The sequence below is a fragment of the Marinobacter sp. ATCH36 genome (genome assembly GCF_023555055.1).
Classification (GTDB): Bacteria; Pseudomonadota; Gammaproteobacteria; order Pseudomonadales; family Oleiphilaceae; genus Marinobacter.
In genome coordinates this window covers 1,608,780-1,664,447 of sequence record NZ_JAMJPL010000001.1, presented here as the reverse complement: position 1 = coordinate 1,664,447, position 55,668 = coordinate 1,608,780, and the positions used below count along the sequence as shown (strand labels likewise).

61 protein-coding genes (2 of these 61 running past the window's edge) are annotated in these 55,668 nt (G+C 56.4%); 30 read left to right on the top strand and 31 right to left on the bottom strand.

Annotation, left to right across the window (positions count from 1 at the left end; translation table 11 throughout):
• Positions 1–18, top strand: the end of a protein-coding gene (locus M8010_RS07665; RefSeq protein WP_250090029.1) for a TRAP transporter substrate-binding protein. Its footprint begins 1,062 nt before the window's first position; only the last 18 of its 1,080 coding nucleotides appear in the window; its start codon lies beyond the left edge, outside the window; its stop codon occupies positions 16–18.
• A gap of 18 nt (positions 19–36) precedes the next feature.
• Here M8010_RS07665 and M8010_RS07660 read toward each other — a convergent pair whose 3' ends face one another.
• Entirely contained in the window at positions 37–879 is an 843-nt protein-coding gene (locus M8010_RS07660; protein ID WP_250090157.1) for a 23S rRNA (adenine(2030)-N(6))-methyltransferase RlmJ, read from the bottom strand.
• Between the two features lie 117 nt (positions 880–996).
• On the opposite strand from M8010_RS07660, the gene M8010_RS07655 reads away from it, so the two are divergent.
• The gene (locus tag M8010_RS07655; RefSeq protein WP_250090028.1) at positions 997–2,310 is read left to right on the top strand and encodes an MFS transporter; all 1,314 of its coding nucleotides are present in this window, start codon (positions 997–999) and stop codon (positions 2,308–2,310) included.
• Positions 2,311–2,320: 10 nt separating this feature from the next.
• Here the strand turns inward: M8010_RS07655 and M8010_RS07650 are convergent, their stop codons facing one another.
• A complete protein-coding gene (locus M8010_RS07650; RefSeq protein ID WP_250090027.1) occupies positions 2,321–2,686 on the bottom strand; it encodes a DUF4870 family protein in 366 nt (121 codons plus the stop codon).
• Positions 2,687–2,751: 65 nt separating this feature from the next.
• Entirely contained in the window at positions 2,752–4,392 is a 1,641-nt protein-coding gene (locus M8010_RS07645; protein WP_250090026.1) for a methyl-accepting chemotaxis protein, read from the bottom strand.
• A gap of 443 nt (positions 4,393–4,835) precedes the next feature.
• Here M8010_RS07645 and M8010_RS07640 point away from each other — a divergent pair, with 443 nt between their 5' ends.
• A complete protein-coding gene (locus M8010_RS07640) occupies positions 4,836–6,701 on the top strand; it encodes a PhoX family protein (RefSeq protein WP_250090025.1) in 1,866 nt (621 codons plus the stop codon).
• Between the two features lie 116 nt (positions 6,702–6,817).
• Here the strand turns inward: M8010_RS07640 and M8010_RS07635 are convergent, their stop codons facing one another.
• The 3 genes from M8010_RS07635 to M8010_RS07625 form a co-directional block, all read right to left on the bottom strand.
• Positions 6,818–7,123, bottom strand: coding sequence for a hypothetical protein (locus M8010_RS07635; RefSeq protein ID WP_250090024.1), 306 nt, complete (start codon positions 7,121–7,123; stop codon positions 6,818–6,820).
• 140 nt (positions 7,124–7,263) lie between these two features.
• Positions 7,264–7,524, bottom strand: coding sequence for a hypothetical protein (locus tag M8010_RS07630; RefSeq protein ID WP_250090023.1), 261 nt, complete (start codon positions 7,522–7,524; stop codon positions 7,264–7,266).
• Between the two features lie 118 nt (positions 7,525–7,642).
• Positions 7,643–9,445: an acyl-CoA dehydrogenase gene (locus M8010_RS07625; protein WP_250090022.1), complete on the bottom strand. Its 1,803-nt coding sequence runs from the start codon at positions 9,443–9,445 to the stop codon at positions 7,643–7,645.
• 256 nt (positions 9,446–9,701) lie between these two features.
• Here M8010_RS07625 and M8010_RS07620 point away from each other — a divergent pair, with 256 nt between their 5' ends.
• On the top strand, positions 9,702–10,688 hold the full coding sequence (locus tag M8010_RS07620; protein ID WP_250090021.1) for a GlxA family transcriptional regulator: 987 nt from the start codon (positions 9,702–9,704) through the stop codon (positions 10,686–10,688).
• Positions 10,689–10,802: 114 nt separating this feature from the next.
• Positions 10,803–10,967: a hypothetical protein gene (locus tag M8010_RS07615; RefSeq protein WP_250090020.1), complete on the top strand. Its 165-nt coding sequence runs from the start codon at positions 10,803–10,805 to the stop codon at positions 10,965–10,967.
• An 88-nt stretch (positions 10,968–11,055) separates the two neighbouring features.
• On the opposite strand, the gene M8010_RS07610 is transcribed toward M8010_RS07615, so the two are convergent.
• Complete coding sequence (locus tag M8010_RS07610; RefSeq protein WP_250090018.1) at positions 11,056–13,110, bottom strand: NADPH-dependent 2,4-dienoyl-CoA reductase; 2,055 nt, start codon at positions 13,108–13,110, stop codon at positions 11,056–11,058.
• Positions 13,111–13,182: 72 nt separating this feature from the next.
• On the opposite strand from M8010_RS07610, the gene M8010_RS07605 reads away from it, so the two are divergent.
• The 10 genes from M8010_RS07605 (at position 13,183) to M8010_RS07560 (ending at position 22,164) form a co-directional block, all read left to right on the top strand.
• Positions 13,183–13,995, top strand: coding sequence for a crotonase/enoyl-CoA hydratase family protein (locus tag M8010_RS07605; RefSeq protein ID WP_250090017.1), 813 nt, complete (start codon positions 13,183–13,185; stop codon positions 13,993–13,995).
• A gap of 245 nt (positions 13,996–14,240) precedes the next feature.
• Positions 14,241–16,547, top strand: a complete 2,307-nt coding sequence (locus M8010_RS07600; RefSeq protein WP_250090016.1) for a putative monovalent cation/H+ antiporter subunit A — start codon at positions 14,241–14,243, stop codon at positions 16,545–16,547.
• Positions 16,544–16,969: a Na+/H+ antiporter subunit B gene (locus tag M8010_RS07595; RefSeq protein ID WP_250090015.1), complete on the top strand. Its 426-nt coding sequence runs from the start codon at positions 16,544–16,546 to the stop codon at positions 16,967–16,969. Before M8010_RS07600 ends, M8010_RS07595 begins: the two co-directional genes overlap by 4 nt.
• A 46-nt stretch (positions 16,970–17,015) precedes the next feature.
• Positions 17,016–17,363, top strand: coding sequence for a Na+/H+ antiporter subunit C (locus tag M8010_RS07590; protein ID WP_137435238.1), 348 nt, complete (start codon positions 17,016–17,018; stop codon positions 17,361–17,363).
• Positions 17,360–18,871: a Na+/H+ antiporter subunit D gene (locus M8010_RS07585; protein WP_250090014.1), complete on the top strand. Its 1,512-nt coding sequence runs from the start codon at positions 17,360–17,362 to the stop codon at positions 18,869–18,871. Before M8010_RS07590 ends, M8010_RS07585 begins: the two co-directional genes overlap by 4 nt.
• On the top strand, positions 18,868–19,341 hold the full coding sequence (locus M8010_RS07580) for a Na+/H+ antiporter subunit E (protein WP_250090013.1): 474 nt from the start codon (positions 18,868–18,870) through the stop codon (positions 19,339–19,341). The genes M8010_RS07585 and M8010_RS07580 overlap by 4 nt, the downstream gene beginning before the upstream one ends.
• Before the next feature lie 11 nt (positions 19,342–19,352).
• A complete protein-coding gene (locus M8010_RS07575; protein WP_250090012.1) occupies positions 19,353–19,625 on the top strand; it encodes an MrpF/PhaF family protein in 273 nt (90 codons plus the stop codon).
• The gene (mnhG, locus tag M8010_RS07570) at positions 19,618–20,031 is read left to right on the top strand and encodes a monovalent cation/H(+) antiporter subunit G (protein ID WP_250090011.1); all 414 of its coding nucleotides are present in this window, start codon (positions 19,618–19,620) and stop codon (positions 20,029–20,031) included. Before M8010_RS07575 ends, mnhG begins: the two co-directional genes overlap by 8 nt.
• A 94-nt stretch (positions 20,032–20,125) precedes the next feature.
• Positions 20,126–20,407: a pyrimidine/purine nucleoside phosphorylase gene (ppnP, locus tag M8010_RS07565; RefSeq protein WP_250090010.1), complete on the top strand. Its 282-nt coding sequence runs from the start codon at positions 20,126–20,128 to the stop codon at positions 20,405–20,407.
• Between the two features lie 113 nt (positions 20,408–20,520).
• Positions 20,521–22,164, top strand: a complete 1,644-nt coding sequence (locus M8010_RS07560) for a fatty acid--CoA ligase (protein WP_250090008.1) — start codon at positions 20,521–20,523, stop codon at positions 22,162–22,164.
• Between the two features lie 67 nt (positions 22,165–22,231).
• Here the strand turns inward: M8010_RS07560 and M8010_RS07555 are convergent, their stop codons facing one another.
• From M8010_RS07555 to M8010_RS07535, 5 genes are all read right to left on the bottom strand, one after another.
• Entirely contained in the window at positions 22,232–23,485 is a 1,254-nt protein-coding gene (locus tag M8010_RS07555) for a D-amino acid dehydrogenase (protein WP_250090007.1), read from the bottom strand.
• Positions 23,486–23,531: 46 nt separating this feature from the next.
• Entirely contained in the window at positions 23,532–23,885 is a 354-nt protein-coding gene (locus M8010_RS07550; RefSeq protein WP_250090006.1) for a translation initiation factor Sui1, read from the bottom strand.
• Positions 23,886–23,922: 37 nt separating this feature from the next.
• Positions 23,923–24,447: a DUF4136 domain-containing protein gene (locus M8010_RS07545; RefSeq protein ID WP_250090005.1), complete on the bottom strand. Its 525-nt coding sequence runs from the start codon at positions 24,445–24,447 to the stop codon at positions 23,923–23,925.
• A 131-nt stretch (positions 24,448–24,578) separates the two neighbouring features.
• On the bottom strand, positions 24,579–25,904 hold the full coding sequence (locus M8010_RS07540; protein ID WP_250090004.1) for a sensor histidine kinase: 1,326 nt from the start codon (positions 25,902–25,904) through the stop codon (positions 24,579–24,581).
• Positions 25,901–26,587, bottom strand: a complete 687-nt coding sequence (locus M8010_RS07535; RefSeq protein WP_250090003.1) for a response regulator transcription factor — start codon at positions 26,585–26,587, stop codon at positions 25,901–25,903. The genes M8010_RS07540 and M8010_RS07535 overlap by 4 nt, the downstream gene beginning before the upstream one ends.
• A 147-nt stretch (positions 26,588–26,734) precedes the next feature.
• On the opposite strand from M8010_RS07535, the gene M8010_RS07530 reads away from it, so the two are divergent.
• Together M8010_RS07530 and M8010_RS07525 are read left to right on the top strand one after the other, a co-directional pair.
• Positions 26,735–27,904 carry a GNAT family N-acetyltransferase gene (locus M8010_RS07530; protein ID WP_250090002.1) on the top strand — a complete coding sequence of 390 codons (1,170 nt, stop codon included), beginning with the start codon at positions 26,735–26,737 and terminating at the stop codon, positions 27,902–27,904.
• A 42-nt stretch (positions 27,905–27,946) separates the two neighbouring features.
• The gene (locus tag M8010_RS07525; protein ID WP_250090001.1) at positions 27,947–28,597 is read left to right on the top strand and encodes a hypothetical protein; all 651 of its coding nucleotides are present in this window, start codon (positions 27,947–27,949) and stop codon (positions 28,595–28,597) included.
• 2 nt (positions 28,598–28,599) lie between these two features.
• Here M8010_RS07525 and M8010_RS07520 read toward each other — a convergent pair whose 3' ends face one another.
• The 3 genes from M8010_RS07520 to M8010_RS07510 are packed head-to-tail and all read right to left on the bottom strand — an operon-like array spanning position 28,600 to position 30,789.
• Complete coding sequence (locus tag M8010_RS07520) at positions 28,600–29,976, bottom strand: nicotinate phosphoribosyltransferase (RefSeq protein ID WP_250090000.1); 1,377 nt, start codon at positions 29,974–29,976, stop codon at positions 28,600–28,602.
• Positions 29,970–30,518 carry an isochorismatase family protein gene (locus M8010_RS07515; RefSeq protein ID WP_250089999.1) on the bottom strand — a complete coding sequence of 183 codons (549 nt, stop codon included), beginning with the start codon at positions 30,516–30,518 and terminating at the stop codon, positions 29,970–29,972. Before M8010_RS07515 ends, M8010_RS07520 begins: the two co-directional genes overlap by 7 nt.
• Before the next feature lie 55 nt (positions 30,519–30,573).
• Entirely contained in the window at positions 30,574–30,789 is a 216-nt protein-coding gene (locus tag M8010_RS07510; RefSeq protein WP_250089998.1) for a dodecin, read from the bottom strand.
• Between the two features lie 191 nt (positions 30,790–30,980).
• On the opposite strand from M8010_RS07510, the gene M8010_RS07505 reads away from it, so the two are divergent.
• Positions 30,981–31,814, top strand: a complete 834-nt coding sequence (locus M8010_RS07505; RefSeq protein ID WP_250089997.1) for a DUF3750 domain-containing protein — start codon at positions 30,981–30,983, stop codon at positions 31,812–31,814.
• A 90-nt stretch (positions 31,815–31,904) separates the two neighbouring features.
• On the opposite strand, the gene M8010_RS07500 is transcribed toward M8010_RS07505, so the two are convergent.
• From M8010_RS07500 to M8010_RS07480, 5 genes are all read right to left on the bottom strand, one after another.
• On the bottom strand, positions 31,905–32,228 hold the full coding sequence (locus M8010_RS07500; protein WP_250089996.1) for an AzlD family protein: 324 nt from the start codon (positions 32,226–32,228) through the stop codon (positions 31,905–31,907).
• Entirely contained in the window at positions 32,225–32,974 is a 750-nt protein-coding gene (locus M8010_RS07495; RefSeq protein WP_250089994.1) for an AzlC family ABC transporter permease, read from the bottom strand. Before M8010_RS07495 ends, M8010_RS07500 begins: the two co-directional genes overlap by 4 nt.
• A 53-nt stretch (positions 32,975–33,027) precedes the next feature.
• Positions 33,028–33,882 carry an NAD-dependent protein deacetylase gene (locus M8010_RS07490; RefSeq protein ID WP_250090155.1) on the bottom strand — a complete coding sequence of 285 codons (855 nt, stop codon included), beginning with the start codon at positions 33,880–33,882 and terminating at the stop codon, positions 33,028–33,030.
• Positions 33,883–34,036: 154 nt separating this feature from the next.
• Positions 34,037–34,207: a DUF1127 domain-containing protein gene (locus M8010_RS07485; protein ID WP_502846205.1), complete on the bottom strand. Its 171-nt coding sequence runs from the start codon at positions 34,205–34,207 to the stop codon at positions 34,037–34,039.
• A 238-nt stretch (positions 34,208–34,445) separates the two neighbouring features.
• Complete coding sequence (locus M8010_RS07480) at positions 34,446–35,003, bottom strand: DUF1415 domain-containing protein (RefSeq protein ID WP_250089991.1); 558 nt, start codon at positions 35,001–35,003, stop codon at positions 34,446–34,448.
• Between the two features lie 113 nt (positions 35,004–35,116).
• On the opposite strand from M8010_RS07480, the gene M8010_RS07475 reads away from it, so the two are divergent.
• Complete coding sequence (locus M8010_RS07475; protein WP_250089990.1) at positions 35,117–36,019, top strand: haloalkane dehalogenase; 903 nt, start codon at positions 35,117–35,119, stop codon at positions 36,017–36,019.
• A 138-nt stretch (positions 36,020–36,157) separates the two neighbouring features.
• Here the strand turns inward: M8010_RS07475 and M8010_RS07470 are convergent, their stop codons facing one another.
• A complete protein-coding gene (locus M8010_RS07470) occupies positions 36,158–37,744 on the bottom strand; it encodes an ABC-F family ATPase (RefSeq protein WP_250089989.1) in 1,587 nt (528 codons plus the stop codon).
• 158 nt (positions 37,745–37,902) lie between these two features.
• Between M8010_RS07470 and M8010_RS07465 the strand changes: the two genes are divergently transcribed.
• From M8010_RS07465 to M8010_RS07455, 3 genes are all read left to right on the top strand, one after another.
• Positions 37,903–38,208, top strand: a complete 306-nt coding sequence (locus tag M8010_RS07465; RefSeq protein ID WP_284047948.1) for a peptidylprolyl isomerase — start codon at positions 37,903–37,905, stop codon at positions 38,206–38,208.
• Positions 38,208–39,164, top strand: coding sequence for a succinyl-CoA synthetase subunit beta (locus tag M8010_RS07460; protein WP_250089987.1), 957 nt, complete (start codon positions 38,208–38,210; stop codon positions 39,162–39,164). The genes M8010_RS07465 and M8010_RS07460 overlap by 1 nt, the downstream gene beginning before the upstream one ends.
• A 90-nt stretch (positions 39,165–39,254) precedes the next feature.
• Entirely contained in the window at positions 39,255–40,037 is a 783-nt protein-coding gene (locus M8010_RS07455) for a substrate-binding periplasmic protein (protein WP_250089986.1), read from the top strand.
• A 9-nt stretch (positions 40,038–40,046) separates the two neighbouring features.
• Here the strand turns inward: M8010_RS07455 and M8010_RS07450 are convergent, their stop codons facing one another.
• Together M8010_RS07450 and M8010_RS07445 are read right to left on the bottom strand one after the other, a co-directional pair.
• Entirely contained in the window at positions 40,047–41,225 is a 1,179-nt protein-coding gene (locus tag M8010_RS07450; RefSeq protein WP_250089985.1) for a M24 family metallopeptidase, read from the bottom strand.
• A 79-nt stretch (positions 41,226–41,304) separates the two neighbouring features.
• Positions 41,305–42,123: a DUF2059 domain-containing protein gene (locus M8010_RS07445; RefSeq protein WP_250089984.1), complete on the bottom strand. Its 819-nt coding sequence runs from the start codon at positions 42,121–42,123 to the stop codon at positions 41,305–41,307.
• A 123-nt stretch (positions 42,124–42,246) separates the two neighbouring features.
• On the opposite strand from M8010_RS07445, the gene M8010_RS07440 reads away from it, so the two are divergent.
• The gene (locus tag M8010_RS07440; RefSeq protein ID WP_250089983.1) at positions 42,247–42,936 is read left to right on the top strand and encodes a transglycosylase SLT domain-containing protein; all 690 of its coding nucleotides are present in this window, start codon (positions 42,247–42,249) and stop codon (positions 42,934–42,936) included.
• Positions 42,937–42,943: 7 nt separating this feature from the next.
• Here M8010_RS07440 and M8010_RS07435 read toward each other — a convergent pair whose 3' ends face one another.
• Positions 42,944–43,840, bottom strand: coding sequence for a LysR family transcriptional regulator (locus M8010_RS07435; protein ID WP_250089982.1), 897 nt, complete (start codon positions 43,838–43,840; stop codon positions 42,944–42,946).
• Between the two features lie 128 nt (positions 43,841–43,968).
• Between M8010_RS07435 and M8010_RS07430 the strand changes: the two genes are divergently transcribed.
• On the top strand, positions 43,969–44,166 hold the full coding sequence (locus tag M8010_RS07430) for a hypothetical protein (protein ID WP_250089981.1): 198 nt from the start codon (positions 43,969–43,971) through the stop codon (positions 44,164–44,166).
• Between the two features lie 83 nt (positions 44,167–44,249).
• Here M8010_RS07430 and M8010_RS07425 read toward each other — a convergent pair whose 3' ends face one another.
• Complete coding sequence (locus tag M8010_RS07425; RefSeq protein WP_250089980.1) at positions 44,250–45,932, bottom strand: AMP-binding protein; 1,683 nt, start codon at positions 45,930–45,932, stop codon at positions 44,250–44,252.
• A gap of 442 nt (positions 45,933–46,374) precedes the next feature.
• Here M8010_RS07425 and M8010_RS07420 point away from each other — a divergent pair, with 442 nt between their 5' ends.
• On the top strand, positions 46,375–47,289 hold the full coding sequence (locus M8010_RS07420) for a glutathione S-transferase family protein (protein WP_250089979.1): 915 nt from the start codon (positions 46,375–46,377) through the stop codon (positions 47,287–47,289).
• A gap of 27 nt (positions 47,290–47,316) precedes the next feature.
• Here the strand turns inward: M8010_RS07420 and M8010_RS07415 are convergent, their stop codons facing one another.
• From M8010_RS07415 to M8010_RS07405, 3 genes are all read right to left on the bottom strand, one after another.
• On the bottom strand, positions 47,317–47,943 hold the full coding sequence (locus M8010_RS07415) for a TPM domain-containing protein (protein WP_250089978.1): 627 nt from the start codon (positions 47,941–47,943) through the stop codon (positions 47,317–47,319).
• A gap of 62 nt (positions 47,944–48,005) precedes the next feature.
• Positions 48,006–48,746, bottom strand: a complete 741-nt coding sequence (locus tag M8010_RS07410; protein WP_250089977.1) for a TPM domain-containing protein — start codon at positions 48,744–48,746, stop codon at positions 48,006–48,008.
• Complete coding sequence (locus tag M8010_RS07405; RefSeq protein ID WP_502846204.1) at positions 48,746–49,309, bottom strand: LemA family protein; 564 nt, start codon at positions 49,307–49,309, stop codon at positions 48,746–48,748. Before M8010_RS07405 ends, M8010_RS07410 begins: the two co-directional genes overlap by 1 nt.
• A gap of 254 nt (positions 49,310–49,563) precedes the next feature.
• Between M8010_RS07405 and M8010_RS07400 the strand changes: the two genes are divergently transcribed.
• Positions 49,564–49,848 carry a YebG family protein gene (locus M8010_RS07400; protein ID WP_250089974.1) on the top strand — a complete coding sequence of 95 codons (285 nt, stop codon included), beginning with the start codon at positions 49,564–49,566 and terminating at the stop codon, positions 49,846–49,848.
• A gap of 13 nt (positions 49,849–49,861) precedes the next feature.
• Here M8010_RS07400 and M8010_RS07395 read toward each other — a convergent pair whose 3' ends face one another.
• On the bottom strand, positions 49,862–50,290 hold the full coding sequence (locus M8010_RS07395) for an Lrp/AsnC family transcriptional regulator (RefSeq protein ID WP_250089973.1): 429 nt from the start codon (positions 50,288–50,290) through the stop codon (positions 49,862–49,864).
• 140 nt (positions 50,291–50,430) lie between these two features.
• Here M8010_RS07395 and M8010_RS07390 point away from each other — a divergent pair, with 140 nt between their 5' ends.
• Both M8010_RS07390 and M8010_RS07385 read left to right on the top strand, forming a co-directional pair.
• Positions 50,431–51,555, top strand: a complete 1,125-nt coding sequence (locus M8010_RS07390) for an arginine N-succinyltransferase (RefSeq protein WP_250089972.1) — start codon at positions 50,431–50,433, stop codon at positions 51,553–51,555.
• A complete protein-coding gene (locus tag M8010_RS07385; RefSeq protein WP_250089971.1) occupies positions 51,542–52,348 on the top strand; it encodes a DUF1338 domain-containing protein in 807 nt (268 codons plus the stop codon). The genes M8010_RS07390 and M8010_RS07385 overlap by 14 nt, the downstream gene beginning before the upstream one ends.
• Positions 52,349–52,360: 12 nt before the next feature.
• On the opposite strand, the gene M8010_RS07380 is transcribed toward M8010_RS07385, so the two are convergent.
• Entirely contained in the window at positions 52,361–53,239 is an 879-nt protein-coding gene (locus M8010_RS07380; protein WP_250089970.1) for a diacylglycerol/lipid kinase family protein, read from the bottom strand.
• Positions 53,240–53,396: 157 nt separating this feature from the next.
• Here M8010_RS07380 and M8010_RS07375 point away from each other — a divergent pair, with 157 nt between their 5' ends.
• Positions 53,397–54,182 (top strand): ZIP family metal transporter, encoded by a 786-nt coding sequence (locus tag M8010_RS07375; protein ID WP_250089969.1) that lies wholly within the window; start codon positions 53,397–53,399, stop codon positions 54,180–54,182.
• On the opposite strand, the gene M8010_RS07370 is transcribed toward M8010_RS07375, so the two are convergent.
• Positions 54,179–54,967 carry a sulfite exporter TauE/SafE family protein gene (locus M8010_RS07370; RefSeq protein WP_250089968.1) on the bottom strand — a complete coding sequence of 263 codons (789 nt, stop codon included), beginning with the start codon at positions 54,965–54,967 and terminating at the stop codon, positions 54,179–54,181. The genes M8010_RS07375 and M8010_RS07370 overlap by 4 nt on opposite strands.
• A gap of 236 nt (positions 54,968–55,203) precedes the next feature.
• Here M8010_RS07370 and M8010_RS07365 point away from each other — a divergent pair, with 236 nt between their 5' ends.
• On the top strand, positions 55,204–55,668 hold the 5' portion of the coding sequence (locus M8010_RS07365; RefSeq protein ID WP_250089967.1) for an AbiTii domain-containing protein. It continues 201 nt past the right edge of the window; the window shows 465 of its 666 coding nt (coding positions 1–465); it begins with the start codon at positions 55,204–55,206; its stop codon lies beyond the right edge, outside the window.

Here is a 55,668-nt window from a genome sequence, read left to right as displayed (position 1 = left end):
GAAGTTCCCGAAGCCTGACTCAACGGACAAATCCTTTTACTCAGGCACCAGCCAGTCCACCATCGATGTAATCCCCAGGCCTTCGATGGTGGATACGGCTTCCATCATCGCGGCGAGCCTTCGGTCAAAACCCCAGGGTGGATTGACCACCAGCATTCCGGAGCCGGACATGCCACGTTCCGGTGGTTGATCAAGAATTATCTCATTACGAAGCACCTTACGCACAGGGCCGCCGGATATTGCCTTTAAAAGCCTTTCGTGGGGCCTGCCCGCCAGAACCGGATACCAGATCAGGTAAACTCCATGCCTGCATTTCTGCCAGGCCCGCGTCAGAGTGTCGGCCACGCCTTCGTACTCACTTTTCACCTCGTAAGATGGATCCGTCAATACCAGAAGCCTTGGCTGCCTGGGCGGCAGACAACGAAGCAGCCCATTCAGACCATCCTCACGGCAAACCCTGACCCCGGGGAGTCCAGCACCCCATTGCGCCAGGGTCTGGTTTTCGGCCGGATGCAACTCAAAAGCGGTCAGGCTGTCCTGCTCTCGCAGATACGAGCGAAACCAGTGAGGAGACCCCGGGTAGCGACCAATCTCTCCGTGGGGCCCGGCTCCGGTTGCCAATTCATCAATGATAGCCTTCCAGTCATCTGACTGCAGTTCCGCCCGGTTGCGCCAGATTTTCTGAACCCCCGAGTTTGCTTCACCGGTTTTCAACGCCCGGTCACCAGTCAGATCATAGCTCGCACTGCCTGCATGGGTATCGAAGCAGGCAATGGCGGAGGCTTTGGCCTGCATCATTCGCAAAGCCAGCACCAGCGCAGAATGTTTCTGGATATCGGCGAAATTGCCGGCGTGAAACGCATGAAGGTAACTCAACATCATCAGGACTCCCGGTTGACGGTCGCCTATTAGGCAACAGTCAAACCGTGCAGGCAAGACTTGAGAACCTGTGTCCGGCTGATATCCTTTAGCCCTGTTTTCCGCGAGGACACCGTTTTGCCAACCCCGAAAAATGACACTGCAGAGCACCTGTACGGCCTGATTGCCAATGAGGAAGATGCCCGCGTCTGCACCGATATTCCCGAAGAAGCATGCCGCGAAGTGCCCCGCAACTTTTTTCTGATTCTGGCCAGCAACGTGCTGACCAAACTGGGCGACTTGCTGATCAGCCCCAAAACCGTTCTGGCCTGGCTACTGAGTGCCATTGGCGCGCCTGCGCTGGTCGCCTGGCTGGTGCCAATCCGGGAATCCGGTTCGATGATTCCCCAGATGGTCATCGGCGCATGGGTGAGAAGAAAGCCGGTACGCAAATGGTTCTGGACGCTCGGAAGCTTCGGCCAGGCGGCGAGTGTTGTCGCCATGGCTGCGAGCGTCTGGTTTATGGAGGGTTATGCCGCAGGCAGCGGAATCATTGCCGCTCTCATCGTTTTTTCCCTGGCCCGTGGCTTCTGCTCGGTTTCCATGAAGGACGTTCAGGGCAAATGCATTCCTAAAACCCGGCGTGGACGGCTGTCCGGGCTGGCATCCACGATCGGCGGCACCGCCACCGTTATCCTGACAGCCCTGCTGTTCTGGGACCGGGGAGATCCAACGATCGGTTTTTACTCGGTGCTACTGCTATTGGCCGCAGCGCTCTGGATTATTGCCGGCTTTCTGTTTGCCGGTGTTGAAGAGTACAACGGTGAGACCAGCGGCGGCGGAAACGCTCTGGCAGAGGCATTCAGCAGCCTGTCCCTGCTCCGCGATGACGTTCCGTTCCGGAAGTTCGTGGTCACCCGGGCACTATTGCTCTGTTCAGCCCTGGCCTCCCCCTACTTTGTTGTTCTGGCGCAGAAAGAGTCCGATATCGGCTGGATGCTGGGCATTTTTCTGCTGGCCAGCAGCCTCGCCAGCTCACTCAGCGCCAGTTTCTGGGGCTGGGCAGCAGACGTCTCAAGCCGGAGGGTGATGATACGTGGCGGCGCCATGGCCAGCGGGATATGCCTGGTGGTGGGTGCGACTGCGATGGTTTTTGGCACCACGATTGGCAGCATCTGGTTCTATCCCATTGCTTTTTTCGTGCTCAGCATTGCCCATGCGGGCGTGCGGCTCGGGCGAAAAACCTATCTGGTGGACATGGCCGGAGGCAACAAACGAACTGACTACACGGCGGTGAGCAACACCGTTATCGGCTTGCTGCTACTGGCCACAGGTGGCCTGACGGCGCTTATCTCAATGATTTCGGAGACGGCGGTAATTCTCCTTTTGGGGCTGATGGGGCTGGCCGGAACGCTCAGTGCCGTGCGCCTCAAAGAAGTCACCGATACCTGATAGCTTTCAGTCATAAAGGGGCCTTGCCGTCATTCAGTGCCAGGGCGCCTTTTACAATACGATAGACGATCCAGATCGCTATCCCCAGCAGAAAAAACCACCCGATAATCAGGGGCGTGGTTACAATGCCGACAACCGTCCAAAGCAGACCAATCCAGAAGGTGCGTATCTGCCAACGGAAGTGAGGCTCTATCCAGGTGTTCTTGACATCGTCAAGTTTGACGTAATTGATGATAACGCCGGCAAGACCGGTGATCCCTCCCACAAAAAACGATAGCGCCTGGAGGATATAGACCAGCACAGCAAGGTTGCGACTCGGTTCCTCACGGCGGACCAGTGGGTCACTGTCAGCAGGAATGTATTCAGGCTCGGACAAGGGGTTCTCCTCTTACTGCGTACCGGGAGTGTATCACAGCATCCGCGCCTGAAAGCCGGTGGTATTCACTGACTGTCCGGTTTGTAACCCAGACGGAAACCGCCCCAGTGCTTGCCGTTGACGTAGATCGGCACTGAAAGGTCGTGCATGATTTCCCCGGTATCCCGACGGTAGGTCTGCAGCAGCATACTCTGGGTATGACTGCCGCACCGGGCGCCGGTGCGGTCATTGAACAACCGCTTGCTGCGGCTCTTTACCAAATCTACTTGCGGATCGCCCGTCGGTGCATGGGCAAAATCGCGGTTATGGGTAGGGACGTAGCCATCAGGCGCTATCGCGATGGCGTACACCATGGACGGATGCGCTGTCTTGACCGCTTCCTGTACCGATGGAAGCTGCTGGTCTGTAAACCGGTCATAACTGCTTGAGTATTTCTGAGGATCGGTATTCGATATGGGGTCTCGCCTCTTGTCGAAAAGAGCGTTCTCCGACAATTGTCCGTCACGAACCGCCTGTTCGAAGAGCTTTCCAATACGGTCAGCCCCCTGCCGGGCCTGATCATAGAAAGTTCGGTGATAGCTTTCATCGCTGTTCAGGGCAAATGCGGCATTTGCCTGTTCAGCCAGTTCCATGAGGGTTGCGGCCTGCCTGGCCAGGGAGGCCACGCTGGTATCGCTCTCCGTGATCTGGTCACGAACCGTATCTATAGCTCCAGAGACCTGCTGCAGGCTCTGTTCGTTGTTCTGGTCGATCTCGGCAATTCGAGCCACCTGCTGCTGCACCCGATCGGATTGATCACGAATCTGATCCAGGCGCTCACCAACGCTTTCAACCGATTCCAGGCCGGCCTCCACGCTTTTGGCAAGATTCTCAATCCGCGAGACAATCAGGGAGGTGTCAGACCTGATTTCCTGGAGCGTCTCCGCCACTTCGCCAGTTGCCTGTGCGGTTCGACCGGCCAGTTGCCTGACCTCGTCGGCAACTACTGCAAACCCACGACCCTGATCGCCCGCACGCGCCGCTTCGATAGCCGCATTCAGAGCCAGCAGATTAGTTTGCTCTGCAATGCCCTGGATGGTGGTGGTCACCCCCTGAATCTTGTTGGATTTCTCATTCAGCTCCTGAATCAGCCTCAGGTTCTCACTGGACTGTTCATGCACAGCGCGCACACTATCGATGGCAGAGGTCAGCGCCTCACGTCCTTCCGTACTTACCTGACGATTCTGCAGCGCCATGGTGGCTGCGTCGGTGGCCTGCTGGGCGGATTCGCGCACACTTTCCGTAATCTGCCCGGCATACTCCGACATCTGTGCAGTTTCACTGACCTGGCGGTCGAGGCGAACCTTTAACTGGTCCGCTGCGAATGACACCTGGGCTGCCGAAATCGCACTCTTGTCGGCACTTCCAGACAGCGCTTCGATAAGAGCCCGGCCGGCCTTCGCCTCGGAAAGAAGGCGGGCACACTGTTTACCCAGGGGGCTGTCATCAGGCAGCTCACCGTCATTTAGCAGTTTGAGCGACTGCTCTGTGGGTTCCAGTACCCGCAATACCAGGTAAGCGGTGGCGGCCACCAGTCCAACAACCAGGCCCGCCAAAACCGATAAAGCATCCATCTCTATCAAGGGCGCCACCAATACGGACACGATGGCAGCAACGACCGCGATCGACGCCCCCACAAGTACAACAGGTCGACTGAGAAAGCCCATAGCCACCCCTTTATTATCATTATTCGTGAATACATCTTTTTATTAAATATCACTCGTGAGAGTAATGAATTGATCTGTGTTAATAACTGCTACTTTAGTGAAACAGTGGCACGCACCTTAGTAGCAAACGAATCCTTCCTGCTTTGCAACAAAACATTTACGCAACTGTCATGGTTCTTTCCGCTCACTGTCATACCAATCTTCGACCCTCTTCACTGAGTGCCAATAAGGTTAACGGCCAATGGCGCGGATACTTTTGCATTTTGCTTCCGATATCAAGGAGAGAGCGATGGGGCACCATCCAGTTGAAGACAGTAACCTCAGTAACAACACAAGCTTAGAAGAAATCGTCAATACCCGGTTCTCGCGTCGCCGTTTGCTCACCGGCACTGCATCGGCCGCCACACTGTCGGTTCTGGGTTCCGGCCGGCTATCGTGCAGAGGTGCTCTTTGCCAAGGGGGACCCCATTGAGGCAGGTGTCAGCGAATTTCTGAACGACGGCACTGATGTAGATTTTGATCGTCGCTCCGGTGATGAACACGATGGCATGTGGTTTTTCGGTATTTCCGACGACGGCCGCTACGACCCGGAAAGGTCAGACCGTGGCATCCTGTGCATCAACCATGAAAACCTGGAAGACAATACCCTTCATGAGAACGGCGTTACTGCCGCTGCCGACAATGGCGGTAGCCGTCCCTTGACCGAGGTGGACCGTGAGATGAACGGCCACGGCGTTTCCTGTATTGAGGTCCGCAGGAACGAAGGTCGCTGGGAAGTGGTTCGCGACTCCCAGTACAACCGTCGGGTCACCATCTTTACCGAAGTGGAAATGAAGGGGCCAGCAGCGGGTTCCGAGCTCTTGCGCACAAAGAGCTCCCCCCAGGGCGTCAAACGCTGGGGCACCATGAACAACTGTGCCCACGGGTACACACCCTGGGGTACCTATCTGGCTGCCGAAGAAAACTGGTACTCCTACTTTGTTCGGGGCGACGACAGTGGCAACCGTACCGAAGCTGAGAATGCGCTTGTAAACCGCTACGCCATTGGCGCCGCCTGGTCTAATCGCGAGTGGCATACTGCGAGCGCCACCGATCTTTATGTACGGTTCGACGCAACGGCCACTACCGGTACTGCGCTGGAAGATTACCGGAACGAGCCCAACCTGCACGGTTATGTCACGGAAATCGATCCTTTCCGTCCCGCCCAGAAACCACGGGTACGGACTGCCTTCGGCCGCTTTGCCCATGAAGGTGCCTGGGCTGCCCCGGCAGAAGCGGGCAAGCCGCTGGTCTTTTACATGGGAGATGATGCCCGTCGCGAATACGTCTACAAGTATGTATCCAACGCCAACTGGGATCCCGCCGACGCCAACGGCGGCCTGGCTGCCGGCGACAAGTACCTTGATGATGGCAAACTGTACGTGGCGATATTCAGTGACGACGGTACCGGCGAATGGAAGGAACTGGGTTACGGCGTCAACGGGCTGGATGAGAACAACCCTGAATTCCCCTTCCGAAATCAGGGTGACGTCATGATTGCCACCCGGATTGCTGCCGATATCGTCGGCGCAACAAAGATGGACAGGCCGGAGTGGGCAGCGGTGCACCCAATGAACCGGGAGGTTTACATAACGCTCACCAACGGCAACCAGTCCAATCGCCCCGCCGACGATGCCGATGCCGCCAACCCCCGTGCAGTCAACTCCAATGGCCATATCCTTCGCTGGAAGGAAGCCGGCAGCAACAATGCCGCAACCACTTTCGAGTGGGACATCTTCCTGTTTGGCTCTGGTGCCGACCGTGGCTCGGATTACAACATTTCCGGCCTGACAGCCGACAACGAGTTCTCCAGCCCCGACGGTATTTTTATCGATCATCGCGGTCTGGTCTGGATTCAGACCGACGATGGCGGGCTTCGAGACACCACGAACAACCAGATGTTGGTAGCGATCCCGGGCACGGTGGGCGATGGTAGTGGAAGAACCATCATGACCACTGACAACAACTCCTCTACGTCAACGGTGACATCGTTCGTCGGGCAGAACGCTGAAAGCCTGCAACTGAAGCGCTTTTTTGTTGGCCCGAAGGGTTGTGAAATCACCGGAATCTATCTGACTCCGGATGCACGCACACTGTTCGTGAACGTGCAACACCCGGGTGAAGGTGGCAGTGCCGATCAGTTCAATACGGATCGGAGCAACTGGCCAGCCCCCTCACGGGACGCTACCCAGGTGGGCGAAGCGGGAACCCGGCCGCGATCAGCAACCGTTGTGATTACCCGGGAAGACGGGGGCGAGATCGCCGTGTAGCGGTATCAGCCCCCCCGCAAACAGAAACGGCCACCGTTGGGTGGCCGTTTCTGTGTTGACAGGGTCGATGCGACCAATGAGGCAGGTCCTCGGACACCCATGGCGTCCGGATAGCTTTACTGCTCCATTGCATCACCGGCTTCCTCAGCCGCTTCTCCCATCTCCTCACCAGCTTCTTCAGCTGCCTCGCCGGTTTCCTCGGCGGCGTCGTCGGCTGCATCCTTGGTTTCATCCCAGGCGCTGTCGTTCTGGCCGGTGGCATCTTCATAGGTTTCTTCGACAGCATCACCGGCATCATCCGCCATCTCTTCGACGTTATCGCCAGCTTCCTCGAAGTCCGCGCCTTCGTTGTCGTCCTGGCTACAGGCAGCGAGGCCCAGCGTCATCAGCAGTGCCAGCGCGCTCAATGTAAGCTTGTTCATAACCATGTCCCTTATTTGGTTTGGAGTGTGAAAACAACAGCGATAAGTCTACGGCCATGACCAACCCCGGCACAATTACCTGCTGATTACGTTTTTGTTAGCAGAGACAATAAGTTAGGAAAAGCAATAACCTGAAGAGATCAATTAGTACAAGCCACTGCTCTGCCATCAAGCGTCAGTACATGATCCAGCCGGACCATGTGCCCGCGCCCCAGGAAAACAAACTCCTGACCGGCCCTGCTGAACAGGTCACGAATGACATCGTGAGTGGTCTGGACCTGGCCGGCATCATCACGATAGACGATTTCCGCCAGCTTCGAGGAAGTGAGGTACTCTCTGAGCAGGCTATGAATTTCACATCGCACTGGGTGATAGCTGTTAGAGGCATTTTCTGACGTCATGACAGACTTTTCCCTGTGGATAGCGACAGGACAGAAAAAAATGCCCCGGAGCGCAAAATGCTGCGACAGAGCCGGGGCATGCCTACAGTCTGGTTCAGATTTCGTCAGCCCGCCAGTTTCAGAACCACTCCGACTTCATATTCATGCAGGTATCGTCCTGGTTCCGCAACAAAACCAGATCCTGGGCCACCGTCGGTAGCTCCCAATGGAAGAAATACTGGGCAGCCTGCAGTTTGCCCTGATAGAAACTGCGCTCGTCGTCGCTATTGGCAGACGCCAGCGCCTTTGCAGCGGCGTTGGCCTGGCGCAGCCACATCCAGGAAACGACGATATGGCCGAACAGGTGCAGATAGCACGAGGCGTTAGCGAGCACTCGATCAGGGTCTTCTGACATCAGGGATTTACCCAGGCTCTGGGTGACTTTCACCGCTTGCTGCAGGGTTTCACTCAATGAGAGTGCCCACTGCTGACAACGGTCGGTGGTGGCCGCTTCCAGGTCCAGTTGCATTTCCTGCATCAGTAACTGTAAGCCATGGCTCTGGTCCTGCCAGATCTTGCGCCCAAGCAGGTCCAGCGCCTGAATGCCGTTGGTGCCTTCGTGGATCGGGTTCAGCCGGTTGTCCCGCCAGCACTGTTCTGCCGGATATTCGCGGGTGTAGCCGGCGCCACCATACACTTGTATGGCCAGATCGTTGGCCTTGAGGCCGAACTCGGATGGCCAGGCTTTGATCACCGGGGTCAGCAAGTCCAGTAGCTTGCCAGCCTCTTTCCGCTTCTGTTCATCCGGATGGGTGTGCTGGTCGTCCATCAGGCGCGCGCCATAAAGGCACAGGGCTACGCCACCTTCGCTGTAAGCTTTCTGGGCCAGCAACATGCGACGCACGTCAGCGTGTTCAATGATTGGCACCTGGGGTGCTTCCGGGTTCTTTTCTGAAGGCTTTCGGCCCTGAAGCCGGTCCTTGGCGTACTCCAGGCTGTGCATGTAGCCACGGTAGCCAATTACCGCAGCGCCGAAGCCGACACCAATGCGGGCCTCGTTCATCATCTGGAACATGTATTTCAGCCCCTGGTGGGGTTCACCAACCAGATACCCATGGCAGGGGGCATCATCACCGAAGCTCAGGGCGGTAGAGGTTGTGCCGCGGTAACCCAGTTTGTGGATCAGGCCGGCCAGGTTGACACCGTTGCGCTCTTTCGGGTTGCCGTCTTCGTCAACAATGAATTTCGGCACGATAAACAGGGAGATACCCTTCACGCCCGCCGGCGCGCCCTTGATCTTGGCCAGGACCATGTGAACGATGTTTTCGGTGATGGACTGCTCGCCACCGGAAATATAGATTTTGGCGCCCTTGATCAGGTAGTGGCCTTCATCAGTTGGCGAGGCCGACGTGCGAATGTCTGCCAGGGAGGAGCCTGCATGGGGCTCAGTAAGGGCCATGGTGCCGCTGAATCGGCCGCTGAGCATATGCGGCAGGAAGGTGTTTTTCTGCTGGTCATTGCCGAACACGCGGATCAGGTTTGCGGCAGCCGTCGTCAGGAACGGGTAGCCGGCGGTGCCGGGGTTGGCGGCGGTAAAGAAGCCATTGCAGGCGGCCATGACGGATTCCGGCAGTTGCATGCCGCCGAGTTCGTAGTCGTAGCGGCCGGCAATGAAGCCGGCGTCGGCATAGGCGTCAAAGGCTTCTTTGACCTGGGGCAGCATTTCTACCTTGCCATCCACGAACTTTGGCTCGTCTTTGTCGGCGGCACTGTTGTGGGTGGCGAATTTATCGCGGGCGATTTTGTCGGCGGTTTCGATGACGGCGTCGAAGGTGTCGCGGCTGTGTTCGCTGAAGCGTTCGCGTTCGCTGAGGCTTTCGGTATCAAGTACTTCGTAGAGTTGGAACGCCAGGTCGCGGCGGTCGATCAGGGTGTCGGTCATTTCTGGTCTCCTGTTTATTGCGTATAGCCTCTCACACGGTTGTTTTTGTTGAAACCGGCGTTAATGACATAATCATGGTTGATGTCGCCATTTATACCTCGGAGTATCTTCATGAAGTGTTCGCCAGACGGCCGCCAACGGGAAGGGTCTCCCGGGACACGCTGTGGATACATCCGTGTACGCTTGACGGCAGCATCCTTGCTGCCGACAGTCCCGGGAGACCCTTCCCGCCGACGTCCTGACCTGGGAGTCTGTCTTGTACAACGTTGCAGTAATTGGTTTTGATGGTGCGCTTGCCAGTGCGATCACCGGAATTATTGACCTGTTTCGGCTGGCGGGGGTGACTTGGGCGCGGATCAATGAGCTGTCGCCGGAGCAGGAGTTCACTACTCGTCTTTTAACCCAGGACGGCAAACCCTGTCGCTGCATCAATGGCATCACGCTGTTGCCGGATGGTGAATGGAACGCCCAGCCTGCAGAAGCGGACCTGGTGGTAGTACCAACAATCGGCGCGCCGATTGTTCAGGTACTGGAGGCAAATCCAGAGTTGATTCAGTGGCTCGGGGGCTTCCGGGAAGCGCCTTCTGGTCAGGTTCGTGTGGCCAGTAACTGCACTGGAGCGTTTCTGTTGGCCGAGGCCGGGTTACTGGATGGGCGGCAGGCGACGACGCATTGGGGGTTCAGTAATCAGTTCCGGCAGCGTTTTCCGGCGGTGGATTTGCAGCCCGAAAAGCTGATCACGGTGGACGGGCATATTGCCTGTGCCGGTGGTGGTATGGCGTGGTGGGATCTGGGGGTTTATCTGGTGGAGCGTTATGCCGGGGCGAAGGTAGCGCGGGAGCTGGCGAAGGCGTTTGTGATTGATGCCGGGCGGACGAGTCAGGCGCCCTATGGGGCCTTGCAGGCCCGGCGATACCATTCCGATGCAGCGATACTGAAATTACAGGACTGGCTGGATGCGAATTATACGGAAGCAGTCACGCTGCAGGCTCTTGCCGGGCTGGCTGGTTTAACCGAGCGGTCGTTGATTCGCCGGTTCAAGGCGGCGACCGGGGATACACCGACGGGTTATCTGCAGATTCTGAGAATCGAGGCGGCCCGGCAACATCTGGAAAATTCGCGGGCGGCGGTGGAGGAAGTGACGCGATTGGTGGGTTACGAGGATGTCAGCTCATTCAGCCGTCTGTTCCGAAAGCACACTGGCCTGGCACCCGGTGTTTACCGGGCCCGGTTTGGTCGGTAGCGAACCGACGCGACAATCTGGCCCGGGTTATGCTTCATTCTGATTACAAGGCCGAAAGTCGGTGCCAAACGTAAAGTATTTTGACACGGGCTATTTCCCGCGGAGGGTAATACCATGACAGACCTACAACGAAACCAGCAATCAAATCTGCTGAGCCGCCTTTACGACATGAAGCAGAAGCAGCTGCTACAGGCCAGCCAGCAGGCCGACAGCCTGCGATACCGGGTACTGTCAGCCGAGGCCGAGGCTATCAGCGAGGCCTTGAAAGCCATTCGATAAGCACTGTCAGCGACTGTAAGGGTAACTGACTGCCACCGACACCAGACTGATAAAAGCGCTCACTTTGTGACCAAAATTGTCCACCCGGTCAGATCCGGGCAGCCACCTCCGTCCCCTGGCGGATAGCCCGCTTCGCGTCCAGCTCTTCGGCCAAATCCGCCCCGCCAATCAGATGAGCCTGAATTCCGCGATTCACCAAATCATCAAACAACGCTCGAAATGACTCCTGCCCTGCGCAAATAATCACATTATCCACAGCAAGTACCTGGCTCTGCGTTACCTTTCCGTCCTTGTCCGATAGCGTGATATGCAACCCTTCATCATCAATTTTCTCGTAACTGCAGCCCTGCAGCATCTCTACTTCCCGATGCTTGAGGCTGTTGCGGTGAACCCAGCCGGAGGTCTTGCCGAGACCGCCGCCCACCTTGCTGGTTTTGCGCTGCATCAGGTAGATCTTGCGGGGTCCCGATGTAGGCTTGCGCTCGGCCAGTCCACCCGGCCCTTCAAACTGCGGATCAACGCCCCATTCCGCCTGCCAATCGGCAACACTGACCTGTTCACCCTCGGGATGGCGACCAGAATCATGGGTCAGGAACTCGCTGACGTCGAAACCGATACCGCCGGCACCAATCACCGCCACAGATTGGCCGACAGGTTTGTTATGGCGGAGTACGTCCAGGTAGCCCAGCACCTTCGGATGATCGATGCCGTCAATTTTTGGTGTCCGTGGTTTTACGCCAGTGGCGATGATGACGTCGTCAAACCCGGCTTCACTGAGCAATTCCGAGTTCACGCGGGTATTGAGCCTGAGATCGATACCCAGAATTTCAATCTGGCGCTGGTAGTAGCGCAGGGTCTCGTAAAACTCTTCCTTGCCCGGAATGCGCTTGGCGTAGTTGAACTGGCCTCCGATTTTTTCGTCGGCCTCGAACAGCGTGACCTTGTGCCCCCGCTTGGCGGCGGTGGTAGCTGCAGCCAGTCCGGCGGGCCCAGCCCCTACCACCGCAATTCGGCGGCTGATCGGCGCCACCGTGAGTACCAGTTCGGTCTCGTGACAGGCACGGGGATTGACCAGACAGGAGGCACGTTTGAGCTGGAACACATGGTCCAGGCAGGCCTGGTTGCAGGCGATGCAGGTGTTGATCTCGTCGCTGCGGTTCTGCTGGGCCTTGCGAACGAACTCCGAATCCGCCAGCAGTGGTCGTGCCATAGACACCATGTCAGCCTTGCCGGCGGCAAGGATTTCTTCGCCTTTTTCCGGGGTATTGATGCGGTTGGTGGTACACACCGGAATGTCCACCTCGCCATAGAACTTGGCGGTTACATCGGCAAATCCTCCGCGTGGCACGGAGGTTACAATGGTGGGAACCCGGGCCTCATGCCAGCCAATACCAGTGTTGATAATGGTAGCACCGGCCTTCTCAATGGCCTTGCCCAACTGAACCACCTGATCCCAGGTCTGGCCGCCTTCCACCAGATCGAGCATCGACAGGCGATAAACAATGATGAACTCGGGACCCACTGCCTCCCGCATCCGGCGGACAATCTCCACCGGCAACTGCATGCGATTCTCGAAGGGGCCACCCCACTTGTCGGTACGTTTGTTGGTGCGCTCGCAAAGGAACTGGTTGATGAAATAGCCTTCGGAGCCCATCACCTCAACGCCGTCGTATCGGGCAAGTTGCGCCAGCCTGGCAGCATCGACGAAATCATTGATCTGTTTATCCACACCCCTGGTGGAAAGCGCGCGCGCCTTGAAGGGTGTTATGGGCGCCTTGGTGGCAGACGCTGACACACTGAAGGGCTGGTAACCGTAACGGCCGGCGTGCAGCAACTGCAGGCAGATTTTGCCACCGGCGTCATGAACTTCGGAAGTAACATGGCGATGAAGCATGGCCGTGCCACGGTGGTTCATGGTGGATGCCAGTGGCGAGAGCTGGCCAACAAAGTTAGGAGAGAAACCACCGGTTACCATCAGCCCCACGCCACCTTCGGCGCGCTCGGCAAAATAACGGGCAAGCTTGTGAATATTCCAGAAGCGGTCTTCCAGACCGGTGTGCATGGAACCCATGAGCACACGGTTTTTCAACTCGGTGAACCCCAGGTCCAGGGGTTTGAGCAGATTCGGGTAAGCTGCAGTCATGTAGTCTCTCCTTCAGGAGGCGACATGGTAGCATAGCGGCCTACGACTAATGTATGACATGGAAACGACGGTATGAGCGCAAGCGATTCTGAACGGGTACTGATTGATATAGAGGACGGCATTGCTATCGTCACACTTAACCGGCCAGAAAAATATAACGGTCTGGACATGCCCATGTTCGAGGCCATTAGCCGGGCTGCAAAATCTCTGAAAAAAAACCGCAGCGTACGCGCTGTTATTCTGAGAGGGGCCGGAGAGGCGTTCTGCTCTGGCCTGGATGTAAAAACCGTGTCAAAAAACCCGGTGAATTTTCTCAAGCTGTTGATCAAGCCTGGACGCAAGATCAGTAACCTGGCCCAGGACGTGGGCTATTTATGGCGGGATGTGCCGGCCCCTGTGATTGCCGTCACCCATGGCTACTGTTTCGGCGGCGGCTTTCAGGTGGCGCTGGGTGCCGATTTCCGGTTTTCCACGGCCGACTGCGAGTTTTCCATTATGGAGAGCAAGTGGGGCCTGATACCGGACATGAGCCTGACCGTGAGTCTGCGGGAACTGATACCCATTGATCTGGCCAAGGAATTGACCATGACCGCTCGCCGTTTCGACGGCACAGAAGCGAAAGCCATGGGCCTGGTCAGCCAGGTCAGCGACGATCCCATGGCTGCAGCCATGGTGTTTGCCCGGGAATTGGCTACACGCTCCCCGGATGCAGTCGCAGCCAGCAAACTGCTTTTCAACCGAAGCTGGAACGCCGCCGACAAAGTTGCGCTGGACTGGGAAACCAAACTGCAAAAGAAAGTGCTGGGCCGAGCCAATCAACGTATCGCGGTAGCACGGAATTCCGGTTCCCCGGACAAACCGTACCAGGATCGCCGTGATTTCTGATCGTCGCCGATGATAGCTCGGGCTTTTAGCCCGACCACTCTGGCCCAACAAATCTGCAAAACCGTGTCCGGGTGTCTATGCTTGCAATCAGACCGCCTTCAACCTGTCTTGCCTTTAATCAAGGTGTCAGATAGTCTCTCAGGCGTCTGAATACAGGGTAATGTCGACCATTTCCTGCGGATCCGCTTCCACCCCCGGAGCGATCCAGCCGACTTTCACGGGCCTGACTGGAGCGCAATCTGAACATGCTACTGGCTGTGTTATCAGGATTTCTGCTGGCGATAGTGGCACCGGCGCTGCACCGGGTGACGGGCAGGTACATCGGCTGGACACTCGCGATACTGCCCGCCAGCCTTACCGCCTACTTCGCCAGCCTGATTCCGGAAGTTCAGGCTAATGGGTCGATCGTTCTGGAGTATGCCTGGCTTCCGGGTCTGGGCATCAATCTGAATTTTCTCGTCGACGGCCTTTCCCTGGTATTTGCCCTGATGATCAGCGGCATCGGCACGTTTATCCTGATCTACGCCGGCGCCTACCTCGCCGGCCATAAATACCTGGCACGTTTCTTCGTGATCATGCTGTCCTTCATGGCCTCCATGCTGGGACTGGTGCTTTCTGACAACCTGATTTCGATATTCGTGTTCTGGGAGCTCACCAGCATCACCTCCTACATGCTGATCGGCTTTAACCACGAAGACATGGAAGCCCGCAAATGTGCACTTCAGGGCCTGTTTGTGACCGCCGGCGGCGGCCTCGTGCTCATGGCAGGGCTGATCCTTCTGTCGATCATGGGCGACAGCTATTCGATGTCTGAAATTCTGGCGTCGGATCTGGCACTCCATCAACACGCCTTCTATACCGGAGCGGTCATCTGCATCCTTGCAGGATGCTTTACCAAATCCGCCCAGGTGCCGTTCCATTTCTGGCTACCCAACGCCATGGCGGCACCCACACCGGTTTCTGCCTTTCTGCATTCTGCAACCATGGTGAAAGCCGGCGTTTACCTGATGGCACGCCTGAATCCGTCCCTCGGCGAGGGCGAGCTGTGGAGCCAGGCATTGATGCTGTTTGGCGCCGCCACCATGTTTACCGGAGCCTACCTGGCTTTCAGCAGCACCGGCATCAAGAAAGTACTGGCTTACTCGACCATCATGGCCCTGGGTACACTCACCATGCTGATTGGCGTCGGTACCGAACTCGCCCTGACCGCATTTATCTGCTTCCTGGTTGCGCACTCGTTGTACAAAGGCGCACTGTTCATGATTGCCGGCGCCCTGGATCACGAAACCGGCACCAAGGACATCACTCGCATGGGCGGACTGAGAAGGGCGATGCCAGTAACCACCGTGATTGCCTGTCTGGCAGCGCTGTCACTGGCGGGCCTGCCGCCCCTGTTCGGGTTTATCGCCAAAGAGCTACTGTTCGAGTCACTACTTGACTCCCCGCTCTGGTCCGCGGGCCTGACCACGGCAGCTGTCGCCGCCGCGGTTCTGATTGTTGGCGTTGCGGGCCTGGTGGCGATCAAGCCTTTCTTCGGCAAGGTCGCGAATACACCCAAGACACCTCATGAGGCACCCTTCGGCATGCTGGTGGGGCCCGCCGTGCTGTCCGTAATTGCTCTGGTATTTGGCCTGGCTCCGTTCCTGCCCGAGGGCGCCCTGCTCCAGTCTGCGGTGGGAAGCGTGAATGGTGCAGCGGTAGAAACCCATCTGGCACTCTGGCACGGCGTCAACGTGCCGCTGATACTTTCGATCGGCAGTCTGGTGCTGGGCCTTAGCCTGCTGGCTGGCTGGAACCGACTGCAACCGTCCATATACGCCATCAACACCTCCGCTGCCCGGTTTGGCCCTGAGGCTGGTTATTTCCGCTTCATGGAGGGCATTACTGTTGTTGCAGCCTGGCAAACCCGGGTGTTGCAGAACGGGGTACTCGGTCTTTACCTGCTTCTGCTGGTGGCAGTCACCTTTGGCCTTGCCGGTTACACACTGTTGACCAAACAGGGCATCACCGTGTCTCTGGACCTGACAGACAGCCACTTCTACGAGTGGGGCATTGCACTGCTACTGCTCGTTGCAGCGGTTTTTGCCAGCGCCACTCACTCCCGACTCGGTTCCGTTGCATCCATGGGCGTGCTCGGCTTCGGCGTTGCCCTCACATTCATCCTGTTCAGTGCGCCCGATCTGGGCATCACCCAGCTACTGGTGGAAACGCTGACCGTCATCCTGCTGGTCCTGGTGCTGTTCAAGCTGCCGGAATTCGTCAACCTGTCCTCGCCGTTCGAACGTTACCGTGACCTTGCGGTAGCTACCTTTGCAGGCGTAGTGATGACATTGCTGATTCTCGCCGCACTGGATGTTCAATACTTCGAAAGCATCTCGAGCTACTACATCGAGAACAGCGGGACGCTGGGCCATGGGCGCAACATTGTCAACGTCATTCTGGTGGATTTCCGGGCCCTGGATACCCTGGGCGAGATTTTCGTTCTGTCACTGGCCGCCCTCGGTGTGCTTTCAATGATCAAACTGAGGGCGGAGGATCAGTACAAACCATGAAATCCAATACCCTGATTCTGCACACCGCTGCACTGTTTATCATGCCATTGCAGCTTATGTTTTCCGTCTTCCTGCTGCTCCGTGGCCACGACGAGCCCGGTGGCGGTTTCATTGGAGGACTGGTAGCGGCGAGTGCTTTTGTGCTCTATGCCTTTGCGTTTGGCTCGGAACCCACTCGCCGTATCCTTCGGGTCGCCCCCAGGGATCTCCTGGCTGCTGGGCTGTTGTTTGCCATCGCCTCGACTATTCCTGCCTTTCTGGCAGGCCAGCCCATGCTGACCGCTCATTGGTGGGAGTTACCGCTTCCCGGAGGTAGCTACCTCAAGCTGTCAACACCACTGATTTTCGATATTGGTGTTTACGCGGCGGTTCTTGGCACCATCATGACATTTGTTATCAACCTGATGGAGTCGGAGGAATGAACCAGGGTATTAACATCCAATGCAGCCATTCAAAAGGAGGGCCATTATGGAAAGTCTGATGGCTTACGTTGTCGGCATCCTTTTCGCGGCAGCGATTTACATGATGCTGCGACGCTCCATTGTCAAACTGGTCATCGGTCTGATAATGCTGAGTAACGCTGCCAATCTTCTCATTTTTGTGGTCTCCGGCATGACCAGGGGGGCTCCTCCCCTGCTTCCGGAAGGGGCTGATGCACCCCTGGGTGCGGTTGCTGACCCGTTACCCCAGGCACTGATACTGACCGCCATCGTTATCGCCTTCGGCGTCCTGGCCTTCGCAGTGGTTCTTATACGCCGCGCGTATGAAGTAGTGGGAACCGATGACCTCGACCAGATGAAGGATACGGACACTTGAACCTGGAACTCGTCCTCCCGATTCTCATTCCGCTGATTTCCGGCGCCCTGTCAGTGGCACTGTGGCGCTCGGTTCGCTATCAGCGCATCCTGGCGGTTCTGGCTACGGCCCTTTTGCTCGCCGCCAGCGTCTGGCTGCTGCGCTCAACCATTGACCAGGGCTTCCTGGTGATGGAAATGGGGAGCTGGCCGGCACCCTTCAGTATTGTATTCGTCTCCGACATACTCAGTGCGATCATGATCGTGTTGACCGGGATCATCGGTCTTGCCATTGCCATCTATTCACTGGCGTCCACGCCCAGCGGGCATGAGAAGTTCGGTTATTATCCGCTGATGCACCTGTTGCTGGCCGGGGTGGCTGGTTCTTTCCTGACCGGCGACATTTTCAACCTGTTCGTCTGGTTTGAGGTCATGCTGCTTGCCTCTTTCGCCCTGCTCACCCTCGGAGGCGAACGGGCGCAGATGGAAGGTGCCATCAAATACGTCACCCTGAACCTGTTCTCGTCCGCCATGTTCCTGTCTGCGGTCGGCCTGCTTTACGGAACCGTCGGCACCCTCAACATGGCCGATATTGCCCAGAAAGTGGCAACACTGGAAGACCCCGGCATGGTCACGGTAATATCGATGATGTTCATGGTGTCCTTTGGCATTAAGGCGGCAGCATTCCCGCTGTTTTTCTGGCTTCCTGCCTCCTACCACACCCCGCAGGTGGCTGTTTCTGCCCTGTTTGCCGGGCTGCTGACCAAGGTCGGGGTCTACGCCCTGTACCGTGTATTCACTTTGATCTTCACCCAGGATGTGGAATACACCCACACCATCCTGCTGTGGGCCGCGGCGCTGACGATGCTGACCGGTGTTCTGGGAGCCGCAGCCCAATTCGAGTTTCGCAGAATTCTGTCATTCCACATTGTCAGCCAGATTGGCTACATGATTCTCGGGCTCGCGCTCTTTACCCCGCTGGCAATTATCGGGGGCGTGTTCTACATCATGCACCACATCATTGTTAAGACGAATCTGTTCCTGGTGAGTGGCATCGTCTACCGATTACTGGGGAGTTATGAGTTGAAAGACCTGGGCGGCATGTACAAAGAACGCCCCATGCTTGCGCTTCTGTTTCTGATACCAGCTCTTTCACTGGCCGGTATTCCGCCGTTATCCGGCTTTTTTGCAAAGTTTGTGGTTATTCGGGCAGGCCTGGAAGCCGAGGCCTACGTGGTGACGGGCATTGGCCTGTTAGTAGGCCTGCTAACGCTTTATTCGATGATCAAGATCTGGGCGGAAGTATTCTGGAAAAAGCGGCCTGAACATGTTGAGTCCCTCGGCCGTCTGCGGGGTGAGATCAAAACCGGCCATAAATACGCCTACTTTATTCCTGTTGTTGGCCTTGCTGCCTGCACCCTCTTCATTGGCCTGAACGGCCAGCCCATCTATGAACTGGCAGAGATGGCAGCGGACCAGTTGACCAGCCCCGAACTCTACATAGATGCTGTTCTGGGAGGTGCACAATGATCGGTTTCTTCTGGAACATCATGCTGGCACTTGCCTGGGTGGCCCTGAGCGGCAACTTCTCTGCGATGAACTTCATGGCGGGCTTTTTCTTTGCGTACCTGGCACTGATGGTCCTGCAAAGGCAGGTACCGGTACTCAAGGGCTATTCAAGCCGTATTCCCCGGGTAGCAGCATTTTTGGTATTTTTCGTGAAAGAGCTGGTAAAAGCCAACTTCCGCGTAGCCTACGACGTTGCCACCCCGGTCTGGTATATGAGACCCGGTGTGATTGCATTTCGCCTTGAAGCCCATACCGATGTCGAGATCATGTTTCTGAGCAGCGTCATTTCGCTGACGCCGGGAACCCTGAGCCTGGACGTGTCAGACGATCGCCAGGTGCTTTTCATACATGCAATGTTTCTCCAGGACGAGGAGCAGCTGCGGCAGGATCTCAGGGAACTTGAACACCGAATCCTGAAAATCCTGCGCTGAGGAGCCAGCACGTGATTCCGTTTGTGATCAACATTGTCTATTTCATGCTCTCGGTGGCACTCCTGTTCGCGTTCATTCGCCTGACCAGGGGGCCATCACTGCCTGACAGGGTTGTAGCCCTTGAGCTGATAGCGTCCATTGTCGTGGGTTACGTCGGTGTTCATGCCATTGATACCGGTGTTTCAAGCCTGCTTGATGTTGCCATCGTCATAGCCCTGACCGCATTCCTGGCAGCCATCGGTTTTGCCCGCTTCCTGGAACGGGGGGGACGCAAGAATGACTGAAATCCTTGTATCAGCATTCCTGTTAGCCGGAGCCTCATTCATGCTGCTGGCGGCGGTGGGCATTGTTCGCCTGCCTGATTTGCCCACTCGCATGCATGCGTCCACCAAGGCCGGCGCCATGGGCGCCATGTTCACCATGGGTGGGGTGGCATTCTTTTTTGCTGACAGCGTCGTATTTGCCAGGGCCTTCGCCATTGTGGTGTTTATCCTGATCACGTCACCCATCGCCGCACACGTTATCGGGCGCGCCGGATACTTCACCGGTACCACGCTCTGGGACGGCACTGTGAAGGACGAACTCCGTGAGAACTACGATTCCGACACACACAAGCTCAGCAGCGGCTACGAGGGTAGCCCTGAGAGCGTGACACCTCCGCCCGAACCCGAGTCACCCGAAGACCCCTAGTGCCCCGGCTTTAAAGTCTGCCGCGGTGCTTTTCACATCGTCGCAATATAATTTCGCGTATAGTGCATCTACCAATTTTTGAGGAGACACCTTCATGTTGAAAGTAAACGAATATTTTGACGGCAAGGCCAAATCGATTGCCTTTCAAACCTCCACACTGCCAGCAACAGTGGGCGTGATCAGCCCGGGCGAATATGAATTCGGCACGAACAAGAAGGAAACCATGACCGTCATCAGTGGCGCCCTCACCGTGCTTTTGCCAGGCATGGAAGAGTGGATGACCTACGGTTCCGGTGAATTTTTCGAGGTAGCCGGACAGGCCAGTTTCAAAGCCAGAACCGACATTGACACCGCCTACCTCTGCACCTACGAGTAAGCCTGAAGATCAGTAATTTTTTTGATCCACAAAGGTTTCCGTCAGCGTAAAACTGTGTCAAATTTAGTCCCTTCTCGTTATAAATTAAACAATTGAGAAAGAGGTACCGAGTTATGGCACAGACCCGCATCCTGGCACCAGCAGATAACGCCTATCAGTATCCACTGCTGATCAAGCAACTCCTGCTTTCCGGCCCGCGCTATAATCCGGACCAGGAAATCGTTTACGGCAATCGCAGCAAGTACACCTATACCGATCTTGTAGATCGCATCCACCGCCTGGCTAACGCCCTGACCGATGCCGGCGTCAAACCCGGTGATACTGTTGCGGTTATGGACTGGGACACGCCTCGATACCTGGAATGCTTCTTTGCCGTACCGATGATTGGTGCCATTCTGCACACCATCAACGTTCGCCTCTCTCCAGAGCAGATTGTCTACACCATGAACCACGCCGAAGACGATGTGGTACTGGTACACGACGACTTCCTTCCGATCATCGAAGGCGTGAAAGACGACATCAAAACCGTCAAAACCTGGATTCAACTGACTGACAGCGATACAGCAAAAGCTGCGCCTGTCGATGCGATCGGTGAATACGAAGCCTTGCTGGCCAAAGCTGACAATCAGTTCGACTTTCCGGATTTTGACGAAAACAGCGTAGCGACCACTTTCTATACCACCGGCACCACAGGCAATCCGAAAGGCGTGTACTTCAGCCATCGGCAGCTGGTGCTGCACACCCTGACCATGACCGGTGTCACTGCCGCGTTCGATGAGATGCCGCTACTCCGCTCCTCATCCGTTTACATGCCCTTGACGCCAATGTTTCACGTTCATGCCTGGGGCGTGCCCTACGCCGCTACAATGCTGGGCGTAAAACAGGTATACCCTGGTCGATATGAGCCAGAGCTGCTCGTCGATCTTTTGAAGGAACATAAGGTCACCTTTTCACACTGCGTACCAACCATTATGCAGATGATGATGGGCACCGAATCCATCAAAACAGCCGACCTCAGCAACTGGCACGTGCTTATCGGCGGTAGCGCACTGACAAAGGGTCTTTGCGATGCAGGGGCAAAGCTCGGAATCAAGATGTACACCGCTTACGGCATGTCTGAAACCTGCCCGTTGCTGAGTGCCTCGCATCTCAAGCCGGAAGATATGGAGCTGCCTCTGGAGCAGCAGACTGCCATCAGGGTGAAAACCGGCGTTGCTGTACCAATGGTGGAACTTGAAATAGTGGACCCGGACGGCAATCCCCTTCCCCATGATGGCGAGGCCAAAGGCGAAGTTGTTGCCCGCGCTCCGTGGCTGACACAGGGTTATTTCAAACAGCCCGAAAAAGGTGAGGAACTATGGCAAGGTGGCTGGCTGCACACCGGTGATGTCGCCAGTATGGAACCTGACCACACCCTCACTATTAAAGACCGTATCAAGGATGTCATCAAAACCGGCGGTGAGTGGCTATCATCTCTTGATCTGGAAAATCTGATAAGCCAACACCCGGCTGTTGACGGCGCCGCCGTAGTGGGTGTACCGGACGAGAAATGGGGTGAGCGCCCTCACGCTATGGTGACTTTAAAACCCGGTGAGGAAGCAACTCTCGAGGATATTCAGACCCATCTCAAGCAGTTTGTGGATTCCGGCGAAATCAACAAGTGGGCCATACCCAACCAGATTGACTTCGTTGACGATATCCCAAAAACCAGTGTTGGCAAGATCAACAAGAAACTGATCCGGGATCAGTTGAAGTAAACCTCTCTGATCGTCCGCCCCACATTCCCTGCTGGCATGTGGGGCGCTCGCCTCTGACCACAGACCCCTAGAGCCCGGTGAAAGCGAAGTCTACGTCTGGCTTACGTCCTGCCACAATATCCGCCAAAGCAGCCGCAGAACCACAGGAATGGGTCCATCCCAGGGTTCCGTGACCAGTGTTCAGATACAGATTGCCAAAATGACTTTTCCCGATATAGGGCACGTTGGAAGGGGTTGACGGCCGCAGCCCGGCCCAGAACTCCGATTGTTCCCAGTGAGCAGCCTCTGGCATGAGTTCGGTTGTGCGCCGGACGATGGCCCGGCACCGGGTAAGATTGAGTTCCCGGCTATAGCCGCTCAATTCCGCTGTGCCTGCAACGCGGATGCGGTCACCAAGTCGAGAGAAGACCAGTTTATATTCGTCATCAATGAGACTGACACTGAAGGCAGCATCCTCATTCCTGACTGGCACGGTTATGGAGTAGCCTTTTGCAGGGTAGATGTTGAGGGACAGGCCAAGCCTCCGGGCCAGGATGCCACTGAAACTGCCCAGACAGAGCACATAACGGCCCGCTCGCAGGGTCTGATGCTTGCCTTCACGGATGACGTTCACGCCGAGTACTCTGTCCCAAGTATTCTCGAAACCGAGAATTTCTGTCCCGAACAGGAACTCCACGCCAGCTTCCTGTGCTTTGCTGGCAAGTGCCTGGGTAAACCGACGGGCATCACCAGACTCGTCTTCCGAGGTATAGGTTGCCCCGGCAATCCGGTGTTTGACCGGCGAAAGCGCAGGCTCCAGTTCAACCGCGCGGTCCGCATCAATCACCTGGCGGTTACACCCAAGTTCCCGCATGATTTGAGCCGGCTTCAGAGCTGATTCGAACTCCCTGGGGTTGGTGTAGAAGTGCAGAATACCCTTTTCGAGGTGATCGTATTCGATTCCGGTACTCTTACGCAGTGCCTGTAAACACTCACGGCTGTAGGTGCCAAGACGCACCACCTGCCGTATGTTGTGAGCAGCTCTGGCAGACGAACATTCCCGCAAAAATGCGATGGCCCAACGCCATTGGGCAGGATCCATGCGAGGGCGGAACAGCAGTGGTGCGTCGGAGCGGGCAAGCCACTTGAGCACTTTTAATGGTGCGGCGGGATTAGCCCAGGGTTCGGCGTGGGATACCGAGATCTGCCCACCATTGGCAAAACTGGTTTCGGCCCCTGCATTACTCTGCCGGTCTATAACGGTAACGTCATATCCCTGCTGCCTCAAATACCATGCGGTTGTGACACCAATAACGCCCGCACCGAGCACCAGTATATGCATTCATGTCCTCTCTTGATTTGACACTTTTCGGGAGGGAGGTTAACGGTCAGCCACCGGCCTTTTTCACCGTCCAGCCTTTTTCCTGAAGCAGCGGTACCAGCGTATCCCGCTGGTCACCCTGAATCTCCACCACGCCGTCCTTGACGGTACCACCGGTTCCACAACGGGCTTTGAGAACCTTGGCGAAGGCCTTCAGTTCCTTTTCGTCAAGGGGAATACCGGTGACCAGGGTGACACCCTTGCCCTTGCGACCCTTGGTTTCACGGCTTACGCGTACAATGCCGTCCCCTGTGGGGCATGCCGCCGCCCCGCAAACACAATCATCAACGGGTTGTCGACAGCCGGGGCACATACGCCCCTGTTCCGTGGAAAAAACCAGCCCACCAGAACGATTCTTCATAACGCCCTCTTATTGATTTCAGGATCTACCCGTTGCTTCAAACTCCGGGAGGATACTTTTCAAACATATCCGCAACAATTTCATCGATCAGCTTGCGCCTTGACTCGGACGACTGGTTTTCGTTCAGGTACCGGCGGCTAGCTGCGCGCCAGACAACGCGGTCGGTGTCCGTGTCGACCAGTTCCACAACCAGTTTGCCCTCCTCGATCTCCCGGACCGGTGGCGCCGAAGCCAGCCCCCAGCCAAAGTTACCAGTGCCAAAACCAAAACCGAGGCCAACACCGGTGCGCTCCAGACGCTCTTCCTCGACTATCTGCCAGGCGACAAGCAGGTCTGCTTCATTCTGCTCGACCTTACGCATGGATTTGCGGTTAAGCTCTCGCTCCACGGCTCTCTCAATGCGGCCGCCATCAAGGGACGTAAAACTCTCACCGTCACCCTGTGGTGCAAAAGCCCAGGATGCATAATTACCGAAGACCGTGCCGGAATCGTAATCTGTTACCACGTTACTGGCACATCCGGTCAATGCCAGCACCAACAGCGAAACAAGGAAAATTCTCATGATGACAACTGCCTCTCTTTAATGCCGTTTATATCCCAGTATACGCACAGTAGACGTTCGGAGTTTCGGTAAACGTTCCCTGATTGTCGAAACTGTAATCCATTCCCCTGGCATCACAAAATGCGCAGAACTCAATTTTCTCCGGTGAAAATGGGAAACCGCAGCAACACCACCAGGCCACCGGGTTCAGCGTTAAAGGCTTCAATCTGGCCGTCGTGAATAGCCACAATGTCACGGGTAATGGCGAGACCAAGCCCCCAACCCTTCCCACCCCGGGAGCGATCTGCCCGATAGAAAGGCTCAAACAGGTGCGGGAGCACCTCGTCTGGCACCCCTGGCCCCTCATCACGTATTTCGAGTAACAGATGTCGCTGCTCTCCCCGCAATACTATGTGCACGTCTTTGCCTGGCGGCGTGTGATCGAGGGCATTCTGAACAACATTGTCAAATGCCCGTTGCAGCAGCCCCTTATCGCCCAATACAGACGCATTCCGGCACTCCGGGCCAACGGTCAGATGGCAGTCCACTCCCCGGTGCTCGGCGTAATCGGCAGCATCCTGGAGTACTTCATTAATTACCCGGATTGGCTGGACAGCTTCGCGTTCGATATCCTCGCCCTGCTCCGAAACCCGGTAAAGCGTCAGAATCTGGGAGGTCATCGCTTCAAGACGTTCGTTCTGGCGCAGGATTGAGGCCATCAGGTCTTCGTCCAAGCCCCCCTCACTGGCCAGTTCGATAGCAACACGCTGACGCATCAGCGGCGTGCGAAGATCGTGGGAGATATCCCTGAGCAAATGCGTCTGACGATCCAGCAAACCGCACAACTGTTCCGTCATTGCGTTAAAAGCCGTTGCCAACGCGCCCACTTCATCCCTGCGCCTGGTAATGCGATCACCCACCCGCAAGGAATTATCACCGCCGGCAATCGCCCGCGCTGTCAATTCCATCTGCCTCAAAGGTCGCGAAACCAGGCGGGCAACCCAGGCGCAAGCGAGGGTAATGATGACGAAAGCCAGGGCCAGCTCCACCCACTGATAAACCCGGGGGTTCAGCCATGCCTCGCCATTCAGGCGTGGCCAGGCAACCAGTCGATAGCCCTCTGCCACTTCAATCACCGCGGGGCGCTGTCGATACCAGCCGACGGATTCCATACGCTCACGAATGGACTCCGGCAGGCTGCCATCATTATGGTCAGCCTCAATCAGGAACAAGTGCAGATCCAGATCACTGCCTTTTTCTTTGAGAAAGCGCCAGGCATCGCCCCGGCCCTGGTTTTCTCGTACGGCCAGGGCTTCCATGGCAAGCTCCTGCAAACCTGCCTGGCGCTCAATGGCCTGCCGCTCACGATCTTTCAGGGTATAAGTGACCAGGCTGCCAACGACCATCGTCAGGGCCATGGCAAGCCAGATGAAAACGAAGATCCGCCAGAACAGAGGAAACCTGAGCCCGCCGCTCATATCGGCACCCGATAGCTATAGCCCAGACCCCGAACAGTCTCGATACGGGGAGGGTCGTCATTACCCAGCTTTTTACGCAAGTTGCTGATATGCATATCCAATGTCCGGTCATAGGCTTCCAGCCGCCGCCCCAGTGCCCACTGCATGAGGTCCGTTTTGCGCACCACACTGCCAGCATGGGCCAGCAGCACTTGCAGAACTTCGTACTCGGTGGCGGTCAGGTCCAGCGCGGAATCGTTCTGGTAGATCCGCCGGTGCACAGGCTCGACTCTCAGATCACCATAGATCCTTGACTCATCCAGCCCCACTTCCTGATCCCAGGCTACCCGCCTCAGCAACGCCTGCAGCCGGGCAATAAGCTCCCTTGGATTACAGGGCTTGGGAATGTAGTCGTCCGCGCCAACTTCAAAACCAACAATCCGGTCAGTCTCGTCGCCGCGAGCCGTCAGCAGGACAACGGGGAGATGGGTTTTCGCCCGCAGCTGGCGCAAGACTTCCAGCCCGCTGATATCCGGCAGCATGATATCCAGCACAACAATATCGCAATGCTGGCCCATGGCCAGCGACAGTCCATCCTGGCCGTTGGCTGCCTCTCGCACGGCAAAACCCTGATTGGAAAGGTATCGGGACAGCAGCTCCCGCAGCTCCTCGTCGTCTTCAACCAACAGCACCCGGTTCTGCATGGCAATCCTCCGTTGTTACAGACAGCAGTCTATCACGCCAGTGCAAGAACCCTGTTTTGTATCATTTTTCTTTGCATAACCTTTACATGGTGATCATCTGGAGGATTCTGGCGTATGGTAGGAATAAACCACGGAGACTCCCCGACCATGCCTGAATCCGGCACGCCTGAACTTAAAATCCGTAGCGCCCGGTCCATCAGTGATATTAACGCAGACGACTGGCACCAGTTCAGCGGAACGGACAACCCGTTTCTGCACTACGACTTCCTGCTTTCACTGGAAGAGTCCGGCTGCACAACCGCCGCCACGGGCTGGACGCCATCCCATCTGATGTTCTACCTGGACGACCAGCTCGCCGGCGTCGCTCCCGCGTACCTGAAAACTCATTCCATGGGTGAATACGTTTTCGACTGGGCCTGGGCGGATGCCTATCAGCGTTACGGCATGAATTACTATCCTAAACTTCTGATTGCTATACCTTTTACCCCTTGCCAGGGGCAGCGATTATTGTTCTCGGAAAAGCTTCGTGACTGGATGACGCCAGAGCGAATCCACCAGGCGCTGGACTCGGTCACTGAAGGCCTCGATGCCCATTCCTGGCATCTGCTGTTTCCGGACCGCAGGGACCAGGAGCTGCTGGATATGGAGGGGACGCTTCATCGTATCGGCTGCCAGTTCCACTGGTATAACCATGGCTATAAAACGTTTGATGACTTTCTCGCCAGTCTGACATCGCGAAAACGTAAGTCCATCCGCAAGGAACGAAGACAGGTAGCAGATCAGGGCATTTCATTCCGGCATTTTTCAGGCAAGGATATGCCCGCTCACGTTCTTTCGGCATTTTACGTGTTCTATCAGGCCACGTACCTGAAACGTGGGCAACGGCCTTACCTGAACAGTGACTTCTTTCACCAGTTGCGGGAAAGACAACCAGAGCAGCTCCATATCATCATGGCGGTCAAGGATGAACAGATGATTGCCGGAGCCCTGTTTCTCGATGGTGGAGATACCCTCTATGGCCGCTATTGGGGCTGCCTGGAGGAATTCGACCATCTGCATTTTGAAACCTGTTACTATCAGGGGATCGAGCTGGCCATTCAACACGCACTGACACGATTCGACGCCGGTGCCCAGGGAGAGCATAAGCTGGTTCGGGGGTTTGAGCCGGTAATAACTCACTCCTGGCATGGAATATTGCACCCCGGTTTCCGTGAGGCCATTGCCAGGTTCACGCAGGAAGAGGCGGAGCATGTCACTGCCTATGCTGAGGACGCCCTGGACGCTTTGCCTTTCAGGCAAGTCGAGCCGGATCAGTAGCAGAGTTAAGGCACTTACTGACATTTTACGGAGCGTGCAGCCATGGAATCGGACTATCTTTCCGAACTTCTAAACAATGACCACCTTGTTCTTCTGATTGCCGGGGCAGCACTGATCGTGGCAATCATCGCCATATTGTCCGGAACCGCCGCCCGGCGCAGGCTGTCAGAGCACAACGATGCGTTGAAACAGCGGGTCGACAGTCTGTGGCAGGACATGGATGAAATGCGGGTATCGCAGTTCAATGGCCCTGGCGCGGCCGGGAGCAGTGACATTACCGCCAGTGAACGATTTTCCGCAGAGAAAGCTGCTTACGAGGTAATATGGCCGCTTGTCTGGTCACTTCACGACAAACTGGGTATGTTTCTTCGGGCTGTAGAGACTGATGAGCACGCCGGAGAGCTGCGTCTCGAGGCACGCAACGCCGCGCTGGAAGCCCGCAAATCTTTAAATCGGGTACGTCCCTTCTGCCATGGCGACATCGATGAACTGATCACTCAACTGATCGATAACCACATAAAGGCCCACCTGGCCGCCTGTCACTTCATGGACTTGAGCAAGGACTCCCTGTCCTCCAGTTCGAACCACGAAAAGGCGGTACAAAAAGAAAAGTTCCGCATGCTTTACGACGGACAGTCCAGGGAAATGCTCGATCAGCTGGTTAAGGCCATCCGGCAGAGGATGCTCCGATAACTTCAACCCGAGTTGGGTTCCCGCCCCCTCCTGACCTTTTCCAGAGTATCCCGCTGCAATGCCCTCAGAAAGTCACTGATCACGGTGGGCGCCTCCCCGATTGGCTCGAGGGAAAGAAACCGCCTGGGCAGGGTATCAATGGCATTGCGCGCTGTAGCAACCTGGTTATCCAGTGAGCCAATGGCGCTTTCAATAACCTGTCCCTGCTTCATCACCGCTTTCAGCAAGGGATTACCATCAAACACCTCATCCCTGCCCGCAACAACATCCTCAACGATGCGGCCATCGGGCCCCAGGCGCCGGTATATCTGTTTCGGCCCGGGAAATGACTGCTTACCCGGAGAATTCTTCATGCGCGGAAGGCTGGCGTATTCGGTCAGCTTGAAGGCAAGTTCCAGCGCCGGATCATCGTTCGACACGCCAATTGCCGTACCCACTCCAAAACCGTCGATGGGCGCTCCCGAAGAGACAAGATCGGCGATCTTGTACTCATCCAGGCCACCGCTTGCCATTATTTTTACGTCTGTCAGACCGGCTTCATCCAGCATCTTCCGGCAATCCAGGGCTTCCGCAGCAAGGTCCCCGGAATCAAGGCGAATACCGCTGATACTGGCCTCCGGGTCATCTTTCAGCCAACTGATGATTCGTCTGACTGCAATGCGGGTATCGTAGGTGTCGACCAGCAAGGTTGTGCCCGGATAAAGATTGGCATATACCCGGAATGCATCCATTTCATCGGCGCACGCCTGCACAAAGCTGTGTGCCATGGTGCCATAGACGGGCATATTGAAATCCAGACCCGCCAGGACATTGCTGGTGCCTGTCAGGCCCGCCAGGCGATAGGCCCTTACAGCTCGGTGAGCGGCATCCAGCCCGTGAGTCCTGCGCATGCCGAAATCAACCACTGGCCGCCCTTCAGCCGCGAATGTCAGCCGTACAGCTTTGGTAGCCAGCACAGACTCCAGATGCACGTAATTCATTACCAGGCTTTCCAGCAACTGCACCTCGGCGATCGGCCCTTCGATCTCTAACAGGGGCTCCTGGGGAAACAGAGGCGTACCCTCCGCAACCGAATAAACCGAGCCGCTGAACCGGAAATCCCGCAGCCAGGCCAGGAACTCCGGCTGAAACCGGTTGAGGGAATCCAGGCGCTCAATGTGTTCGTCGGTAAACCTCAGTGCCTCAATAACGGAAACAACGCTCTGCTGCCCGCAGGCAAGAACAAAATTCCGGTTTTTCGGGAGTTCACGAAAGAACAGGCTGAACACAGCTGTTTCATCCATGCCCTCCGACCAGTACGCCTGGGCCATGGCCAGTTCATACAGGTCGACCATCAATGACAGGTCACCCTGTCTGACAAGCGGGGGTTGCGTCAGCACAGGTCAGCGCCCTCCTGTTTCAGTTGTTCAAGGACTGCCGGCGCTTCATCTGCCTCAACGGCACGGGTTCCGTCACAAATGAGCTCGACTTCAAAACCGAGTTTCAACGCATCCTTTACGGTCGCCCGAACGCAGACATCAAGCGCCAGGCCGGCGACAAACAGGCGATGGATGCCGTGGCGCCGAAGGAAGTTGTCCAGTTGAGTGCCATCAAATGCGGAGTAGGCGTCGGTATCGAAAGCCGTTCCCTTGCTGACTCGTATCGCAGAATCAGGCAACTCCATTTTCGGATGAAATTCAGCCCCGTGAGTATCCTGAACACAGTGAACCGGCCAGGGGCCACCGCGATCCTGAAAACTCACGTGATCAACCGTATGCCAGTCACGGCTGGCGAAAATTGGCCACCCTGCGTCTTGTGCCTTGCTGATCCACTGATTGATAGCTGGAAAGATCTCGTCACTGCCCGGAACAGCCAGACTGCCGCCTTCACAGAAGTCGTTCTGAACATCAACCAGTAACAGAGCGTTTGGCCCAGTACCCATAAGACTACCTCCCATGGTTTTACCAGATGTAGATGTTCGTTCACATTACCGAATGTCAGCTTCCCTCTATCCGGAAGCCAATTTTAAGGACGACCTGGTAGTGTCCGACTTTTCCATCAGCAACATGGCCACGTGTTTCCTGTACTTCAAACCATTCAATATTCCGAAGGTTCTTGCTGCATTCGGCAATCGCATTTTCAATAGCATCCTCGATACTTTTTGTCGAGGAACCAACCACTTCCACCTTCTTGTAAACATGATGGTCGGACATGACACCTCCTGTCGGTATGGCCGCCAATTTCAGGCAAACTCTTTTCAATACCTGTATTTTCAGCCTATACCAGTAAACTGGGGCCAGCAAACACCCGGGAAATTTCAATGCAGGAACTTTTCCGCTCAATTGAACTCTGAGATTTTCTGTGTCGTAAACTGGTCACTATCCTCCACCTACACCGGGACACGATGAGAAAGATTAAACGCTGTTTTATAGGTGTCGCGCTGACATTGTCGTTATTACTTGCAGGCCCGCTTCTTCTGGCTGCGTGTGCAGGCCTCCAGGATTCAGGCAGTTGGCGAACGGCAGACCGCTCCAGCTCGGGCATCGCCCCAATTCCGCAACAGGAACAGGCGGCAGTGGTTCAGGTCTACGGCGCCCGTGCCTTTAACTGGCGCGGCTATTTTTCTTTGCATACATGGATCAGCACCAAGGAAACTGGCGCCAATAGTTACTACGTGCACGAGGTAACCGGCTGGCGGCACTATGTGGTCCAGTCCCGGCCTGACGACCCGGACCGCGCATGGTTTGGAGCGCAACCAAAATTGATCGCGGATTTTCGGGGTGAGCAGGCCGAGCGGATTATTGAGCAGCTTGGCGATGTTATCAAAGAGTATCCCTACCCCACGGAATACGAGGCCTGGCCAGGCCCCAACAGCAATACCTTTGTCGCCTGGGTCATCCGCCAGATTCCGGAAATGGACGTTGCCCTGCCCAACCATGCCATCGGTAAGGACTACCTGGGCGATGGTATTGTCTCTGAGGTTCCCGGTGGTACTGGTTACCAGTTTTCTCTCGGCGGTTACTTCGGAATACTGGCGGGCGTGCGCGAGGGGCTGGAATTGAACATTCTGGGCCTGTCTTTGGGCGTTAACCCACTGGGGCTCGGCATCAAACTACCGGGAATCGGCGAGCTGGCCTTACGCAATACCAACCCCATGCCCGAATCTACGCTTTCAGCGCCTGAAACCAGTGCCATTGAGACGGTCGGAGCAGGCAAGGCCTCCCAAAAAACACTTTGAATACGTCCTTGTACGCTTGGGCTCCGCCATCCATGGCTCCGCACATTTTTGGGAGGCCTTGCCTGCTCCGCCCTGCTTTGGCGGTTGGCGCTACAGTACAGTGAAACCTGCGAAGCGCACCAATCCCGCGGCAGCGATGCCTGCTGCAATGGCGGGCAAAGGCTTCCTGGTTGCCAGCATAATGACAGCTGTTACGAGTAGAGCAGCCACTGAGCCAGCGTCTCCACTGAACGCCATTGGAACGATGATGGCGATCAACACCGAGCTGGCCATGGTGTTGATGAAGCTCTCGATACGAGGATTGATGGTTACGAAGGACATCAGGAATACGCCGCCGAAGCGCGTCGCGATGGTGACAACGGTCATTACGGCAATCAGGGCCAGGATGCCGGCAGTGGTGGTTTCAATCGTCATGACGAGCCTCCGTCTTCGGCAACGGCCTGCCCGGTGTCAGTGGGTTTCTTTTCCAGCCAGAAGAAGCCGATTGCGCCGCCGGCGAGCGCGCCGACTACCACGTGAGTGTTGGGTGGCAACCATTTCCAGGCCGCCAGTGAGGAGGCTGCGGCGATCGTCCAGGCGACCAGCGTCCGGGGTGTTTTGTTACCGCCCAGTGCCATGGATAGCAAGAAGCAGCCCAGTACCATATCCAGGCCCAGGGATTTCGGGTTCTGCAGCAACCCGCCAAAGTAGACACCCAGCCAGGTTCCAAAGATCCACGCCAGCCAGAGGACGAGCCCACCTCCCAGAATGACCTCCAGGTTGCGTTTGCCGCTCTGGTATTCCTGAGCCGACACTGCCCAGTTGGCATCTGTCAGGAACAGGAGCAGGCCGTAACGGCGGCCAGGAGGCATGTCCCGGAGCATGGGGTATAACGAAGCCCCCATCAGCAGGTGACGGGAGTTGATGGCAAACACCACGGCAATCAATGGAATCAGGGAAACTTCGCTGCCCCACATATCCACGGCAGCAAATTGCGACGCGCCGGCAAACACAGTGAAGCTCATCAGTATGGCCTGCAGGGGTTCCAGCCCTTTTTGCACCGCCGCCAAACCGAAGGCAGCACCGAATGCCACCACGAAGAATGAGATGGGTAAGAGCCGGAAAAACTCAGCACGGACTTTTTCGGGCTTGAATTGGTAGGAATATGTACTGGCGTTCATCTAAGCAAGCTAATGAAATCGCCACCAGATGCGTATAGGTAGTTGCCGAAGCATCAGAGCTGGCCGAGGGTTGCTGCCAGGCTCTCGCTGATCTCTGCGTTGATTTTAAGGTCCACTACTGAATCGGCGCGGGTACGGCCCAGGTTCAGTGTCGCCATGGGTTTGCCCCATTCCCGGGCGTAACGGCAGAAGCGGAGGCCTGAATACACCATCAGCGACGAACCGATCACCAACAGGCCGTCGCTGGCTTTGAGGGTGTCCAACGCCGAGTACACACGATCCTTGGGTACATAATCCCCGAAAAACACCACATCCGGCTTGAGAATACCGTCGCAACGCGGACAGTCGGCAATTCTGAACCGGGAGAAATCCACTTCAAGATCCGCATCGCCATCCGGTGCGGCGCCTGCTGTGTATTGTTCAAATTCCGGGTTCATATCCGCACAGCGTTCATGCACTTCATCCCGCTTGCAACGGTAACCACAGCTCATACAGATGACTTCATCTGCCCTGCCGTGCAAATCCGTCACCGAACGACTACCGGCCTGCTGATGCAACCGATCCACATTCTGGGTCACCACCAGGCGGCTGTGATTGCGTAACTCCAGTTCGGCAATATGACGATGAGCGGTGTTGGGCCGGGCATTCCGTATCACCGGCCAGCCAATGAGGCTGCGGCCCCAGTAACGCTGCCGCACCTCCGCGCTGGCCATGAAATCCCGATGCTGTACCGGTTGCTTGCGTTTCCAGGCACCCTCGCCATCCCGATAATCCGGAATGCCAGAGGCGGTACTGACGCCAGCACCGGTCAGTATCATCAGGCCAGGATGCCGGTGGATGAACTCTGCCAGCATGGCACCGGCCTCCTCCGGTTTATGTAACACCAGAGGGCGATCATCGGCGGGCATGGTAACGCCTTTAGCGGGCTGGTGGATTGCAGACATCAAACTCTCACTTGTTTAAACACCACCCTACTTTAAGGAGCGCACAGGGTCCTGCCAATAGGCATCACCGGAAAACACACCCAAGCGGCAGGGCTGACTTTTAGAATCTACATTGCGCTCAAGAACCGCTTGCGCGTGTTTTCCAGAACGGCTTACGCAGTTCCTCCTGTCGCTGTGCTTGGCTCACGCCGATGTCAGCCAACAGGTGCGCGTCCAGCCGGGCAAGCTGCCCCCGGGTGCGACGGGTCTGGATCATCTGCGTCAAAAACCCCACGAAAGAAACCGCCATGCCCGCACTGCGCACTCTTCCGACCGGGTGTACCGGTTTCGCGGCCGCAAGTGGTGAAGAGCAAAGAAATCCCTTTTGAGTCGACGAATAAACCTGTGCAGTAGTCATGGCTGTTCCCCCTCTTGCGCTGTTATCAGCCTGTTCATCCTGAACGGTTTTTCGCAATGGTTACAGATTCACTTCGCTGGTATTTCGACCGGTACAGATCCGGAAAACCCCGTCTGTCATGGTCTGTTTTCTAACTATCTGTACTGGTCGACTGGATCCGCGAAAGCGTCTGAAACAACTCTTCGGCACCAAGCTGTTTCATCAGCGCAATGTTGCGTTCAGGGATCGAATCCGGGTTCGGGTGGCTGTCCACCGCCCCGGCCACGCTGGATTCACGCAGAAGATGCAGAACTGGGAAAGGCGAGCGGTTGGTGTAGTTTTCCGCATCCTCCGGCCCGGTGCCCGCAAAGCGGTAATCCGGATGGAAGCTGGCAACCTGGTAAACCCCGTCAAGCTCCAGAAGTTCAAGCAGCCCGTCCGCGGCCGACAGAAAGTCGTTGTAGTCATCGAATTCCGTCAGGGTGCCGGGGTGAATCAATAGGGTAGTTTCGATTTCCAGGTGTTCATGAAGCAACCTCAGTTCCGCCTGCAAATCTGCTATCAGCGCCTCTTCCGAATCCGCCGATGACACCACAAAACGGATCCGGTTATTGACCAGTTCCTTGCGGGCAAATGGGCACAGGTTCAGGCCGATCACCACCTCTTCCAGCCATTGCCGGGTTGCTGTTTCGATCACTGACTTATCCAAAAAATCTCCTGGTTTGAACTTCAGATCTGGCCCACAGATTCCTCAGAGTCTGTGCTATGTTAAGCAAGCTTACAATAATTCTGCGACAACTATCGGCGAAACAGGAAAGCAAAATGGACGCACTGCGCACCCCGGAAGAACGCTTCAACCGCCTGCTCGACTACCCCTTCGAGCCCCACTACCTGGAAGTTGATGGCCTGCGGATGCATTACGTGGACGAAGGCCCCGCCAACGCAAAACCCGTGCTGATGATGCACGGAGAGCCGTCCTGGTCTTACCTGTACCGCCACATGATCCCCATCTGCGCCGCCGCGGGGCATCGCGTGGTCGCTCCGGACCTGATCGGCTTTGGCAAGTCCGACAAGCCCACCGACATCAACGCCTACAGTTACCAGAGCCATATGGACTGGCTGCAATCCTTCCTGGACCAGACCGGCCTTCAGGACATTACCCTGGTCTGCCAGGACTGGGGCTCGTTACTGGGCCTGCGCCTGGCTGCCGAGAACCCGGACCGTTTCCGTGCCATCGTTGTCGGCAATGGCATGTTGCCAACCGGCGACCAACCGGTGCCGAAGGCTTTTCAGCTATGGAAGAACTTTGCCCTTTACAGCCCCTGGTTTCCCATTGCCCGCATCATCAACACCGGCAGCTTCCGCACCCTGGGGCCGGACGAACGCCGCGCCTATGACGCCCCGTTCCCAAGCAAAAAATACAAGGCCGGCGCCCGCGCCTTCCCGAAACTGGTACCGGTGAAGCCCGACGATCCCGCCAGCGAAGCGAACCGTGCTGCCTGGAAGGTACTGGAACAGTGGCAAAAGCCGTTCCTGACCACCTTCAGCAACGGCGACCCCATTACTCGCGGCGGCGACCGCTACATGCAGGGGCGCATTCCCGGCGCCAAAGACCAGCCCCACACCACCCTGACCGGCGGCCACTTCCTGCAGGAAGACTCGCCGGTACAGTTTGCCAATGCGGTGAACGATCTGATTACGCGGATGGATGCTGGAAATCACTGAGGCACGTAAAGCGAGCGGGCAGGTCTTGCCAAAATCGTGCGTAGCCATGGATGGCGGAGCCGAGCGTACATGGATGTATTCACAGCATATTTTGGCAAGACCTGTCCGCTCGCGCTCGCACCAATGCTACAACGTACCTCAGTAGTAGCCCTGGCTGCGCAGATAATCATCGTAACTGCCGCTGAAATCGGTCACGCCACCCCCGGAAAGATCCAGAATGCGCGTCGCCAGTGACGACACAAACTCCCGGTCATGGCTGACAAAAATCAGCGTTCCCGGGTAGTTTTCCAGCGCCAGGTTCAGCGCCTCGATAGACTCCATATCCAGGTGGTTGGTGGGTTCATCCATCAACAGCACATTCGGCTTCTGCAGAATCAGCTTGCCAAACAACATGCGGCCTTCCTCGCCGCCGGAAATCACCTTGACCGACTTGCTGATTTCATCTCCCGAGAAAAGCATGCGGCCAAGGGTGCCACGAACCATCTGCTCCCCATCCGGCGTCCACTGCGCCATCCAGTCAGACAGAGTCATATCGTTGGCGAAATCATCGGAATGGTCCTGGGCGTAGTACCCTACCTGGGCACTGTCGGTCCATTTTACCTCGCCGCTGTCCGGCACCATTTTACCGGCCAGGCACTGCATCAACGTCGTCTTGCCGATGCCGTTGGGGCCGATAATCGCCACGCGCTCGCCGGCTTCAATTTTAAGATCCAGATCTTCAAACAGCGGCTCGTTTTCGAATCCTTTGGTAAACCCATGAAGCGTTACGGCCTGACGATGCAGCTTTTTGGTCTGTTCAAAACGGATGAACGGGCTGACCCGGCTGGACGGTTTAACCTCTTCAAGTTGAATTTTATCAATCTGGCGTGCCCGGGACGTCGCCTGCTTGGCCTTGGAGGCGTTGGCAGAGAAACGGCTGACAAACTGCTGCAGCTCCGCAATCTGGGCCTTCTTCTTGGCGTTGTCCGACAGCATGCGCTCCCGGGCCTGTGTGGCAGCGGTCATGTATTCATCGTAATTGCCCGGGAACAGCCTCAGCTCTCCGTAGTCCAGATCCGCCATGTGAGTGCATACACTGTTCAGGAAGTGGCGGTCGTGGGAAATGATGATCATGGTGCTGTCCCGTGCTACCAGTACGCTTTCCAGCCAGCGGATAGTGTTGATGTCCAGGTGGTTGGTGGGCTCATCCAGCAGCAGGATATCGGGGTCGGAAAACAGCGCCTGCGCCAACAACACACGCAACTTCCAGCCTGGTGCGATCGCACTCATCGGGCCATTGTGCTGTTCCAGGGGAATGTCCAGGCCCAGCAGCAGTTCCCCGGCACGGGAATCCGCCGTATAGCCGTCCATTTCGGCAAACTGGACTTCCAGGTCTGCCACGGCCATGCCATCTTCCTCAGTCATTTCCGCCTGCGAATAGATGCGGTCCCGCTCTGCTTTCACCCGCCAGAGCTCCTCGTGGCCCATGATGACGGTATCGATAACCGTGCAGTCTTCATAGGCGAACTGGTCCTGGCGCAGTTTGCCCAGTCGCTGGTTCTGGTCCACCATGACCTGGCCGGCGGAAGGTTCCAGGTCGCCGCCAAGTATTTTCATGAAGGTGGACTTGCCGCTGCCGTTGGCACCAATCAGGCCATAGCGGTTACCGTTGCCGAATTTGACGGAGACGTTTTCAAACAGGGGCTTGGCCCCGAACTGCATGGTAATGTTCGCGGTGGAAATCAAGAAGGAAGCCTATCAATAGTGATTGCCGGCGCAGGCCGGTTAAGAAAAGCGGGCATTGTACAGGTTTGCGGCCGAAATCGTGAGACAGCAGAAACACGGATAAAAACTGCTTGCCTCGGAGGCCGAGGCCGGGCAGCATTTCAGCCTCGGTATTACCAATGCACCTTCTTTACAAAGGAAACCCCATGACACAGGCAACAGCGCGCCACATTCTGGTAGACAGCGAAGCAAAATGCGAAGAACTGAAGGCGGCCATCGAAGGCGGCCAGGACTTTGCGGAAGTGGCAAAACAGCACTCTTCCTGCCCGTCCGGCCGTAACGGCGGTGACCTGGGTTCCTTCGGCCCAGGCCAGATGGTTCCGGAATTCGACAAGGTGGTGTTCAGCGGCGAAGTGAACAAGGTTCTCGGCCCGGTGAAGACCCAGTTCGGCTACCACCTGCTGGAAGTCACCAGCCGGAGCTGATGGGCGCACACCTGCCAACGGACTTCCCCGCCCGCAAGGCACGGATATGGCAATATCTGGCCTTTGCGGGCGTGATCCTGATCACACCCTTTTTCTTTATTGGCGGCCCTGGATGGACTGATGGCCCACTGTACAAGTCCGCCTGGAACCTCGGGCATATCCTGTTTTTTGCCCTTTTGACGTTAGCCATTCAACCCTGGCGCTTCTGGACCGGCTGGGCACTGTGGGGCCTGTCCACACTTATGGTACTTGCGCTCGGCCTGGGTATAGAGCTGCTTCAGTATGGCGTCAACCGCCAGGTAGACTGGCAGGACATCTTACGCAATCTGCTTGGATCGTGGGTGGCTCTTGCTGCCCGACCCTTGCCGCCGCAGGTCCAACATTCACGGCTGACCACCTGGTCTCTGCGAATCATCGTCGGCGCACTGTTGGTTGCCCAGGTCGGTGCCACTGCAGAGGTTGCCGTTCAGCAATACAAAGTCAGCCAGTTATTGCCGGCACTCTATGATTTCAGCCAGTCAGATGCTTCACCATTCTGGAAAGGGCCAATCGCCGCTGCTTCCGGCAGCACAAACAACAGCACCTCAGGTGAGCTGGAGATATCCCTTTCCACCAGCCGCTATTCTGGCGTATCCCTGGACAATTTTCCGGGTGACTGGCGGGAATACAACCGCCTGGTGATCGTGCTGTACAACCCACAGGATCACCCCCTGCGGATGACGCTGCGAATCAACGACCTTGAACATGATCTGGGTGACAACGCCTACAACGACCGTTTCAACACACGATTGGTGCTGCCACCCGGGGAACGGAGCTTCCAGCTGGATCTGGACCTGATCCGAAACGCCCCTGCCAGTCGAAAAATGGATATGGGGTCAATCCGGCGGCTGGGGCTTTTTGCCTCAGGTTTAACGGAACCGAAAACCGTCTACCTGCGTGTAATCAGGCTGGAGTGACGTATCACCCTGTTTGATCTAATATTGTTAACAATTGCATTACGGATGACGCCCTCCGTCTATCGTGCAGTTCCCATTGCAGGCATTTGAATGAAGTTAGTATTTGCGCAAATGGTTGCGCTGATGTTCTTTTGGTCGGCTTCTGCACTCGCGGATGTTAAGGAGCGGCAACTGACTATCAGCGTTGGTGACTGGCCTCCTTTCTTCGTTGAAGATGAGCCCGGCCAGGGTAATGTTGCCCGACTGGTCAGGGATATCTTTGCAGAACAGGGTTATGAGTTGGAATTCCACTTTCTGCCCTGGAAGCGTGCTTACCGCGAAGCAGCCGCAGGCAGACATGATGCGACCGCTATATGGATGTACGCTGCCGACCGGGAGCAGGACTTTATCTACAGCGACCCGGTCATGAACGAACGCTTTGTGCTTTTTCACCGAAAGGACAGCCCTGTTCAGTGGAATCGTATGGCGGATCTTTCAGACCTCCGACTGGGGGGCAGTATCGGTTACAGCTATGGGTTGAACTTCGACAGGGCCGTCGAAAACGAGGTCCTTAATGTGGAGTGGGTGGCGTCCACCGAGCTCAATTTCCGCAGACTGTTGTTCGAACGCATTGATGCCTTTCCTGAAGAAATCAGCGTCGGCTACTACATTCTGCGCCGGGAACTGGGGCAGGACGAGGCGCAACAGATTACTCATCACCCTGAACCTGTTTCCGAAAACCAGAGCTTCCTGCTGTTCCCGTCGGATGATCCGGATACAGACAGGCTTCGGAAGGCCTTCAACCGGGGCCTGAAGGCGTTCAAAGACGACGGCCGCTACGACACCTATTTCGATACCAGGCCCCAGGCTTCGCCCAACAAACTGACTGATTGATCGTGCAACTCAGTCCAGCCGCCAGGGATTGGACGTCAGCGGTTCCGCTCCATGCTCGCCGACCAGAACTGTATCACTGCAGCCGATACCCCACTGCCCCGGGATTCGCAGGCAAATCGGCAAGTGAAAGACCATGCCCTGCTCAAACACCGCCGATTCACCGCGAGCGATAAAGCCGGACCCTTCCACCCAGGACGGCGGAAACTGCGCCCCCACGGTATAGCCAAACACCCCGGAGAAAAACACTTCGTCAGCCAACGGTGACATGGCCTGCTCAGCGGCCCTTGCGGCGGAATCAAAGGATTTCCCCGGCACCATGGCAGCCTGCAGGGCGTCCACCACGCGACGGCAGCCATCGAAAACAGAGCGCATGCGGGGCAAGGGTTCGCCCGCCACAACGGTGCGCATCATCGGCGCCGTATAGCGCTGCCAGACAGCCCCGAACTCCAGGAACACGGTATCGCCATCTTCCACCCTGCAACGTTTATGGTTGGTGTGAATCACGCTACTTCGCTGCCCCACGGTTACGATGGGCTGCATGCTCATGAATTCACTGCCACCCGCCAGCAGTGCTTGGGCACCCACAGCTGCGATGTCATTATCGGTCATGCCGGGCTGTATGGCTGATGCGGCGGCGTCTATGCCCTGCCCGGTAATGCGGGCGCTTTGTCTCAGGCAATCTATTTCCGCGGGCGATTTCACGATGCGGATACCCTTGAGCATGGCGGATGCATCCACAAACCGGACGTCCGGCAGCCGCTGTTTCAACCCTTCGACAACACCCTGGCGCAAAGAGCCGTGCCAATAGTCGATACCCACCGTTTTGCCATGCCCACTCAGGGCTTTCGACAACGGGTCCAGCACATCCCCAATCCCCTCCCAGCGATAACCAATAACGTTATCAACCCGCGTGGTAATCATGGCAGGACCGGTCTCAATGGAAGGTACCTGTAACGTCAGGGATTGGGCAGTAACCACCAGGGCCACGTGAACAGAAACCTCGAAGGTACTATAACCCGTCAGGTAGAAAAGATCGGATGGGTCTGTCAGTAACAACGCCCCGACTTCGCCAGCAGCCATTTTGGCCCTGAGTTGTTCGAGCCGCTGATCGTATTCAGCCTCGGGGAAGGGACACTCCCGCCCCCTCAGTTCATTGGCCAGTGTTTTCTGGTAGGCGTTAAAGTCCATGGGGGTCGTCTCCGAGTGGAGGAAAGGTATCTACTGGAGACTGGACCCAAACCGGCCGCATTTCAAACCCTGACGGGGTTTATTGCGGATTGAAATACCGCGTCAACTGGCTGCCCACCGATTCCACCGGGTCGGTAATTGAACGCTGGATGCTGTTAGTAACTACCCGGGTGAACGCCGACCCGGCGTCACTCTCGAGAAACTCAATGTAGTCTTTTAATTCAGACGTGCTCAGTTCCTGATACGTATAGAGGTAGCCAACGTAGACCTGCTGGGCGACCAAGCCCTGCAACATGCCCCTCTGGCTTTCGATTTTCTGTTGCAGCTGCTCAAAAGTGGGGCCCTTGCTGCCATTGAAGACCGCCATGGCCGAGGCCAGGCCCAATTGAACGGCAACGGTGGTATCTACCGTACTTTCGGTGGCCCGGGCTGCACTGTCGAACCGATCAAAGAGCTTCTCGCGCTCGCTGCCTTTATAGGTTTCCTGTAAGCCGGCTGCCGCGGCCTCCACGTCTTTCCACACTGCCGGCCTGGACGCGGCAACCTCTGCCCTGGCAATCTTCTCTGCCAGTGGTGTTTCGTACCAGGTTAGTACCGAATTCAGTTGCTGGTCACTCAACCCTTGGTTCAGATCCTCAATCACCTGTGCGCGAATTTCCGCAACACTGAACGAATTGCTGACAACATTACCGATCGTATTGGCGATGAAAGGTTCAACCCTGCCACTCTGTTTCAGGCCCTCACGGACACCCTGGCTCATCATTGCCGGATACTGAGCGACAATCTCATCAATGGGTGACGCCCGTAGCACCGAGTCGGCAAGGGGGCTTGCCGTGGCGGAAGTACAGACCAGCAGTAGAAAAAGTAAAGCCGGTTTAACTTGGGATAGTGCGCGCATGAACCTAATATCCTTTGAGAACGGAGGTTTGTTATGCCATGGAGCCAACTCCACCTGCAAGCAAACCGGGCCGACGTTTGATGACCATTTTGTAGTGTGGAGAAAGAGAGCCCAGACCCATTCATGAAGAAACGTCGTAACCGACTGAAAATCTGGAAGTCGCGACTTCGCTGGTATGGGCTACCCTCACTGGGCCTGGCCATTGCGATTTTGGCAACCATCCGGTTCAGCCTGCTGGAACCGGACCCGCCGGGAAACCCGGAAGACGTTTGTGAAATCTTCCGCGAGCACCCGGTCTGGTATGACTATGCCAGCCGCTCGAAGGAGCGCTGGGGCACGCCCATTGCCACACAACTGGCGTTCGTTTATTACGAGTCTTCTTTCCGCAGCCATGCCCGACCGCCCCGCACCCAGCTTTTGGGCTTCATCCCCTGGTCCCGGCCAACGTCTGCTTACGGCTACGCCCAGGCCCTGGACCCTGCCTGGGGCGAATATCTCGAGGCGAACGGCGACGGATTATCGGTGGTGCGAACGAATATGAAACATGCACTGGACTTCGTGGGCTGGTACAACCACCTCACCAACCGTGACGTGGGTATTCCGCTGACCAGCCCGGAGAAGCTCTACCTTGCTTACCATGAGGGCAGAACCGGGTACCAGCGACAAAGCTTCCTGGCCAAGCCGGCGGTGATGTCACTGGCAGAGCGCGTGCAAAACCGGGCCTTCCGTTACCATCGCCAGTTACAGACCTGCGAGGAAGAGTTCCAGTGCTGGCGTTTCTACCAGTTCTGGCCTTTTTGTGGCGACTGGTGAATACCGGTCAGATCGCCTCTCCTTCCACTTGCGGTGAGAGCTTTGCCAGCTTGGTGGTAAGAAACTCCATCACTATCCGTACCCGTGCCATTTGCTGGGTTTCGTGGTTGACCATCAACCAGAGATCCACGCCCTCGCCCTCAAGAGGCGAGGACAGCCGCTTCAGCTCCCGGGTGCTGTCCCCCAGGTAACACGGCAGTGCTGCGAGGCCAGCGCCGGCCCTCGCCAGGGCATGCATGGCCTGAAGGCTGTTGCAGCGAATAATGGAAGAGGCGTTTTTCAGGTGCTTGCGATACCAGCGTCCGGTCGCAAGGTGACTAAAGCTCTCGTCGGGAAGAATCCAGAGCTGCTGATCCGGCGCATTCTCCAGATCCATATCGGGATTGCGCTTACAGTACCGTGCCGCTCCGTAGATGGCCGACTCAATGGTACCGACACGCTCGCCTTCCAGGGTAGCCTGAGGTTTATTCACCGGCCGCAACGTCAGATCGGCTTCACGGTGGCTGAGATTGAGCACATCATTATCGGTGAGTACTTCCAGCTCAATATCCGGGTATTCCCGAACCAGGTCCGCAATCATCGGGCTGATCAGCGCATTGACCATGGTATCGGTAGCGGCAAGCCTGACCTTACCCACTGGGGCGGAATCCTGCCCTACAAGCTGGCGTTCAAGGTTCTCCATATCGCCGGTCAGTCTTTCGGCTGCACGAAACGCGGTTTCACCTACTGGCGTCAGCTGCAATCCATCGCGGTTGCGCTCAAAAAACTGAACGCCCAGTTGTTCCTCCATCTGGTCCAGACGGCGAAGCACTGTGGTCTGGTGCACACCCAGTATTTCACCGGCTTTGGCGAGGGTTCCACCTATTGCCAGTGCGTGAATATATCGAAGATAATCCCAATCCATAGCTACTGCATATTTGCAACGTGAGTACGGATTTTAACGTATTTAAGCTGCAAAAAAGAAGGTGTATAGTCATTTACATAGTCAGCTAACCAATATTTTTCAATTCACCAGATAAGGAGGAAGGCGCTATGACTCAACACCATATCGCAACCGTACACCCGCAGCCATCCAGTATCCTCCACAACAGTACTGATGTCAGGCGCCAATACACCCGTGCAGCCGCGAAGCAGGTCGTGCAGGTAATCAGCCGGAAAGTGAATTCCTGGAGAAAGAAGGCACCATCCGCAACGCCGGACATGCCCCAGATGATGCAGGGCGGGCACTAAGCCCTCACCTGTAAAGGAAGACAGATTTCATAAGCACCGGTGGCCCTGGATATCCAGACCCACCGGTGTTTTCATTTCAGGGATCAGAACTCCCAGATCACCTTCTTTTTTTTGCCGAACCACTCATCCATCTTGCGGTTGTAGTAGTCCTCGATGACGTTTCGCTTGATCTTCATGGTCGGCGTCAGCATGCCGTTTTCCATGGTCCATGGTTCTTTCACCACCACCACGAAGGCCAGCTTTTCGTGGGATTCGCACTTGCTGTTTACCGCATCCAGCTCCGCCGCCAGCTCCCGCTCGAGTTCATCGCGGCTGCCCCCGGCTTCAAGCTCTTCGCGCGCTTCCTCTGATAACAGCACCATCAGACAGGGCTGGGGCTGATTGGCACCGGCCACGCAAACAACTTCGGCTTTCGGGTGATTGAAGTTATTCTCGATGGGCACCGGCACCACGTACTTGCCCTTGGAGGTTTTGAACAGGTCCTTCACTCGGCCGGTAATTCTCAGGAACCCCTCACTGTCAATTTCTCCCATGTCACCTGTCTTCAGAAATCCATCGTCGGTGATGTCTTCACGAGTCTTTTCCTCATTTTTGTAATAGCCCAGCATTTGCCCGGGGCTTTTCACCTGAACTTCCTCGCCCTCTGCCAGGCGGTGCTCCACGCCCGGGTTGGTGACACCCACGGTACCAGGCTTCGCTGAGCCGGGGCGGTTGGCATGGGAATAACCGAAATTCTCTGACATGCCATACACTTCCAGCAATTCCAGACCCAGGTTACGGTACCAGGCAATGATTTCGCCAGACAGTGGTGCGGCGCCGGTCAATGCCGCGCGACAATGGTCGAGCCCCAGTTGCTTGAGCACTTTCTTTTTCACCAACCGGTTTAGCAGGGGAATATTGAAGAGGATTTTCTGCTTCTTCGGCGGCAGCTTGTTATTGACACCCAGGTAAAACTTCATCCACAGCCGCGGCACCGAGAAAAACAGCGTAGGGCGTGCTCTTTGCAGATCTTCCTGGAAGGTCTCCAGGGAATTGGCGAAATACAGATGGAAGCCGTAGTAAAGTGACTGGGTTTCCACTGCGGCACGTTCTGCCACATGGGCAAGCGGCAGATAGGAAAGCATGCGCTCGTCCTGACTGACCGGGAAGATCTGCTGCAGGCCGTCCGCCACGGATATCATGGTGCGGAAACTGTGCATCACGCCTTTCGGTCGCCCAGTACTGCCAGAGGTGTAAACAATGGTCGCCAGATCGTCCGGATGGGGCAGCTTTGGTTCCGCCGGTTCCTGGTTTGCGATGATATCCAGCCATTTCGGGGTATCGTCACGGGGCGACATTGGCAAAGAAATAATCGGCAGGACATCAGGAATGTGGCCCTTGATGTCGTTCCAGCCGTCAGCTGTGCCATCGAGCTTGCCCAGGAACAGCAGTTTTGCTTCGCTGTGTTCGAGAACATAGGCCGCTGTATCACCGTTCAACGTGGGGTAGAGCGGAACCGAAACATGCCCCGCAGCCCACGTGGCCAGGTCACACAGAATCCAGTGCGCGCTGTTTTTACCCAGAATGGCAATATTGCTGCGCTCGGGAATATCCAGAGTGCCAAGGTAAGCGGCCATCCGGGAAACCTGATCTGCAGCCTGCTTCCAGGTGATATCTTCAGTGGTTCCGTCGGGAAAGGGTTGCGTCAGATATACCTTATCGGGGGCCTTCTCTGCCCAATGGTAAAGGCAATGGAGGGAGGTTTGCTTTGCACTGTCTACAGCCATCGATGGCTCCTTGTTGTTATAGTCTGGAATCACTTTATTTTTATCAGACTAAAGCATAGTACCTGTATTTGCGGTTTCCTCAAGCTCCCCTCATCGCGGAATCACCTCGTTGTCAAACCGAGAAAATGCGACTCGCAACACAAACTATGTCGTGACATATATCAATCATGGTCTACGGTGTTAAGGCAAGCGTAATGGACAACAACAAAAATGGTTACTCTGGAGGTAGCTTTGAGAACAACAACCCGCTCGTCACTGATCTTTCCCGCCTGGGCCTTAATTTGCACAGGCGCTGTCGCTTTCCTGTACTGCGCATCAGCAGGGCTCCTGACCGCCTGAGTGGCCCACCCGGACAACCTTCGGGGCTTCCGCCAGGGCATCTTCCAGCGTACCCTTCCTTACCTCGTCAGCTGATACTGTCAACAAGGAAGGGTTCTGCCCCATGCAAGATCTGATTCTGTTCCACTATGCCATGTCACCCTTTTCCGAAAAGATCCGGGTGATGCTCGGTTATGCCGACCTTTCCTGGCAGTCCGTAACCGTGAAAGAAATGCCGCCGAGGCCCGTACTCTCGATTCTGGCAGGTGGCTACCGGAAGGTTCCGATAGCCCAGAGTGGCGCAGATGTAATTTGCGACAGCCGTGCCATCGCCGATGAGATTGTCCGGCTGAGCGGCAAAAAAGAATTGGGTCTGGCGGGACAACCACAGGAAGTTGTCGATTTCGTGCGAAGCACCGATCTGGAGGTATTCCTGGCCTGCGTAATCGCCGCCAGCGACGGTCGCATGCTGAAAAAGCTGGTCAGGGAAACCTCTCTGTTTCACGCGCTCCGCTTTCTCAAAGACCGCATTGCCATGGGCAGGAAATCCCGGGTAAAGGCACTCCGTGGCCCCCAGGCCAAAGAGAAAGTCCTGAGTCATATCAGTAAAATGGAATCCATGCTGGGAGCAGACTTCCTGTTCGGAAACAGCCCCTGTATCGCCGATTTTTCCGCCTACCATGGCCTCTGGTTTGTGTGCGACCTGGCCGAAAAACCCTGGCTGCGTGACTATCCGAAAGTACAGGCCTGGATGGAGCGGATGAGAGCCTTCGGTCATGGAGATTTCCGGGAAATCACTGCCGAGCAGGCGCTGAACGTCGCCCGTGACGCCATGCCAAGGGCTATAGAAGCTGCCGGTGATGACCCGCTTGTCGGAAAGAATGTAGAGGTCGCACCGGATGATTACGGGCGGGATCCGGTTAGCGGCAAACTGGTGTACGCCGATAACCAGTCACTGGTACTCGGGCGCTCCCATAAACGGGTCGGCCAGGTACACGTGCACTTCCCGCGCCAGGGGTTCGCCGTAAAACCAGCCTGACGAAATCAGGCTGGGCTTTGAGGGGCATCAAGAACGTTTCGGTATTAACACCAGGTGATTGGGCAGTTCGTTTTTCTCATGGGTAGCGGGCACCTGCTCCCGAAGGTGCTGCCCGCAGCTTTCGATACATTGCAGGAAGCCTGCCAGAGTATCGCCGCTGCGCACCCTGTCGGTAAAGGTTTTGACAATACCATCCCACACATCGTCGCCGACCTTTGAAGCGATCCCCTGATCGACGAGTATTTCCACATAATGCTCGGCTTCCGAGACGAAAATCAGCATCCCCATACCGCCTTCAGTGTGGTGCAGGTTCTGCTCCAGGAATTGCCTGCGGGCCATATTGGAGGCCCGCCAGAAACGCACCTGTTTTGGAATCAGGTGATGCCCCACTCCCGGAAACTGAAGCAACAGGCAGAGCACGAGAAAGGTGGCCCACTGGACCACCAGCAACCAGTCGGCGCCGAGGGAGCCTGTGAAGTAATTGATGGCGCCAGGAATCAATAGCGCAACGATGCCTGCCCAGAGCAGCGGTATGTAGGCGTAACTGTCGGACGCATCCGCCAGCACAGTAACCAGTTCCGCGTCGGTTTCCCGCTCAACGTCTGAGATGGCCGAGGCCACCTGTTGTTGTTCCTTGTCTGTTAATAGCGTCATGTTTGTTCCGAGTTTGCTGAATCAGGGGGTTCCGTGTTTGTGCACCTTGTGGCAAGGCATGGCTACCAGCCGCCGGACGCTCCACCGCCACCGAAGCCACCGCCTCCGCCGCCGAAGCCGCCACCTCCGAAACCGCCACCGCGACCACCACCAAGCCCACCGAGAAGAGCGCCAGCCAGTATGGCGCTACGACCACGTCGGCCGCTCGAGAAAAACACAACCAACACGATGATGAAAAACAGAATACCCAGTGCAGGATGGGGTTTGTCACCTTCAGCACCGGAACGCCGCGACTCTGGCACCGCGAGGGGTTCGCCACCCAGAACCTGAACCATGGCCGCAGCACCATTGGCTATGCCAGAGGCAAAATCACCTTCCCGGAATGCGGGAGTAACAATCTGGTTGATAATAGTGGCGGAGGTGGCATCTGTAAGACGGCCTTCCAGGCCATAGCCCACTTCGATACGGATTCGTCGCTCATCTTCAGCAACAATCAGCAGAGCCCCGTTATCCTCACCTTCCTGACCGATACCCCAGTGCCGGCCAAGCTGATAGCCATAATCCTCAATGGCGTAGCCCTGCAGATCAGGAAGAGTAACCACTACAACCTGCTCGGTGGTCGCCTGCTCGTGGGCTTCGAGCATCCGGGCGAGGTTGGCCTCAACCTTCTCGGGAAGCATTTCGGCGCGATCGACCACGCGGCCCGTCAGCTCAGGAAAGTCAGGGGTGGACTGGGCCATTGCAGCCTGGAAAAACAGGGTCAAGGCTACAAATACGATTATCCGACGCAACAACACAGGCATCAGAATTCCACCTGAGGTGCATCTTCCGCATTGGGAGCTGTTGCCTCAAAGTTGGCCCTCAGCTCCATCTCGCTGTACAGGAAGCTGTGCCAGATACGGCCCGGGAAAGTGCGAATCTCGGTATTGTAACGCTCAACCGCCTGGATAAAGTCCCGCCTTGCCACCGCAATGCGATTTTCTGTGCCTTCCAACTGGGATTGCAACGCCAGAAAGTTCTGGTTGGACTTCAGATCAGGGTACCGCTCGGACACTGCCATCAGACGGCTCAACGCGCTGCTCAGCTCTCCCTGCACCTGTTGAAACTGCTTCAGCTTTTCGGGATTGTTGAGAATGCTTTCGTCTACCTGGATCGATGTGGCCTTGGACCGGGCCTCGATCACCGCCGTCAGGGTTTCTCGCTCCTGCTCGGCAAAACCTTTCACGGTTTCGACCAGGTTCGGGACCAGGTCTGCACGCCGTTGATACTGGTTTTCTACCTGCGACCAGGCTGACTTGACCTGCTCGTCATAGGTTGGAATGTTGTTTATGCCACACCCGGTCAATACCAGGGCCAGCATGGACATAACCACTAACCGGAAGACAATTCGGCCGGGAACGGCAATTTTCGGGTGGTGCATAGCGTATCGGTTCCTTGATGAGTATGGAGGCCAGTTGCTGAATTCCGAGACACTAACATACTTCCGCCGCCGCATCTGCTTGTCCCCTCCCCAAGCCACGACAAACACTGTATACATATACAGACCTGTTCGATATACTCTCGGTAAATCAATAAACCCCACCAGACACGAAAACGTGCGGAAACACACTGGAGAACATCATGGCCGTACAGGCGCTGTATTACTCTGAGAGGGACGGACTGGAGATGGCACTGAAACACCCTGACACAATGCTCTTTTCGTCCAAAGCTGAAGCCGACGCCCGGGACAAGGTACTGGAACTGGCCGAGGAAATTACCCAGTTCCTTCAGGCGCGGGTTGAAGGCATGGACGAAGCCATGGCTGAAAAAGCGGCACTGGCCATTGCCGAAGAGAAAGACCTGTTCGCCAAGGCGCTGAAGAAGCCTTCCCTGTTGAATGAGCAGTCGCAGACTGCCACTGACTGACGCCAGTAGCTACTCAGCGGCGAAAACGCGTCTCCAGCACCACCGCTGAGTTGGTTCGCTCCACCCCTTCCAGGTTGCCGATCTCGTCGAGTATTGCGCTGAGCTCTTCCAGCGACTGTGCCTGAACAATAGCGATCAGGTCGTACTCGCCACTGACCGAATACAGCTGTGATACCTGGCTTATTTGCTCAAGGGCGGTATTGGTCCGCGACGTCAGTTTCTGAAAGACCTTGATCGACACATGTGCCTCCACCTGATTGGCCGAAAACTCCCCACCCAGTTGCACCGAATAGCCACGAATTACACCACCGGCTTCGAGCTTCGCTATTCGATTCTGCACAGTTGAGCGCGAGACGCTCAGAGCCCGGGCAAGGTCAGAAATACTGGAGCGGGCATTCTGGCGGAGCTTCAATAACAGTTGTTGGTCCTGCTTGTTAAGCATATTGCCAAACCTTTATATCAATTTGCACATTTAATCTATCATTTTTGATATTCTGAAACTACATACTGGCAGGTTTCTTCATCATACTGTTCTCACCAACATTCACCGGCAAAGAGCCAATAACAGATGAGAATGTCGCGATGATTATTCGACCGGTTGCCATGACGGACCTCCCCGCCTTACAGCAGATTGCTGTGGAATCCGGCCCCGGCTTTACCTCATTGGTGGATGATCGTGATTTCCTGGTGCAGAAAATTCACCATTCCATAGCAAGCTTCGGTCGTACCGTGAATTCACCCGGTGACGAAAGCTACCTGTTCGTCCTGGAGGACTCCGAAACCGGCGACATCATGGGGACAACCGGTATTGAGGCCTCGGTTGGCATCCGGCGGCCGCTCTATCACTATCATCGCAGCATGGCGGTACACCGTTCGCCGGAACTGAACCTGCTCCGCCGGCTTGAGGTGCTGAACCTGTGCAACCACTACACCGGTTGCAGTGAAATCTGCACACTGTTCCTGAGGCCGAAATTTCGCCGTGCGCAAGCCGGCAAGCTACTCTCGCGTGTGCGCTTCCTGTTCATGGCGCAACACCCTCAACGGTTTGCGGAAACAGTCATCGCGGAAATGCGGGGCGTGGCGGATGAAAGGGGGCAGTCACCATTCTGGAACTGGTTGCGCAGCCATTTCGTGGATCTTGAATTCGATACGGTCACACGCATGGTCGGAACCGGGGACAATGGCTTTATTGCAGACCTGATGCCCCGGCATCCACTTTACACCCGCCTGATGGACGAGAACGCGCGGGCGGTAATCGGCCGGGTTCACGATAACACCCGCCCTGCCCTGAACATGCTCGAGGCCGAGGGCTTCCGGCACACCGGGTATATCGACCCGTTCGATGGTGGGCCCACGGTAGAAGCCAGACTGGCTGACATCCGCTCGGTATCGGCCTCGGTCACTTGCCGCACCCAGATTGTTGACGACATTCAACCGACGCTGGAAAACTGGAATTCCGACGGCCAGGGCCGGATACTGGCAATAACCAATACCGGAACAGATGGATTCCGTGCCACCATCTCGGCTGCCGCCAGGTATCTGCCCACGCGGAACCTGCTGCAAGTGCCGGCCACAGTGGCCAATGCACTCCAACTGGGTAACGACGGGCGGGCAAGCTTTATGGAACTCGCACCCGCCAGCACTGACAGGCAAACGGCGGTCATTCCGGTCCGCCAACAACAGGAGGCGCTCCATGCACACCGATAGAGACACACTGTTTGGCCGTCTATGGGACAACTATTGCGAAGTGACCCCCTCGGCCGAGGATATCCATCGATTGCTGGACGACACTCAGGGCGGTGAAATCGTCAATGACCATATTGCCCTGCGTACCTACAACCTCGAAAAGGTGAACCTCGACAAGCTGGCTGCGCACTTTCTGGCGCTCGGTTACCAGGAAGGAGGCGACTATCACTTTGAAGCCAAGAAGCTCTTCGCCAAACACTACGAGCACCCGGACCCAACCGCCCCTAAAGTGTTTATTTCCGAGTTGCTGGTCGAGCAGTGCTCCGAATCGTTGCAAGCGATCATCGAAAATCTGGTGAACCAAATGGACCCGGAGGCAGTCACCGCTGACGACTTCCTGTATTCCGGCCGTCACTGGAACGTCGACCACAGCACCTATCAGGCCCTGCTGGGAGAGAGCGAGTACGCCGCCTGGGTGGCCGCGTGGGGATTTCGCGCCAACCATTTTACTGTAAGCATCAATGCTCTCAGTCGCTTCCGAACGGTGGCGGAGATCAATCAGGTGCTCAAAGACAATGGGTATCGGGTGAACAGCTCAGGCGGCGAAATCAAAGGGTCTCCGGAAGAACTGCTGGAGCAGTCCTCCACAATGGCAGACAGGGCCAAAGTACAATTCGCAGACAAGGCAGCGGCCATACCCAGCTGCTTCTACGAGTTTGCGCTGCGTCATCCCGGGCCCGATGGCCGACTTTACAGTGGATTTGTCGCCGCCTCTGCGGACAAGATCTTTGAAAGCACCGACAGCGGACGCTAATGCCTAGTCTGCCTACTTCCCGGTGGTGACCAGTTCATCACAGACCACTTTCAGGCAGGCAGGCCGACATTTGACCGTCAAAGGCGTCTTCCCGGCGATTTCTCCGTCCATGGTGACAGTTTTGAGTGAACGAGTGACGATTGTCACCTCGGGGCTCTTCAGTTGCACAACCGTGCTGGTTCGCTTCGGCGAACTCCGGCTCAGCCGGACAGTGAGAAACGTCATCAAGAGCTGGAACAGCGAGCGGGGACGTACCGCAACCACGTCCAGTTGCCCGTCACCGGCCGATGCCTCGGGGATCTCGTTTCCACCGCCGAAAAAGGCACCGGATGAGACGGCGATGGTAAGCCAGCGCCCAGCAACCTTACCCTTTTCGGTTTCAATAACACCGTGGAACCCGCGGTAAGCCGACAACTTTTGCAACAACGCCGCACCATAACTGAAGCGCCCCAGAATCCGCTTGGTTTCTCCGGAAGACTCCCGCACGGGAAGGGTGCCAAGGCCGATATGGGCCACGTTCAGAAACATTCCCTGCTCGGCAACAGCAACGTCTACCATGCGAGTCCTGCCTGCAGAGACCAGGTCGCAGATCTGCTGAGGATCCTCCGGAAGCCCAAGATTGCGGGCAAAATCATTGGCCGTGCCGGACGGAAGCACCGCGAGGGTAGCCCCGGATTCCAGGCAAAACCCCGCCGCCGCATTCACTGAGCCATCACCACCGGCTGCCAGCACAAAGTCACGAGGTCCAATCTCGCTTGTCCAGGCGGTGTCTGCAAGGCTACAGTCCCTGATACTTTGAATACCGGCGGCTTCCAGGTACTGTCGCCAGAAATCCGCGCCCCGGCTGCCCTGCTCCCCGGCCTTGGGGTTTGCCATCAACCAGTAAACCATGACGCTCCATTGCCCTCTGAGACAGTGTTGATATTCGAACGTACCAAGGTATAAGCCAAAACTCGCAAGCGTGCCAACAATATGGTGAACGTTTAATCTGTTGGTAACACCCTGATCAGCATGCGGTCAGGACACTGCTCTAACCAAATGGAGGCAGATGCTGGAACAAATCAACGTGGTCTTGTTGGGCGCAACGGCCAGCCTGCTGGCAGGCCTGGGCACCGGGGTTGGTGCCCTGGGTGTATTCCTGGTGAGAAAACTCACACCGCAACTGCAGGACGGAATGTTAAGCGCGGCCGCCGGCGTGATGCTGGCGGCATCCTTCTTTTCGCTACTGCTGCCCGGCATCGAATACGGTGAAGAGCTGACCGGAGCAACCTGGATAGCGGCACTGATGGTGATTGCCGGGCTCCTCATGGGCGCCGGACTGCTTTTCAGCATTCACCAGAGGTTACCTCACGAGCACTTCACCCTGGGGCGTGAGGGCCCGGATAGCGCCCGTATCCGCCGAATCTGGCTGTTTATCATTGCCATCGCCCTGCACAACTTTCCCGAAGGCATGGCTGTCGGCGTGGGATTTGCTGGAGGCGATATCGGCAATGGCACCGCCCTGGCGATTGGCATCGGGCTACAGAATATTCCCGAAGGTCTTGCGGTCGCAGTGTCACTGCTGGCTATCGAGCACTCGCGGGTCAAGGCGTTCTTTATCGCTGTGTTGACGGGACTGCTGGAACCCGTGGGCGGTCTTTTCGGCAGCGCCATGGTGTGGCTTGCCGAACCCATCATGCCCTGGACCCTCGGCTTTGCTGCCGGTGCCATGCTGTTTATTATCAGCGATGAGATTATTCCGGAAACCCACCGCGGCCAGTACAAGACCCTGGCCACGTTTTCGCTGCTGGGAGGGTTTGTGGTGATGATGTTTCTGGACGCCACGCTAGGCTAGCCCGGAAACATCACCTTCAGCATGCCGATACTGCTTACGATCAGCAGTACCACGCCAAGCACCCGGAAAAATATCGGCGTCTCCGCCCTCAGCATTCGGTCGTGCACGTACAGGCCAATCACATGTCCCACGGCAGCACAGGGAAGCAGCCACAGGTGGTGGATCAGCTGCAGATCAATTCCGACCCACACAAACGCTGCCATCTTGATAACGACCAGAATGAACCAGAGGGCAAAAAGGGTGTCTCTTAATCTTTCCTTCGGCAGGTGTTGGGCGGCCACCGCAATAATCAGCGGCGCCCCTATGAGCGACGTACCACTGACATATCCGCCAACCATCAGGAACACGGTGTCAACGGCGCGGCTGCCACTGCGAAAAGGTCGATCAAGTATGTAGGACACTGAATACAGCGCCACAATGACGAAGATGATGGTGCTCATGACATCCGACGGCAGAGTAATCAGCCCGAACACGCCTATCAGTTTGGGCACGATCATTATCGCCAGAATTCGCCAGAGGTAGTTCCAGTCCACGGTACCAGCCGATGTCCGCCCGTCTTCGTCGGTTCTTGAAGACTTGCGGTTGTTCATCCAGATGGTGAGTGATGAGAACACCAGCAGATGCACGGCAATGATCGGCAGAAAAACCAGCGGCTGATCCAGCACCAGCAGCAGAAATGGTAACGACAATACCGCACCGCCAAACCCGAGCCCGGAACGAACAAAGCCACTCCAGACAAAGATCAGCGCAATCAGCACATACTGGTACAACGCCAGCTCAGACATAGTGATACTCGGGCTCAGGCCGATAAGTTAGTGAATCCAAAGGCGTATGAGGATACCCGTCAGCAGCCCATTACTTCCAGTAACAAAGGGGCTACTTTTCTACAACGGAAGAAATGCCCAATAGCGCCTAATTTTTAAACAAAGGTTCCGGAACTGTGCTGCCCGGAGCTCATGACAAAAACAACAATCGGGCGGGAGCAATTCCTGCTTTTGCCCGTGGAGACGGGAGAATCACTATGTCAGCAGCGGTTGAACACCTGGACGAACGGCTTCAGGACGGCAGCGAGCTACTTGAAGACATCATGCCTTCGGCCATCACCCTGGCCATGATGCTTCGTCAGCGAACCATGGCAGCCTGGATGCGGACTGAATTCGACGGCTATGGCGACCCTGCTGCACTACCACCCTACCGACGTGACGTACCGGGCCATATCGTCGCCCGCTCACCCCAATATGGCTGGATTCCAGCGCCAGTTGACGACAAGCAAAAGCAGGACTTCGGACACCGGGATATGTTGGAAGGCATCAAGTCGCTGGAGAAAACCTGCCTCAGCTGCAAGAAAGGCACCGGCAACCGCATTGTGTTCGACAAAGAGGAAATGGCCACACTGCAGTCCCGGATCAACCTCAGCGCCGAGCTGGCTATCACCATCAGCAGAGACAGCTACTGCAAACTCCTCCGGGTTATCCGCTGTGCGCTA

Excerpts from the sequence above, each read along its gene's own strand:
- M8010_RS07555 (WP_250090007.1), bottom strand. The coding sequence starts at position 23,485 with ATGCATATACTGGTGCTCGGTGCGGGCGTTATTGGTGTCACAACCGCA.
- M8010_RS07540 (WP_250090004.1), bottom strand. The coding sequence starts at position 25,904 with ATGAGCGGCGGGCTCAGGTTTCCTCTGTTCTGGCGGATCTTCGTTTTC.
- M8010_RS07635 (WP_250090024.1), bottom strand. The coding sequence starts at position 7,123 with ATGAACAAGCTTACATTGAGCGCGCTGGCACTGCTGATGACGCTGGGC.
- M8010_RS07615 (WP_250090020.1), top strand. The coding sequence starts at position 10,803 with ATGACAGACCTACAACGAAACCAGCAATCAAATCTGCTGAGCCGCCTT.
- M8010_RS07545 (WP_250090005.1), bottom strand. The coding sequence starts at position 24,447 with ATGAGAATTTTCCTTGTTTCGCTGTTGGTGCTGGCATTGACCGGATGT.
- M8010_RS07420 (WP_250089979.1), top strand. The coding sequence starts at position 46,375 with ATGCAAGATCTGATTCTGTTCCACTATGCCATGTCACCCTTTTCCGAA.
- M8010_RS07595 (WP_250090015.1), top strand. The coding sequence starts at position 16,544 with ATGAAATCCAATACCCTGATTCTGCACACCGCTGCACTGTTTATCATG.
- M8010_RS07500 (WP_250089996.1), bottom strand. The coding sequence starts at position 32,228 with ATGACGATTGAAACCACCACTGCCGGCATCCTGGCCCTGATTGCCGTA.
- M8010_RS07600 (WP_250090016.1), top strand. The coding sequence starts at position 14,241 with ATGCTACTGGCTGTGTTATCAGGATTTCTGCTGGCGATAGTGGCACCG.
- M8010_RS07505 (WP_250089997.1), top strand. The coding sequence starts at position 30,981 with ATGAGAAAGATTAAACGCTGTTTTATAGGTGTCGCGCTGACATTGTCG.
- M8010_RS07530 (WP_250090002.1), top strand. The coding sequence starts at position 26,735 with ATGCCTGAATCCGGCACGCCTGAACTTAAAATCCGTAGCGCCCGGTCC.
- M8010_RS07525 (WP_250090001.1), top strand. The coding sequence starts at position 27,947 with ATGGAATCGGACTATCTTTCCGAACTTCTAAACAATGACCACCTTGTT.
- M8010_RS07590 (WP_137435238.1), top strand. The coding sequence starts at position 17,016 with ATGGAAAGTCTGATGGCTTACGTTGTCGGCATCCTTTTCGCGGCAGCG.
- M8010_RS07465 (WP_284047948.1), top strand. The coding sequence starts at position 37,903 with ATGCACCTTCTTTACAAAGGAAACCCCATGACACAGGCAACAGCGCGC.
- M8010_RS07645 (WP_250090026.1), bottom strand. The coding sequence starts at position 4,392 with ATGGGCTTTCTCAGTCGACCTGTTGTACTTGTGGGGGCGTCGATCGCG.
- M8010_RS07385 (WP_250089971.1), top strand. The coding sequence starts at position 51,542 with ATGCACACCGATAGAGACACACTGTTTGGCCGTCTATGGGACAACTAT.
- M8010_RS07415 (WP_250089978.1), bottom strand. The coding sequence starts at position 47,943 with ATGACGCTATTAACAGACAAGGAACAACAACAGGTGGCCTCGGCCATC.
- M8010_RS07485 (WP_502846205.1), bottom strand. The coding sequence starts at position 34,207 with ATGGCGGTTTCTTTCGTGGGGTTTTTGACGCAGATGATCCAGACCCGT.
- M8010_RS07660 (WP_250090157.1), bottom strand. The coding sequence starts at position 879 with ATGTTGAGTTACCTTCATGCGTTTCACGCCGGCAATTTCGCCGATATC.
- mnhG (WP_250090011.1), top strand. The coding sequence starts at position 19,618 with ATGACTGAAATCCTTGTATCAGCATTCCTGTTAGCCGGAGCCTCATTC.
- M8010_RS07475 (WP_250089990.1), top strand. The coding sequence starts at position 35,117 with ATGGACGCACTGCGCACCCCGGAAGAACGCTTCAACCGCCTGCTCGAC.
- M8010_RS07495 (WP_250089994.1), bottom strand. The coding sequence starts at position 32,974 with ATGAACGCCAGTACATATTCCTACCAATTCAAGCCCGAAAAAGTCCGT.
- M8010_RS07510 (WP_250089998.1), bottom strand. The coding sequence starts at position 30,789 with ATGTCCGACCATCATGTTTACAAGAAGGTGGAAGTGGTTGGTTCCTCG.
- M8010_RS07630 (WP_250090023.1), bottom strand. The coding sequence starts at position 7,524 with ATGACGTCAGAAAATGCCTCTAACAGCTATCACCCAGTGCGATGTGAA.
- M8010_RS07410 (WP_250089977.1), bottom strand. The coding sequence starts at position 48,746 with ATGCCTGTGTTGTTGCGTCGGATAATCGTATTTGTAGCCTTGACCCTG.
- M8010_RS07625 (WP_250090022.1), bottom strand. The coding sequence starts at position 9,445 with ATGACCGACACCCTGATCGACCGCCGCGACCTGGCGTTCCAACTCTAC.
- M8010_RS07375 (WP_250089969.1), top strand. The coding sequence starts at position 53,397 with ATGCTGGAACAAATCAACGTGGTCTTGTTGGGCGCAACGGCCAGCCTG.
- M8010_RS07535 (WP_250090003.1), bottom strand. The coding sequence starts at position 26,587 with ATGCAGAACCGGGTGCTGTTGGTTGAAGACGACGAGGAGCTGCGGGAG.
- M8010_RS07560 (WP_250090008.1), top strand. The coding sequence starts at position 20,521 with ATGGCACAGACCCGCATCCTGGCACCAGCAGATAACGCCTATCAGTAT.
- M8010_RS07390 (WP_250089972.1), top strand. The coding sequence starts at position 50,431 with ATGATTATTCGACCGGTTGCCATGACGGACCTCCCCGCCTTACAGCAG.
- M8010_RS07580 (WP_250090013.1), top strand. The coding sequence starts at position 18,868 with ATGATCGGTTTCTTCTGGAACATCATGCTGGCACTTGCCTGGGTGGCC.
- ppnP (WP_250090010.1), top strand. The coding sequence starts at position 20,126 with ATGTTGAAAGTAAACGAATATTTTGACGGCAAGGCCAAATCGATTGCC.
- M8010_RS07445 (WP_250089984.1), bottom strand. The coding sequence starts at position 42,123 with ATGCGCGCACTATCCCAAGTTAAACCGGCTTTACTTTTTCTACTGCTG.
- M8010_RS07460 (WP_250089987.1), top strand. The coding sequence starts at position 38,208 with ATGGGCGCACACCTGCCAACGGACTTCCCCGCCCGCAAGGCACGGATA.
- M8010_RS07425 (WP_250089980.1), bottom strand. The coding sequence starts at position 45,932 with ATGGCTGTAGACAGTGCAAAGCAAACCTCCCTCCATTGCCTTTACCAT.
- M8010_RS07455 (WP_250089986.1), top strand. The coding sequence starts at position 39,255 with ATGAAGTTAGTATTTGCGCAAATGGTTGCGCTGATGTTCTTTTGGTCG.
- M8010_RS07430 (WP_250089981.1), top strand. The coding sequence starts at position 43,969 with ATGACTCAACACCATATCGCAACCGTACACCCGCAGCCATCCAGTATC.
- M8010_RS07395 (WP_250089973.1), bottom strand. The coding sequence starts at position 50,290 with ATGCTTAACAAGCAGGACCAACAACTGTTATTGAAGCTCCGCCAGAAT.
- M8010_RS07550 (WP_250090006.1), bottom strand. The coding sequence starts at position 23,885 with ATGAAGAATCGTTCTGGTGGGCTGGTTTTTTCCACGGAACAGGGGCGT.
- M8010_RS07515 (WP_250089999.1), bottom strand. The coding sequence starts at position 30,518 with ATGGGTACTGGGCCAAACGCTCTGTTACTGGTTGATGTTCAGAACGAC.
- M8010_RS07450 (WP_250089985.1), bottom strand. The coding sequence starts at position 41,225 with ATGGACTTTAACGCCTACCAGAAAACACTGGCCAATGAACTGAGGGGG.
- M8010_RS07380 (WP_250089970.1), bottom strand. The coding sequence starts at position 53,239 with ATGGTTTACTGGTTGATGGCAAACCCCAAGGCCGGGGAGCAGGGCAGC.
- M8010_RS07370 (WP_250089968.1), bottom strand. The coding sequence starts at position 54,967 with ATGTCTGAGCTGGCGTTGTACCAGTATGTGCTGATTGCGCTGATCTTT.
- M8010_RS07490 (WP_250090155.1), bottom strand. The coding sequence starts at position 33,882 with ATGCCCGCCGATGATCGCCCTCTGGTGTTACATAAACCGGAGGAGGCC.
- M8010_RS07440 (WP_250089983.1), top strand. The coding sequence starts at position 42,247 with ATGAAGAAACGTCGTAACCGACTGAAAATCTGGAAGTCGCGACTTCGC.
- M8010_RS07435 (WP_250089982.1), bottom strand. The coding sequence starts at position 43,840 with ATGGATTGGGATTATCTTCGATATATTCACGCACTGGCAATAGGTGGA.
- M8010_RS07610 (WP_250090018.1), bottom strand. The coding sequence starts at position 13,110 with ATGACTGCAGCTTACCCGAATCTGCTCAAACCCCTGGACCTGGGGTTC.
- M8010_RS07605 (WP_250090017.1), top strand. The coding sequence starts at position 13,183 with ATGAGCGCAAGCGATTCTGAACGGGTACTGATTGATATAGAGGACGGC.
- M8010_RS07405 (WP_502846204.1), bottom strand. The coding sequence starts at position 49,309 with ATGTCCATGCTGGCCCTGGTATTGACCGGGTGTGGCATAAACAACATT.
- M8010_RS07400 (WP_250089974.1), top strand. The coding sequence starts at position 49,564 with ATGGCCGTACAGGCGCTGTATTACTCTGAGAGGGACGGACTGGAGATG.